Source organism: Inquilinus limosus (genome assembly GCF_051487185.1).
GTDB lineage: Bacteria > Pseudomonadota > Alphaproteobacteria > DSM-16000 > Inquilinaceae > Inquilinus > Inquilinus limosus_F.
On the sequence record NZ_JAHVDK010000005.1, the window covers coordinates 57,381 to 114,286 of the forward strand.

A 56,906-nucleotide genomic window follows, 5' to 3' on the forward strand; every position below is an offset into this window, starting at 1 on the left:
CCGGGCATCGCGATCGGCCCGGTTCCAGGGATCAGTCTAGCCGCCGAACCTGTCAGCGTCCTGTCATCGGCGCTAAGGGAGCAACAGCTCGAAATACAAACCCGTCATGGCGAGCCCCGCAGGGGCGTGGCCATCCAGCAATACCGGTCCCTGGATGGCCACGGCGCTTCGCGCCTCGCCATGACAAAAAAGCAGGTGAGGCGACTTAAAGGGGCCGCTGGTATCAGGCCTCGATCAGGTTCAGCCGCTTCTCGATCCGGTCGAGACGAGCTTCGATGCGGTCGATGCGGGCGGACTGGCCTGCGAAATCGGCGTGCAGTCCGGCCACCTGGCCTTCCAGCGAGGTCAGACGCCGGCCGTGATCCTGCTGCGTCTCGATCACCCGATCGATCTTCTCGTCGATACGGCGAAGATAGCCCGAGATCAGGTTGTCGAGCTCGTCGGTCATGCTGGAAGCATGACGGCGCCGGGATCGAGTGTCCATGGCTCGGGCTGTCAGGGTCCCCTCATCGGGGTGCCGTCTGATACCAGCCGTCGCCAGGTCTGCAGGAACCGGTCTCGGCGGCGTTCGTCCAGCGCCACCAGCAGCGACGGCCCCAGCGGGATCGGCTGCAGCGCGCCCTCGGCCTTGCCGGCGATGCTGCCGGCGGTCCAGGGGCCGGAGATGTCGGGCATGATCGCGCCCAACCCGGTGACGCCCGCCGCCAGGGCTTGGCCGCGGGGCGACAGCAGATAGTCGACGAAGGCGCGGGCCAGCTCGGCATCCGGCGCGCCGCGCGGGATCAGCGCCACCCGGGTCATCACCAGGGCATAGTCCTCGGGCACCACCACGCCCAGCCGCTTTCCGGCGGTCTGCCGCGCGAAGGCGTAGGAGCCGAGCAGGTTGTAGCCCAGGATCAGCTCGCCGCTCACGATCCGGTCCAGCATCTCCGGGCTGCTGCCGCTCAGCCGGGCATCGACCCGGCCGAAGGCCGCGGCCAGCCGCCAGAAGTTGGAGGAGATCAGCGCGTCCTGCGTGGCCAGCAGGTGGCCGATGCCGCTGATGGCGATGTCGTAGGTAGCGACCCGGCCGCGGAACCGCTCCGGCTGCGCCTCCAAGAGCGCGATCAGCTCGGCATGCGATCGCGGCACCTCCGCCTCGGGCAGCAGGTCGGGGTTGTAGGCGATCACCGCCGGCTCGAAGGTGAAGCCGATCGCCTCGGCCCGCCACTGCGCCCAATGCGGCAGCCGATCCAGCCAGGACGAGGCATAGGCCTGGGCGAAGCCGTCATTGGCCAGCTTCACCTGCAGGTCGGGGGCGGAGCTGATCATCAGGTCGGGCAGGGGCGACAGCTGCCCGCTCGCCGCCGCCTGGTACATCGGCAGCGTGTCGGTCTCCTGATAGACCACCCGGATCTCCGGCCGCAGCGCCTGGAAATCGGCGATGAAGCGGGCGAAGAGCGGGGTGTCGGTGGCGCCGAGGATGGTCAGCGTCCGCTCCCCGCCGGCCGGGGCCGGATAGACGGTGACGCCGGGCGCGGCGCGGCTCGGTTCGATCGTCGTCGCCAACAGCGCTCCGGCCAGCAGCAGCGCCGCCGCCGGCCCGTGCGGCCGCCGCCGTGCCGCCTCGACGACCGGCAGCTCGACCCGCACTTCCAGCCCGCCGCCCGGCCGGTCCAGGAGGGCCAGGGTGCCGCCATGGGCCTCGGCCACGGTACGGACGATCGACAGGCCCAGCCCCGATCCCGGGCGGTCCCGGCTGCCCTGGCCGCGGGTGAAGCGCTCCAGCACCAACGCCTTCTCCGTTTCCGGGATGCCCGGGCCCCGGTCGGACACCCGGATCACGGCCTGGCCGCGCTCGACAGTCGCGTCGATCTCGACCGTGCTGTCCGGCGCATGGGTCAGGGCATTGTCCACCAGGTTCCACAGCATCTCGCGCAGGGCCACGCGGTCGCCGCTGATCTCGGCCCGCGCCGCCTCCGGCGCCAGCGCGACCGAAAGCCGTCCGGCCTGCTCGGAATCGAGGCGCTGGCGCACATCCTCGACGATGGCGTCCAGCGCCACCGCCGTCGCCTCGCGCGCCTCGAGTCGATGGCGGACCGTGGCGTCCATCAGCAGCTGGTTGACCAGATGGCTGGCCTGCACCGCGTTCTGGTGGATGCGGGCGACGCGGTCGCGCAGCCGGGCGGGGTCGTCCTCGTCGACCGCCACCTCGGCCTGGGCGCGCAGCGAGGCCAGCGGCGTGCGCACCTGGTGCGCGGCGTCGGCGACCAGGCCGCTGACCCGCTCCATCACGCTGCGCAGCCGGCCGATGAAGTCGTTCAGCGCGCCGGCCAGCTGCTGCACCTCGACCGGCACCGGCACCTGTACCGGCGACAGGTCTTCGGGCGCGCGGCGGCGCAGCTCCCGCTCCATCACCACCAGAGGGGCGAAGGCATAGCGGATGCCGAACCAGACCAGGCCGAGGGCAACGAGGCCGAGGGCGGCGAGGGGCAGGGCGGCCTGGCCCAGGATCTCCGACGCCAGCGCCGAGCGGGCGCCGCGGGTCTCGGCGACGCGGATGGTCGCCCAGCCGGCCTTGCCTTCGACGAAGACCAGCCGGCCGACCGTGGCGATCCGCACCGCCTCGCCGTGATAGGTGCCGTCGGTGAAATCCGGCGTGGCGGAGGTGGCCGGCGGCAGCCCGGCGCCGAGGTCGCGATAGCCGGTCACGAAGGCGCCGTCCGGCGCCGCCACCTCGTAGAAGACGCGGTCGTCGTCGGAGAAGTCGAGCATCGCCAGCGAGGCGGTGGGCAACTCGACCGCGACCGCCCCGTCCTCGATCTGGACCGCGCCGGCGATGGTGAAGGCGGACGCGGCGAGCAGCCGGTCGAAGGCGCTGTCCGACGCGCTGCGGGCATAGTCGCGGATCAGGGCGACGAGGCCGATCCCGGCCAGCAGCAGCGCCAGCACGGTCAGCGCCAGCATGCGTCGCCGGATCGAGGCACGGCCGGCCCTCGTGTTCACGGCGCGCTCACTCCTGGGGCCCGCGCGGCTGCACCCGATAACCGGTGCCGCGGATGGTGACGATGTCGATATCGGCGCCCTCCAGCTTGCGGCGCACGCGCGAGACCAGCAGCTCCAGCGCGTTGACCGAGACATCCGCCTCGTCGCCGAACAGCTGCGTCATCAGCCGGTCCTTGGCCGCGACCTGGCCGGCGCGGGTCAGCAGGATCTCCAGCAGGCGGAATTCGCGCCGGCCGAACTCGACCAGCCGGCCGGCGACGGTGACGGCATGGCCGGCGAGGTCCAGCGTGACGTTGCCCTGCGATACGGTGCTGCTGGTCTGGCCCGCCGGGCGCCGCAGCAGGGCGCGCAGCCGCGCCTCCAGCTCGCGCAGGTCGAAGGGCTTGACCAGGTAGTCGTCGGCGCCGAGGTCGAGGATGCCGACCTTGTCGTCGATCTCGGACCGCGCGGTGATCACCAGGACCGGGGCGTCGATGCCGCGCCGGCGCAGGTCGCGCAGCACGGCGAAGCCGTCCTGGCCGGGCAGCATGATGTCCAGCAGCACGGCGTCGAAGATATCGTGGCCGGCGGCCTCGGCGGCCGACAGGCCGTCGCGCACCCACTCCACCGAATGGCCGGATTTGCGCAGCCGGTTCTCCACCGCCTCCCCGAGATCGGGATTGTCTTCGACCAGAAGGATCCGCATGCGCTCTTCTTGTCGGAAAGCGCAGGGCGCCGCAAGCGGGCGTGGATTGCTCTGAACCGGACCTTTCCAGAAGCCCCAAACCGTCATTGCGAGGAGGCGAAGCCGACGAAGCAATCCATGCCTCCGCTCTTGCGGCCCTGGATTGCTTCGCTCCGCTCGCAATGACGGTCGTGGAGGGATCCGGAACTGTCGATAGCAGACCCTTAGCTTTCCTAAACCCCGGGCGAAGAACTTCCCGTTTGTCTCCGCCGCCCGGCGGGCGCATGTGTCAGGCACAACGGAAGGAGACCCAAGGATGACCACGACCGAACGGGTGGCGATCGTCACCGCCGCCAGCAAGGGCATGGGCGCCGCGATCGCGCGCGAGCTGGCGCGGCGCGGCTACAGGCTGGCGCTGTTCGCCACCTCCGACGCGGTGGACGCGCTGGCCGACGAGCTCGGCGGCATCGCCGTGCGCGGCTCGGTGACCGAGCCGGCGGATCTGCAGCGCCTGGTCGACGCGACGCTCGACCGCTGGGGCCGGATCGACGCGCTGGTCAGCAACACCGGCCACCCGCCCAAGGGCGACCTGCTGGCCATCCCGGATGCCGACTGGCATCTCGGCCTCGACCTGATCCTGGTCAATGTCGTGCGGCTGGCCCGGCTGGTGACGCCGGCGATGGAGAAGGCGGGGAAGGGCGCGATCGTCAACATCTCGGCCTTCGGCGCGGTGCAGCCGGGCGCGGCCTTCCCGGTGTCCTCGGTGCTGCGGGCCGGGCTGTCGGCCTTCACCAAGCTCTATGCCGACCGCTATGCTGCCGCGGGCATCCGCATGAACAGCATCCTGCCCGGCTTCATCGACAGCTATCCGGAGAAGCCGGAGCTGCTGGCGCAGATCCCGGCCAAGCGCTTCGGCACGGTCGGGGAGATCGCGGCCTCCGCCGCCTTCCTGCTGTCCGACGAGGCCGGCTACATCACCGGCCAGAACCTGCTGGTCGACGGCGGGCTGGTGAAGGGGATCTGAGCGTCACGCCGCCCGCGCCGTGCGGCGGTCGCGCGCCGGCTCTTCCTTCTTGCGGGCTGCGCGCGCCTCGGCGTCGGTCAGCGGGCGGGCGGCGAGGCGGCCGGCGATGACGCTGACCGCCATCAGCTGGAAGAAGTGGAACACCATCACCGGCGCCAGCACCAGGCCGAGCTGCGGCGAGGTGCCGAACATCAGCCGGGCCAGCGGCACGCCGGTGGCCAGCGACTTCTTCGAGCCGCAGAAGGTCGCGGCGATGGTGTCGGGCAGGTCGAAGCCGATCAGGCGGCAGACGCCCCAGATGACCGCGAAGGCAATGCCGAACAGCAGCACCACGCCGCCGACGATCTCGACCAGCACGATCGGGTCCTGCTGCGACCAGATGCCGGAGGCCATCGAATCGGCGAAGGAGCCGTAGACGATCGCCAGGATGATGACGCGATCGGTCATCTTGATCCGGGCGTAGTTGCGGTTGGCCCAGGCGCTCAGCAGCGGCCGCACCAGCTGGCCGACGATGATCGGCACCACCACCAGCAGCACCACCTTCAGCAGCACCGGGCCAATCGGCATCGGCGCGCCCTGGTTGTGGGTGTACCAGGCCATCAGCAGCGGCGTGACCGCGACGCCGAGCAGGCTGGACAGGGTGGCGTTGAAGATCGCCGCCGGCAGGTTGCCGCGCGCCAGCGAGGTCATCGCCACCGAGGAGGAGATGGTCGAGGGCAGGGCCGCCAGGAAGAAGAAGCCGAGCAGAAGGTCCGGCTGGATCCAGTCCTCACCGAGCTCGCCGACGCCCAGCACCAGGGCCGGGAACAGGATGAAGGTGCCGGCGGTGGCCACCAGGTGCAGCCGCCAATGCGACGCGCCGGCCCGCATCTTCTCCGGCGCCAGGGTCAGGCCGTAGAGGAAGAAGACGACGGAGACGCCGTAGGTCGAGATCCAGTCCCAGTGCAGGGGGCCGCCCGTGAGGCCCGGTGTGGGCCAGAGACACGCCGCGAGGGCGACGAGGGGAAGGGCGATCATGAACCAGTCGGGCTTAGCCCGGCGTGCCTTGCTCATCACACACTCGCGTCTTGCTCGGGTGACCCGTGCATTCCGTATACAAGATAGGAAGGGATCCGCTCGGACCACCCCCGATCTGGCATGGGTGTGTTGCAGCGCGGGATGATGCCGCAGTTGCGAAGGATGCGCCACGCCGTACCGCTGCCGGCGGCCGGCCCGCTCGGCAGCGGCCGCCGGCAGCGCTCGGGGCAGCGCGGGCCGGTTCCGGGTCAGCGGCGCCGGTGCATCAGCTGCGCCAGCAGGGTCAGGACCGCGAAGGCCAGGATGACGGCCACTCCCGGCATCAGCATGGCCAATTGCGTGCCGGGCATGATCACGGCGGTGACGACGGCGAGGCCGCAGGCGCCGCCGACCTGCAGCGAGCTGTTGAGCAGCCCGGCGGCCAATCCCTGTTCATGGTCGGCCACCCCGCTGGTGCCGGCGACCATCAGCGCCGAGATGCTGAGCGCGAAGCCCATGCCCCACAGCACCGATGCGGGCAGCAGCACGGTCCACAGGTCCGGGACAGGTCCGATGCGCAGCATCAGCAGATAGCACGGAACGAAGGCCGTGAGCCCGACCAGCAGCACTTTGGTGACGCCGAACCGGCTGATCAGAGCCCCGATCTTGGGCCCGGTGACGACCACCATGAGTCCCGCCGGCAGCAGCACCAGCGCCATCTGCAGCGGCTGCCAGCCCAGCAGATTCTGCAGGTACAGGGCGATCAGGAACTGAAAGCCCATCGCGCCGCCGTAGAGGAGGGCAGCGCTGGCATTGGCGGCCACCAGGCTCCGGTTGCGGAAGATGCCCAGCCGGATCAGCGGCTGGCGCACTGTCCGCTCGATGGCGAGGAAACCGGTGAGCAGCAGCCCGGAGAGGACGAAGCCGGCGATCGTCCGCAGCGATGTCCATCCGACATCCGCTGCGGAGACAACCGTGAAGACCAGCAGGAGCATCCCGGCGACCAGGGTCAGGGCGCCGCCGATATCGAGCCGCAGCCGTTCGGTGCGCGGCGCATCCGGCGGCAGGAAGCGCAGCGCCGCCAGCAGCAGCAGCACGGCGATCGGGGCCGGCAGCAGGAAGATGTATCGCCAGTCCAGCCCCGCGAGCAGGCCGCCGATCAGCAGCCCGGAGGAGTATCCCGATGCTTCGAACAGGTTGAAGATCCCGAATGCCTTGTTCCTGTGCGGGCCTTCGGGAAAGGTTGTGGTCAGCAGCGACATCGCCGCCGGTCCGGTGAAGGCCGCGGCCATGCCCTTGACGAAGCGCGAGACGATCAGCAGGCCCGCGTCGTCGGTGAGCGCGCCGAACACCGACACCAGCGCGAACACGGCGAGCCCGGTCACCAGCACCCGCCGCCGGCCGAACAGGTCGGCGCATCGTCCGCCCAGCAGCAGCAGGCCGCCGAATGCCAGGATATAGGCGCTCACCAGCCACTGCGCGGCGGCCGCGCTGATCCCGAACTCGCGCTGAATTTCCGGGATCGCCACGGCGATCATCGAGATGTCGAGCCCGTCGAGCAGGATCACCCCGCTGAAGATGAGGAGCGAGACCCACAGCCGCGCCGGCCAGCGCGTGGTCTCGCTCGGGGCCGCGGGTGCCGCCGGGGCGTGGCCTTCCAATCGCTTTTCGCATGTGGTCGAGCTGGTCGACATGTGTTCCCTCCGGGGGACTGGGGCGGGACGGGCAAGGGCCGCGTCCCGGCCGGGATGATGATCAATGCATCTTTAAATCGCCCTTTGATTGGCCATTGAAAAACGAGTAGTTTTCGACGAATCGTCAAAACTTGTTTGAAGCTCGATGGACCGTATGCTGCCGGGAACGCGGGCGCTCAGGACGTTTGAAGCGGCCGGGCGACACTTGAATTTCACGCGGGCGGCCGAGGAGGTGGGGCTGACGCCGGCGGCGGTCAGCTATCAGATCAAGGAGATCGAGGAGCAGCTGGGCGTCGTGCTGTTCACGCGCACCAGCCGCAGCATCCGGCTCACCCCGGCCGGCGCCGTGCTGTTCGAGGCGGCCGCCGACGCGCTGGACATGCTGCAGCGCGCCGTCGGCCGCGCCAGGAAGATGGCCCGCGGGTCAGCGCATCTGCGCGTGTCGCTGGGCGCGAGATTTGCCACGAATTGGCTCCTGCCCAGGCTGTCGCGGTTCAGAGCCGCGAATCCGGCCTTGGAGCTGACATTCGACATCAGCGATCAGATTCGGGATTTCGACGTCGACGACGTCGATGTCGCGATCCGCTTCGGTGCGGGAAGATACGACCGCATGCGTTCGGAACGGCTGTTCGATACCGTCATCGTCCCGATCTGCAGTCCGAAGCTGATCGAAATCGGTCCCAGGCTGGAAGAGCCGCGGGATCTGGTCCACCACACGCTGTTCTATGTGGACAGGAAGACCGAAGGCATTGCCTGGCCGGGTTGGCGCATGTGGATGGCCGCGGCCGGCATCGACGACTTCGACGACAGCCGATGCGTTGCGTTCTCCGATACGAGCCACGTCGTCCAGGCGGCCATCGACAGCGGCGCCGTCGGCCTGGCCGACCTCGCCATGATCGCCAACGACCTTTCCCAGGGCCGGCTGGTGAGGCTGTTCGACATCGGCATCAGCGTCGCAAACAACCACACCTATCATCTGGTCTACCCGGAAGGCAGCAGCCGGGATCCCCGCATCCTCGCCTTTCGCGACTGGTTGCTGGCCGAGGCGGGTCAGCCGATCCAGCCGGGGGCCTCGCGATGACGACCCGGAATGCGCGCGAAGCGCTGTCCCGGTGAACCGGACGTCAGCCGACCCGCCACAGGAAATAGGGCCAGTCCGGTGTCTCGAAGGGCAGGGCGGTCCAGCGCGCCGCCTGCAGCGGCCGGTCGCTGACCACCAAGCCGCCGGGCGCCATCAGCCGGTCGATCAGCCCGGCCAGCCAGCCGGCCTGGGCGGCGTCGCGGGCGCGGTCCTCGCTGCCGAAATCGGCATGGGCCAGCGCCGCCGGCGCCCGGCCGGAGGAGGCCGGCAGGGTGTCGCGGAAATCGCCCAGCACCAGATCGGCGGCGGCCGGGGCCGCATCCGGCGGCGCGTGCAGGTCGCGGTCGAAGGCGATGATCTCGCGGTCCGGGAACAGCTTGCGCAGATGGCTGTAGGTGCGGCCCTTGCCCAGGCCGATCTCCAGCACCGGGCCGGGCAGGCCGCGGATCTCCTCCGCCGCCCGCTCCAGCGCCCGGCGCTGGGTGGTGAGGCGGGCGATCATGCGGTCGAGGCGGCTGTCCATCGGATCCTCCATGCAGCTCCGTGATCTACGCCGCGATCGGCGGTCTTGCAAAGGGCCAGGCTTTGCGTCCCGCCGTCTGGCTTGGTAAGGAAGGCGCGCTTCCCGGCCGGCCGGGAGACCGCAGTGAAAGGACCGACCAGGATCATGCTCGACCGCCGCACCTTGCTGAAGCTGGCCGCTGCCACCCAGATGTTCGGGATGTTCGGAGGGGCCTCCGCCCTGGCGGCGCCGTCGGCCGGGCTGCGCTACGGCGACCCCGGCCCGTTCTCCTATGACGGGCTGAAGGCCCGGGCGCGGGAGCTCGCCGCGGCGGCCTATGTGTCCCCGCCACGGCCGAATCCGGAGATCGTGCAGGCGATCGACTACGACGCGCACGGCAAGCTGAAGTACAAGCCTGGCTATGCCCTCTACGGCGACGGCCAGCCGGGCGCCTATCCGATCACCTTCCAGCATGTCGGCCGGTTCTTTCCCAAGACCGTGAAGATGCATGCAGTCGATCCCGCCGCCGGCACCGCGCGCGAGATCCTGTATGACCCGGAGTACTTCACCATCGGCCCGGACAGCCCCGCCGCCAAGCTGCCGTCGCAGCCCTCGGCCTTCGCCGGCTTCTGGATCCAGGAGGCCAAGGACGGCAAGGACGACTGGAAGAAGGAGGAGCCCTGGGTGGCCTTTCTCGGCGCCTCCTATTTCCGCGCCAAGGGCGAGCTCGGCCAGGTCGGCCTGTCGGCGCGCGGCATCACCATCACCCCGGGCTCGGGCGGGCCGGAGGAGTTCCCGGACTTCGTCTCCTACTGGTTCGAGCCGGCGCAATCCGACGCCGACGCGGTGACGGTCTACGCGCTGCTCGACGGTCCCAGCCTGACCGGCGCCTATCGTTTCCTGATGCGGCGCACCGCCGGCGTGGTGATGGATGTCGAGTCCACGCTGTTCCTGCGCCAGCCGATCGAGCGCCTCGGCGTCGCGCCGCTGACCTCGATGTACTGGTATTCCGAGACGGTGAAGAAGACCGCGATCGACTGGCGGCCGGAGGTGCATGACAGCGACGGTCTGGCGATCTGGACCGGCGGTGGCGAGCATATCTGGCGGCCGCTGAACAACCCGGCGCGGATCGTGATCTCCAGCTTCCTCGACCAGTCGCCGAAGGGCTTCGGCCTGCTGCAGCGCGACCGCAACTTCGATCATTACGAGGACGGCGTTCGCTACCACCTGCGGCCCTCGGCCTGGATCGAGCCGCTGGGCGACTGGGGCAAGGGGGCGGTGCAGCTGGTCGAACTGCCGACCGACGACGAGATCCACGACAACATCGTCGCCTACTGGCACCCCGAGGCGCCGACCAAGGCGGGCGACGAGCTGCCCTTCGCCTACCGCATCCACTGGATGGCGGACGAGCCCTATCCGACGCCGCTGGCCCGGGTGGTGGCGACCCGCCTCGGCCGCGGCGGCCAGCCCGGCCAGCCGCGCCCGGAAGGCGTGCGCAAGTTCATGGTCGAGTTCCTCGGCGGCCCGCTCGCCGGCCTGCCCTTCGGGGTGAAGCCGGAGCCGGTGCTGTGGGCCTCGCGCGGCACCTTCTCCTATATCTTCATGGAGGCGGTGCCGGACGACGTGCCGGGGCATTGGCGCGCCCAGTTCGACCTGACGATCGACGGCGACGACCCGGTCGAGATGCGGCTGTTCCTCAAGGTCGGCGACCAGGTGGCGTCCGAGACCTGGCTGTTCCAGTACCGACCCTTCGTCTCCGACGCCCGGCCGGTGGGGAATTAGCCGGCCGGCGCGGCGGCCGGTTCTGCGTTGCCTCTCCCGCCGGACGCGGGAGAGGCCGGGCTCGCGCAGCGAGACCGGGTGAGGGCTGGTCCCGGCCTCGACAAAAACTCCCCTCACCCGGAGCCGCTTCGCGTCTCCGACCTCTCCCGCAAGCGGGAGAGGCAACCGGATGGCGCCAAAAGGATGATCAGTCCTCTCCGGAGGCCAGCCTACAGCGCCTGGCCGGCTGGCTCGCCGCCGTCTTGCGACCACCACAGGCGCCAGTCGCGCTGGCCGACCCGGCAGGCGATGCCGCCGCCGACGCGATGGCCGTCCGGCCCCTCGATCGCCTCGGTGAACTCGCGGCAGAAGCGGCCGGAGCCGTCGACGAAGGTCGAGACCGGCCGGACCCGTCCTGCGACCGCGCCGTCGCCGCTGCGCCAGGGCATCTCGACGCCGTTCGGCGAGCGCTCCAGCACATCGGCCCGGCCGTTCGCGATCGCCGTCTGTGTCGTCACCCGTTGCTGTTCCGCCGCCTCGATGCGCGCGACCCGGCTCTCGAGCCCATCGATGGCGCGCAACGCGGTCCAGCCGCCGGCGCCGACGGCGACCAGCGCCACCGCGGCCGCGATCGCACGCAGCCACCGGGCGGCCGGGCGGCGGCGCCGGATCGAAGGCGATGCGGCCGCTGCGGGGGCCAGCAGCGCCGCCACGGCACGCGGCGTCGGTTCCTCCACCGGGCGGAACGCGGCGGAGAGCAGGGTCGAGACCTCGCGCTCCCGCCGCAGCGCCGCGGCCAGGGCCGGGTCGCGGGCCAGGGCCGCGCCGACGAGGCGGCGGCGCTCCGGCTCCAGCTCGCCATCCGCATAGCCCGCGATCCAATCGGTATCGATCGTCACGGTCGTCTCCATCAGCGGGGCGCCACCGCGACAACGGCGCCGACCACAGGCCGCGACAGCAGATGATGCAGCGCCTGGCGGCCGCGGTGCAGGCGGCTCATCACCGTGCCGACCGGCACCTCCAGCGCCTCCGCCGCGGCAGCGTAGCTGAGACCGCCGGCCGAGACCAGCAGCAGCACGCTGCGCTGTTCCTCGGGCAGGCGGTCGATGGCGCGTTGCACCGCCGCCAGCATCAGGGTCGCCTCCACCTCGGCCTCGGCGTCGCCGCCCGGCAGCGTGTCCGGGTCGACCGGCTCGGCCCCATCGCCGCGGCGGCGCCCGGCCCGCAGCCGGTCGAGATGCAGGTTGTAGGCGATGCGGAAGATCCAGCCCTGCATCGTGCCATTGGCGCCGGCCTGGTGCGCCCGCTCCAGCGCCCGTTCGCAGGTCGCCTGCAGCAGGTCGTCCCCTTCGGAAGCAGAACCGGCAAGCGCTCGGGTGAAGGCGCGCAGCCGCGGCAGCGAGGCCAGCAGCGCTCCCTTCACACGTTCGGCCGGATCGGACATCCCATCACCACTCTGCTGCTGTTGCGATTCACCCATCCGGCCTATTAACGCACAATATGGCGGTCCGGTCCGGGCAGGATGCCGAATTTCACGAAATTGCCCGGAATGGTGGCGGCCGGTCGAACGTCTGATGGATGATGGCGCGGGCCGCCGCGGCTCGTTACGACAGCACGGTTCTGGAGTTCCTGATGCGTATCCGCTCTGCTGCAGCACTGCCCCTCGTGGCGGCCTTCGGCCTGCTCTACGCGACGGGCGCGACGGCAGCCGTGTGGGGGGATTTCGCGAACATCTCGAAGCCGCACTTCATCACCGTCAAGGACAAGGGCGGTGACGGCGGCGGCAAGGGAAACGGTGGGGGTAACGGCAACGGCGGCGGCAAGGGCGGCGACGGCGGTGGCGGCAAGGGAAACGGCGGGGGGAGCGGGAACGCTGGTAATGGGAATGGCAACGCCGGCGGCAAGAGCGGTGACAACGGTGGCGGCAAGRGCGGYGACAACGGTGGCGGCAAGGGAACCGGCGGGGGTAGCGGCAGCAGCGACGGCGGGGGGAGCGGGAACGCTGGCAACGGGAATGGCAACGCCGGCGGCAAGGGCGGCGACAACGGTGGCGGCAAGGGAACCGGCGGGGGTAGCGGCAGCAGCGACGGCGGGGGGAGCGGGAACRCTGGCAACGGGAACGGCAACGGTGGGGGCAAGGGCGGCGACAACGRTGACGGCAAGGGAAACGGCGGGGGAAACAGCAGCAGCAACGGCGGCGGCAACGGCAACGGCAACGGGAATGGCAACGCCGGGGGCAACGGAAGCGGGAACAGCAACAGCAACGGCGGCGGCAATGCCGGGGACGATGCCGGCGACAGCCCCGGCAACAGCGGCAAGGCCAAGGGCCAGGCGCCCGGCAGGACCGACACCATCTCGCTCGACGACGACACCACCGCGGCGCTGATCGGCTCGGGCTGGTCGCCGACCGTCGGCAAGGGACCGTTCCGCAATCACGGCCAGCGCGTCTCCACCATGGTCAGCCTGGCCAAGGAGCTGGGCTACAGCGCCCGCGTCGGCGCCATGCAGGCCAATTTCGGCACGCCCCAGGAGACGGGCATCCGTGCCCTGCAGGAGCGGATCGCCGCGCTCAGGGCCGACCCGATCGCGGATCCGGACCTGATCGATGCGCTCGAGGCGCAGCTCGATGATCGGATCCAGCAGGTCAAGCCCGGCACCGCGCCGACCGGGGAGTGGGAGACGGTCAATCTGGATGTCGACGGGAACGGGGTGGTCGATGATCGCGACCTGGACCTCGCCCGCCAGGGCTTCCGCCCGTTCGACTGACGACGTGGCCCCGGTTCCTCAGTTCGTGAGAATGTCGAGGATGATGCCGGTGGCGATCGCCGCCAGCACGATATCGCTTCCGATCATGCAATATTCGTAGCCGTCATAGCGGGGCAGGCGCGCCAGCAGGTCCGGCGGCAGGATCCGCTTGGCGATGCCCGGCGGCAGCGGTTTGCCCCGCGCGAGATTACGCGCCGTTCCGGGCGGCAGCGCCCTTGGGGGCGCGGCCAGCCGCCGTAATGGTCGATGTCACGTCCCGGTCCCGCGGCGAGAACAGCGCCGCCGGGCGGGCCTTGCCCTGGCCGCCGGCCGGATTGCCGGGCACGATCACGGTCTGCGTCTTGCCGTGCCCCTGGCCATGACCTGGCCATGCGGCGAAGCCGCCATCGCCGCGTGTGGCGCGCGGTCGCGTCAGTCGAAGCGCAGCGGGATGTTGATGCTGATGCCCGGGGTCGGGGCGATGTAGTAAGGCGGCGGCTCGACATAGACCGGCGCCGGCCGGCGGTAATGGTAGTAGGGCCGCCCGTAATAGCCGTAATACGGCCGCTCGTAGACGACGACGGGCGGCCGTGGCCGCGCATAGACGATGCCCGGGCCGTGATACGGCCGCGCCCAGGGCGGCCCGCCGCCGTGCCAGGGCTTGTGATGGGCCAGGGCCGGGCCGGCGGTCGCCAGCACCGCGATGGCGGTCAATACGGGCACGAGGATGCGACGTCTGATGCTCATCTCGAAACGATCCCCTTCACGGGCACCCGCCGGCGGACGCCCCTCAGACCAGGGACGGCCGAGCCGGGCAATCCATTCCATCGATCACGCTGCGAAGCTGGGATCCTGCCGCATCAGCACGCGCTTGATGCTCTCGAGGTGCAGCCGGGCGCTCTCCGGGTCGCCCTCGCGCATCTGTTGGTAGGCCCGCCGGGCGACCTCGGCCGGCACCGGGCGCAGCGGCCGCCCGGTGCTCAGCGCCTTGACCTGCACCTCGGCCGCGCGCTCGAGGTAGTAGAGGTCGTCCCAGGCCTCGGCGATGGTCGGCCCGCACACCATCACGCCGTGGTTGCGCAGGAACACCACATCGGCGTGGCCGAGCGTCGCCGCGATCCGGTCGCCTTCGGCCTCGTCCAGGGCCAGGCCGTTATAGGCGTCGTCCACGGCGGTGCGGCCGTAGAACTTCAGCGCCGTCTGCCCAGCCCAGGCCAGCGGCTCGCCCTCGACCATGCTCAGCGCCGTGGCGTTGGGCATATGCGTGTGGAACGCCGCCCGGACACGCGGCAGGCGTTTGTGCAGCCGGGCGTGGATGTAGAAGGCCGTCGCCTCCGGCTTGCCCTCGCCGTCGATGACGTTCCCGTGGAAGTCGCAGACCAGCAGGCTGGACGCGGTGACCTCGCCGAAGGCCAGGCCGTAGGGGTTGACCAGGAACAGGTCGTCCCGCCCGGGCACCATGGCCGAGAAATGGTTGCAGATCCCTTCCTCCAGCCCCAGCCGCGCGGCCATGCGGAAGCAGGCGGCCAGGTCGATCCGGGCCTGGCGCAGCGCCGCCCAGTCGATCTCGCCGATATTGGACAGTCGGGATCGGTCGGCGGTGTGCAGCTCATGGGCCATGGCGAGGTGTCCTGTGCGGGCAGCGGGAAGATGGCGAATCCTTCAACAGCCGGCCCGGAGGCGCAATCGCGATCAAACGGGCGGCATCCGCCATCGGCACAGTTCCGGCGAACGCAGCGGGAGAAGGGCATGGGCGCGGTCGAGCGGGCGGTCTGGTACATCGAGAACCGGTTCTCGGCGGAGGTGACGCTCGACGCGATCGCCGAAGCCGCCGGGGTGTCCCGGTTCCATCTGTGCCGGCTGTTCGGCGTGGCCACCGGCCGCTCGGTGATGCGCTATGTCCGCGGCCGCCGTCTGACCGAGGCGGCCCGGACCCTGGCGGCCGGCGCCTCCGACATCCTGGCGGTGGCGCTCGATGCCGGCTACGGCTCCCACGAGGCGTTCACCCGGGCCTTCCGCGACCAGTTCGGGCTGACGCCGGAGCAGGTGCGCGGCCAGGGCCATATCGACAACCTCGCGCTGGTGGAGCCGATCCGGCTGGACGACACGCTGATCATCGACCTCGAGGCGCCGCGCTTCGAGACGGGCAAGACCCTGCTGGTGGCCGGACTGGGCGGCCGCTACACCTTCGAGACCAACGAAGGCATCCCGGCGCTGTGGCAGCGCTTCGGGCCGCAGATCGGCCATGTGCCGAACCAGCTCGGCGGCGCCACCTACGGCGTCTGCTGCAACGCCGACGACGCCGGCAATTTCGACTACATCGCCGGGGTCGAGGTCGCGAGCTTCGACGAGCTGCCGGCGGACTTCGCCCGGGTGCGCATCCCGGCGCAGCGCTACGCGGTGTTCAGCCACCGCGGCCACATCTCCCGCATCCGGGCGACGCATTGCACGATCTGGACCCGCTGGCTGCCGCAATCCGGCCACGCCTTCGCCGACGCGCCGAATTTCGAGCGTTACAGCGAGGACTTCGATCCGTGGACGGGCACCGGCCTGGTCGAGATCTGGATGCCGCTCAAGAGCTGATCCGGGCCGGGGCGCGATGCTCTCGGTCCTGGCCAGGCGGCGGCCAGCCGGCGGACGGCGCCAGCCGGTCGCATTGCGTCAGCAGCCGGACCAGCTCCGCCTGGCGGCGGGTGCCGGTCTTCTCGAAGATCCGGGTCAGGTGGGTCCGCGCCGTGGTGGGCGCGATCGCCAGGCGCTCGGCGACGGCCTGCAGCCCGTCGCCGCGGCTGATCTCGGCGGCGAAGACGGCCTCCGCCGCGGTCAGGCCGAACAGCTCCTGCAGCAGCGCCGGGGCCGGCATGCCCGCCGCGCCGGGATCCATGACGAAGAGGGCGACCCAGGGCGCCGCGGGGCCACGGTCGGCGTCGCGGCGCACCGGGATCACGGTGACCAGCAGGGGCGGCGATCCGGACGGGCGCGACAGCCGCAGGCGGGCTCCCCCCACCGCGGCCGCGGCGATCGCCTGCCGCAGTCTGCCGGTCTCCTCCGGATGGGTCGCGGTGATGCCGAACGGCGTGGCGAACAGCCCGTCCTTCCGGGCCACGATCGCCTCGGCGCGCCGGTTCAGCCGGATCGGCCGGGCCGACGCATCCGCGATGATCACGCCGAGGTCGAGCCAGTCCAGCAGATCCTCGATGCCGCTGCCCGTGTCCTGGCGAGACGCACGGTCCGGCGCGGTCGCGCCCGGCCCGTCCTCGCCGTCGATGTCGCGGCCCGAAAGGGCGACGGCCAGGCCGGGGGCCATGGTCAGGGAATAGTCGAGATCCGCAGCGGCATCGATGCCCGTCATCGCCATGTGCCTCCGTGCTCGACGCGTTGTCCGCCCTGCGTCGAGAGTCGGCAGAGTCCGGGGGCGGAGCCGCGAGGCACACCCTAGGCGCCGCGCGGCCGCGGCGCTTCGGGGCGGATGCCCAATTTTCGCGGGGGCGACTACCTAGTTTTCGCCGGCGGACAGCAGCCAGGGCTCGCTGTGCAGGCGCAGCACCACATCCATCCGGCTGCTGGCGTTCAGCTTGCCCAGCACCGACGAGACATGGTGCTCGACGGTGCGGGGGGACCGCACCAGCCGATGGGCGATGTCCCGGTTGCCCATGCCCTCGGCAAGGAGCTGCAGCACCTGCAGCTCGCGCCGGGTCAGGCCCAGCGGGTGGCGGCGGGCGACGGCGTAGGGGCCGCGCCGCGCCTTCGGCAGTTGGTCGGCGACGCCCAGGCGCTGCGCGGTCCTGCGGGCCAGCAGGGCGGCGGGGCGGGCCTCGATCTCCTCCAGCATCGCCACGGCGCGGGCCAGGGCCGGCCCCGCCTCGGCGTCGCGGACCTGGGTCAGGGCCAGGGCCGCCTCGTAGGGCAGGCCCAGCCGCGTCCATTCCGCCGCGGCCGTCAGCGGATCGCCGGACAGCTCGGCCGCCCGTGGCGCCGGGGCCCGCGCCGTCGCCGGCGGCAGCGGCGCCGCCATGCCGCAGCGGCGCCACCAGACCGCGAGCTCGCCCAGGGCCCAGGGGTCGAAGCTGTCGAGGTCCATCGCCGCCACGGCCGTGAGCTGCTGATGGGCGGGGCCGAGCTCGCCGGAAAGCCAGGCCGCCTCGGCCAGCGCGAAGCGCACCGGCGCGATCAGGTGCAGGTCTCCGGTCTCCAGCGCATGCTTCAGCGCCTGCTGCAGCAGCGCCTGGGCATCCGGCTCGCCCAGCCGCATGCGCACCCGGCCCAGCACGATCAGGGCCGGCAGGCGGATCGTCGGGGCGAGCTGCTCGAGGCCGACGACCCCGCCGGCGATCGACTCGGCCTCGCGGAACCGGCCCTGCTCCAGCCGAAGCCGCGCCTGCCAGCCGACCTGGTAATGGGTCCAGGAATCCAGGTCGTGCCGGGTCTCGAAGGCGATGCCTTCGGCCAGCACCCGTTCGGCCAGGGTGAAGTCCTTGAACACCACCGCATACTCGGCGAGGTTCATGTAGGCCCGCGCGGCGTGCTCGTGGAACCCGTGCTCCAGGGCCAAAGCGAGGCTCTCCTCCATCATCTCCCGCCCGCCCGGGCGGTCGACGAAGAGGAGGGCGGTGGCGACGTTGTTGAGCGCGTGCACCCGGGTCTCGACATCGCCCAGCCGGTCGGCCAGGTCGATGGCGCGCCGGCCCCATTCGACCGCCGCGTCGACGTTGCTGTGCTGCATGTGCAGCTGCGACCGCACGCTGTAGGCCATCGCCAGCTCCGGCCCGGGCGGCAGGCGCTCCAGCTCCCGCACCGCCTCGTCGACGCAGTCGCCGGCCTGCCGCACCTCGCCGCGCGACCACAGCAGCCGCGCCAGAGCCCGCAGGTTGAGGCCGACCTTGTCCATCCGTCCCAGCTCGCGCCACAGTGCGATCGCGTTCTGCCGCGCCTCGATCACCGTATCGTCGATGCGCGCCGCCAGGCCGGCCTCATGGGCCCAGTCCTCGTAGAGCTGCGCCGCCAGCGCCTTCGGCGCCTGGTCGACATAGCGCAGCGCGCTCGCCAGATGCGCGGCCGCCTGCTGGTGCGCGCCCAGGCGCGACGCCTGCGCCGCCGCCTGCGGCGCCAGGGCCAGGACGCGCGCGCCGTCCTCCGCCGCGGCGGCGTGGTGCACCTGGCGTGGCAGCAACGCGCCGGACTGCGCGACAGGGGCGTCGGCCATCGCCGCTTCGACCCGCGCGTGCAGCGATTGCTGGATGGCTGGGGACAGCTGGTCGAGCGTGGCCAACCGCGCCAGCTCGTGGCGGAAGCCCACGGCGCCCTGATCGTCCCGCAGCAGCATGCCGCGGCCGATGCAGCGGTCGATCACGGCGTCGGCCCTGGCGCCCAGCAGGGCCCGTGCCAACCACGGCTCGACGCTGCCGGGCACTATGCTGATCATCTCCAGCGCCCCGCGCTCGTCCGGCGCCAGCCGCGACAGCCTTGACCACACCGCGTCGCGGATCGAGGCCGGAATGCTCCCCGGCGCACTGTCTTGGCTGGCCAGCAGCTCGGTCACGAAGAAGGGGTTGCCGGCCGTGATCCGGTGCAGGTCGGCGGCAGGGCGGCCGGCCTGCCGCGCCAGCACGGCGACCGCCTCGGGCGACAGCGGCCGCATGGCGATGCGCGCGGCGGTGGCCGGCAGGTCGCCCAGCACCTGCCGCAGCGGATGGTCGGGGCCGGCCTCCTCGCTGCGGAAGCTCAGCACCAGCAGGGCCCGCAGCACCGGCATGCGGCGCCCGAGATACTTCACCAGGTCGAGCGTCGCATTGTCGGCCCAATGCACGTCCTCGAAGACGAGGATGGTGGTGTCCGGCGCCTCCTGCAGCGTGTTCAGCAGGGCCGGGAACAGCCGTTCCGGCGCCGCCGTCCCATCCAGCAGCGCCGCCACGCGGGGTCCCAGGGCATGCGCCATGTCCTGCAGCGGTCCCAGCGCGCGCGGCGTGAACAGCGCCTCGGACCCGCCCCACAGCACGCGGTGGCCGGGGCCGAGGCGCCGGGTGAACTCCTGCAGCAGGGCGGTCTTGCCGATCCCCGCCTCGCCGCTGAGCACGACGGTGCCGCCATGGCCGGCCGCGGCCCGCCGGGCCAGTCCCAGCAGACGGTCAAGCGGCTCCTCGCGCTCGATCAGCATGAAAACGGCCACTCCCTGTCCCCTGACGGGAGTTTCAGGCGAAAGAGACAGGGAAACAAGGGCTTCCGTCCGATTTTTACGACGGACGGGCCAGAGCCCGTCCAAGAATGCGCTGGAGCGAGTCGGCTGGCGGTGATTTTGAGAACCGGAGCGCAGCGGACATGAAGGTCCGTGAGCACCGGAAGCGGAAAGATCGCCGTCAGACGGCCGCTCCAGTAGCGTTATCGGACGGGCTCTCAGCCCTGCAGCATGGAAGCCCCCATGCCGACCAGGGCGCCGCCGAACAGCCGGTTGCACAACCGGGCACGGCTCGGCTCCTGCAGCCAGCGCCGCAGCGCATGGGCGGCGACGGCGTTCAGTAGGATGCCGAGGAAGCTGATCGCGGTGAAGCTGGCGGCCAGCAGCGACAGTTGCGGCGTCGCCGGCAGGGCGGGGTCGATGAATTGCGGGAAGAAGGCCGGGAAGAACAGCAGCGTCTTCGGATTGGTGGCCGAGATCAGAAAGCCCTTCCAGAACCGCGCCCCGACCGGGACGGCGCCGCCCGCCTCGATCGCCATGCCGCCGCGGGCGCGCCACTGCTGGACGCCGAGATAGACGAGATAGAAGGCGCCGGCCCAGCGCAGGAGATCGAACCACTGGCCCAGCAGCGCCAGGAACGAGCCGATGCCGACCACGGCCAGCGCCGCCTGGATGGCGATCGCCAGGGTCGCGCCCGCCACCGTCGTCACCGCGCGCACCCAGCCCAGCGTCAGCGCATGCGACAGCGCCAGGATGTTCACCGGCCCGGGCGTGACGCCGAGGATCAGCGCGGTGACGAGGAAGGTGCCGTACAGGTGCCAGTTCATGACCCAGGTCATGGCGCAATCTCGGGGAGCCGGGTCGCGGCCGGGCGGCCGTCCCCGGGCTGCCTCGGCGAGTCTGATAATATTGTTACGTCACGTAACATAATTGCCCGGCCGGCGAGGCCTGCCGTGGCGGGAGGGGAGGCATGCGAATTTGCATGGGAGAACGGGTTTCAGCCCTTCGCATTTGGCATGCCTCTGCCTAGGAACTTCTTCCGAGGCATTGCGTTTCGGCCATCAATGTCTTTCCGGGGGAAAAGGATGAGCCTGGCGCCGTTGCGTCGCGGGGAGTGGGAGCGGACGCCGCAGCTACGCGGCAATGGGGAGGTGGCATTCGCCTCCGCGGTGAGCCGGGCGAAATCGGAGAAGCCCGTACCGGCGGTGCGGGCGCGGGAGATCGACGAATGGGTCCGGGACAAGGTCAAGGACCACACGTTGCGCTTCTGGATGGATGACGGGGCCGAGACGGCGGCGAAGGCGCTGCGGGGCGACGGCGAGCTCGGCAGCCTGACGGCGGCGGAGCAGGCGCGGCTGGTCGACCGGGTGCTGCGCAAATGGCAGGGCGACGGCGCCGCCTCGGCGTCGGACCTGGCCAAGCGGGTGCTCGGCAACCAGGACCTGGCCCGGCTGGTGGCGGAGCGGCTGGTCGTGCGCTCGGTCGAGCTGCAGTCCGGCCACCGTGGCGACGAGAAGCTGGATCCCGAGCTGATGAGCGCCCGGTCCTACGCTGAGGCGGCGGTGCTGGCGCTGGGCTACGACCCGGAGCGGCCGGATTTCACGGCGGGGCTGGACGCGGCCAGGCTGCAGGATCTGGTCGGGTCGCTGTCCCAGGACCAGGCCTCGGCCTTCGCGGCGATGCTGGCGCATCAGCCGCGGGCGCTGGCCTCGGCGGTGTCGGCGGTGGCCAAGAGGACGGACAGCGATGCACCGGCGGGGGAGGCGCGGGATGCCTTCGCCTTGAGCGCCTTCGCCCTGGCGCGGGAGCAGACCTATTTCGAGGCGCCGGGGCTGGCGCGGGACATGGGGCAGGTGCTCGCCGCCGCGCTCGGCCAGCCGTCGGAAGGCAGGCGGCTGGGCGACATCCTAGCGACGCCGGAAGGCCGCAAGCTGCTGGTGGAGCAGCTGCCCTTCCCGCAAGAGGGCAAGACCACGCCGGAGGCGCGGGGCCGGATGCTGGCGCTGGTGCTGCAGCAGCGCGGGATCACGGCGGAGGTGCTGCAGCGGTCGCCAGGCGGCGACCCGTGGGCGTCGCCTTCGGTGGCCAAGCCGATGGCGCAGGCGGCGGCGGATCAGGCGCTCGCCGTCGGCCAGGGCCACGGCATGGAGCTGGCCGGGGCGGAGACGCTGGAGAGCCGCGTCGCCCGGGCGATGGGGCTGGAGCGCAAGGGCGAGGACGGCAGGACGATCGACCGCATCGCCTCGGCGATCCGGGAGCAGGGCGGCGCCGACGCGAAGGTGACGGTGCTGCCGGTGCAGTTCTCCAGCACCGAGACCGGCGCGGTGACGCTGCCGCTGTTCCGGGTGGAGGGCAAGGACGGGTCGGTGCGCTTCGTCGACAACCAGGGCGGCGGCTATGCCGATTTCGCGACCTGGACGCGGGAGAACCGACTGCCGCCGGGGGCCATGACCTATCCGCGGGACGGCGAGCTGCGCGGCCGGGACGGGCATGCGGTGCTGGACAGCGGCGCCACGCCGCGGACGCCGGACAGCGTCGGCGAGCATGTCGAGCAAGCGCTGGACAAGGCGGCACTGTTCGGCGGCGTTCTGGCCGGCGGGGCGATGGTGTTCGGCTCGGGCGGGACGGCGGCGCCGGCGGTGGCGGCGGGGGCCGGGGCGTGGTTCGCCTGGCGCGGCGGCCGGGAGCTGGGGGCGCTGGAGGAGCGGGGCCTCGACCAATGGGACAATCCCGAATACCGGATGGCGCTGTTCAACACCGCAGCGGGCGGGGCCAGCGTTCTGCCCTTCGGCCGTCTGGCCTATCTGGCGCAGACCGGCAGGGCGGCGGAGGCCAGCCGGCTCTGGAGCGGCCTGAACGGCGCGGCGGTCGCGGCGGACGGCGGCGCTGCAGCCAACACCGGCTACACCCTGGCGGCGGACTGGAACGATCTCACTCCCGGCCAGCGCCTGGAGATGGGCCTCGGCATCGCCCTCTGGGGCGGCCTGACGCTGGCGGTCGGCCGGTCAGACCGGAAGTCGGCCGACCGGACCGTCGACGCTGAAGAGGGGCCGCAGATTCCTCTCGATCCCGTGTCTCCGTTGCCGCAGCGCCAGACCTGGGAAGCCAAGGCGACCAAGGAACTGCAGAGCCTGACGCAGGTGGGGATCGAGGATCTCCACTTCGTCGAGATTCGGCGCGTGAACCGGAACGGCGAGGGCGTGCTCGCCGACGGGACGGCCGTGTCGCCGCATGAGCAGGTGATCCGGATGGATAATGAGGGCCGCGAGGACCGGCCGATCGTCCTCCACATGTCCGATGCCTCGGCCGGGAACCGGCGCTTTGCGCAAAGCCTCGCCGACGTGGCCCGGGCCCCGGTCTATCTGCAACGAGAGGCGGGAGGCTGGAGGGCGCTTCAGCCCGCCGGGTCGCCGCAGAACTGGAAGGTCGAGGTGCAGGAGCGGACGCTCTATCGGGTGGAGCCGGACGGCACCCGCCACCGGATCGACTCTTTGGAGGATCAGCTCGGGCTGCGGCTCGGGGCCGGCCTTTCCAAGACGGCCTTCTCCCTCGGCGACAAGGCGGTCGTCGTGATCCGCGACGGCGACCTCCTTCCCGGCTTCAAGGAGGTGGCGATGCTCAACCGGCTGGAGGAGGCGGGGCTGCCGGTCGCCCGGCCGCTGGCGCTGACGCGGGTGGACGGCCGTCCCGCGCTGCTGGTCGACCGCTATGTCGCCAACAGCAAGGACATGCTCGACCGCCCCGGCGGCGACGAGGTCGTTGACACCTCCCGCCTGAACGAGAACAGCCTCGCGAGCCTGCAGCGGATCAAGGCGACAATGCTGGCGCAGAAGATCGACATCAAGGATCTCCAGTTCCTGATGAAGGAGGATGGCAGCTTCGTCGTCGCCGACCCGCAGGAGGTCTATTTCGGGTACGAGCCGTCCAGGAAACGCACCGCGGTCCTCGACAGGTTCATCGATGCGGCTGAGGCGAAGCTCGGCCGTCGGGGGTAGGGGTGTCGCGCACCGCTTGATTTTCTCAATCTGAGAATTAATTTGGCGGCAGCACCTTCAAGCCGGCCGATCCGGCTGCTAGGGTGCCCCGACCGTCATCCGTGGACTCCGTCATGACCGACCGTCTCGTCATCGCCCTCGCCCAACTGAACCCGACGCTCGGCGACGTGCGCGGCAACATCGACAAGCTGCGCCACGCCCGCGACGAGGCGCGGCAGGCTGGCGCCGACCTGCTCGTGGGCAGCGAGCTGGTGGTCAGCGGCTATCCGCCCGAGGACCTGGTGATGAAGCCCTTCTTCCTCGACGCGGTGGAGGAGGGGGTGCGCGCGCTGGCGGCGGAGACCACCGAAGGGCCGGCGCTTCTGATCGGCTCGCCCTGGCGCGATGGCGGCAAGGTCTACAACGCCGTGCTGCTGCTGGACGGCGGCAAGGTCGCGGCGACGCGGTTCAAGCACGACCTGCCGAATTACGGCGTGTTCGACGAGAAGCGGGTCTTCGCCGCCGGGCCGATGCCGGGGCCGATCCCGTTCCGCGGCGTGCGCCTCGGCGTGCCGATCTGCGAGGACATCTGGACCGGCGACGTGGTCGAATGCCTGCAGGAGACCGGGGCGGAGCTGCTGCTGGTGCCGAACGGCAGCCCCTACGAGGCCGGCAAGGCCGAGCAGCGGCTGCAGATCGTGCTGAACCGGGTGACCGAAAGTGGCCTGGCCATGGCCTATCTCAACCAGGTCGGCGGCCAGGACGAGCTGGTGTTCGACGGCGCCTCCTTCGTCATCGGCCGCAACGGTGCGCTGCGCCGCCAACTGCCCTCCTTCCGCGAGCACATCGCGATCACCGAATGGGTGCGCGGGCCGGAGGGCTGGGACTGCGTCGAGGGCGAGCGTATCGCCCCGCCGGAGGGCGTCGAGGCGATCTACGGCGCGATGATGCTCGGCCTCAGAGATTACGTGAACAAGAACCGCTTTCCTGGTGTTTTGATTGGACTTTCTGGCGGAATCGATAGCGCGCTCTCGGCCGCGGTGGCGGTCGATGCGCTGGGCGCCGACCGGGTCCATTGCGTGATGCTGCCCTCGCCCTACACCAGCCGCGACAGCCTGGAGGATGCCGAGGCCTGCGCCCGGGCCCTGGGCGTGCGCCTCGACAGCATCTCGATCGAGCCGGCGATGCGGGCCTTCGGCACCATGCTGGCGCCGCTGTTCGAGGGCACCACGCCGGATATCACCGAGGAGAACATCCAGTCCCGCGCCCGCGGCATCACCCTGATGGCGCTGTCGAACAAGTTCGGCAAGATGGTGCTGACCACCGGCAACAAGTCGGAGATGTCGGTCGGCTACGCCACGCTGTACGGCGACATGTGCGGCGGCTATTCGGTGCTGAAGGACGTCTACAAGACCACGGTCTACGAGGCGTCGCGCTGGCGCAACCAAGTGCATCCGGACGGCGCGATGGGCCCGGCCGGCCGGGTGATCCCGGAACGGATCATCACCAAGGCGCCGACGGCGGAGCTGAAGCCGAACCAGACCGACCAGGACACGCTGCCGCCCTATGACGAGCTCGACGACATCCTGAACTGCCTGGTGGAGGAGGAGCTGGGCGTCGACGAGATCGTCGCCCGCGGCCACGACCGGGCGACGGTGGCGCGGGTGTGGCGCCTGCTCGACCGCGCCGAATACAAGCGCCGCCAAGCCCCGCCGGGCGTCAAGCTGACCCGCCGCAACTTCGGCCGCGACCGGCGCTACCCGATCACCAACTCGACGATCAGCCTGATCTGATGAGCATCACGTACGTTGGGTTCGCGTGCCGCGAACCCAACGTACGAACTGCAGTCAGGCCGCCATCTTCCGGCACGACGCCGCACAGCGGCGGCAGGCGTCGACGCAGTCCTGCATGTCGCCGATCCGCTCGCAGTCAGTGGCGCAGGCCTCGCAGATCTCCGCGCAGGCGCTGCAGACGCGGCGGTGGTGCTCGGTTCCGGTCAGCATGACGTGGGCCGCCGCGCGGCAGAGCTCCGCGCAGGCGGTGATCAGCCGGAAATGGGCGGGCTCGACATGCTTTCCGCCGGCTTCGAGGCAATGCAGCATCGAAGTCGACAGGCAGATCTGATAGCACCGGGTGCATTCATCGATGCAGGACCGGATGTCGGTGGACAGCTGGTGCATGAGAAAGCTCCGTGTCTGGGGTTCCGCCGCGGCCGGCCCTGCGCAGCGTCACGATACGGCAAGCCGGTCGCGGCGGCCGGAAGGGTGGGATCGAAGGCTGAGGCAGCCTCGGTCTCTCAGTACCGTGGAGGAGGAGTCGGCTTGTCCAGGTCGATGCCCGCCCCGGCCGTGACGAGAGGATAGGGCAGAGCCATGCTCGCACTGGCCGGCGGACCCATCGCCGGGGCGCTGGCCGGCAAGGCCGGGACGCACATCATCCCGCAGCATGGCGCCTGGTGGCGGCCGGGATGATGATCGGCGGCCTCGGGGCCGTGGGCTCCGCCGCCGTCACGCAGGACTCGCCGCCGGACCGGACTTCGGCCGCGAGCGTCGCCGCGGGGCTCAGGCCGAACGCCAGGGACGCGGCCAGGGACAAGGCCGCGACCAGTCGGCGCAACAGGACTCCGGCGGAAGGTCGCACGGCGGTCTCGCCAGTCGGTTCCCATCGGACAACAGGACGATCGGACAATCGGTTCAGTGCTCAGGTGGGGTTCGCGGGAGGCGAACCCGACATTCCGTTGCCCTGCGGCATCGATGGTGTTGGGGTCGCGTGCCACGTCCCCAACCTACGACCTGCGATCAGGCCGCCGGGCGGATGTTCTGGTTGTGGTGGAAGACGTTGTCGGGGTCGTACGTGGTCTTCACGTCCACCAGCCGGCCGTAGACGGAGTCGCCGTACGCCTCGCGGACCCGGCCCGGGTCTTCGTCGCCGCCGAGGAAATTGACGTAGACGCCTTCGCGGAAGCGGCCAAGGGCGGCGAGGAACCCCCTCGTCCAGGCCGTCTCTCGGTCGCCGAAGTCCTCGCCGGGCCGCCACGCAGCGTGGACGATGATCGCGTGCGACGCATGCCGGTTCCCGAACGCCGTCGCGCCCTCGGCCACTCGGCTCACCGCCCCCTTCAGATGGAACATTGCCACATACGACCGTGGCGACGAGCAGGAGAACGCGTGCCCGGCGATCACGTCGATGAGATCATCGCGGAGCGCGGGGAGGTGGGTGGCCTTCCAGTAGTAGTTCCAACCGTGGATGACGGTCGAGTCGAGCGCGCTCTGGAACACCACGTACGGCTTGGGCCCGGCCAGGTCGAGGAGGGGAGTCCGAAATGCGCGGAGCGGGCGGAGCGCCTTCTCACCGTCCTCGATCGGCCCGGCGTAGCACGCGCCCACCATCACCACCGGGCGCCAGTGCAGTTCCTCGGGGATGACCGATAGAGGCGGCGCGGTGCAGAATTTTACGACCGTGCCGAGCTCGTCGGGAGCGTCGCGGATGAAATCGCGGTAGAAACGGAGGACCTCCCCGGTGTCGCTCGCGTCCCAGAGGATGGGCCCGGCCAGAACGGTGGGCCCGACGGGGTGGAGGCGGAACTCGAACGAGGTGACCACGCCGAAGTTGCCGCCGCCGCCGCGCAACGCCCAGAACAGGTCGGGGTGCTCGTCCTCGGACGCCCGCAGCCGCTCGCCGTCGGCCGTCACGACGTCGACGGCGAGGAGGTTGTCGACCGCGAGGCCATGCTTGCGCATCAGCCAGCCGATGCCCCCGCCGAGGGTGAGCCCGGCGACTCCGGTATGGCTCACGATTCCGCCGGTGGTGGCCAGGCCGTGCGCCTGCGTCTCGCGGTCGACGTCGCCCCACAGCGCACCACCCTGCACCCAGGCCCTGCGGTCGGCGGGATCGACCCGCACGCCCCGCATCGCCGAGAGGTCGATGACGATCCCGTCGTCGCAGACGGCGGTGCCCGCCACGCTGTGGCCCCCGCCCCGTATGGCGATCTCCAGATCGTGGTCGCGGGCGAAGCGCACGGCCGCGACCACGTCGGCGGTCCCGATGCATCGGGCGATCAGGCGCGGGCGCCGGTCGATGGCACCGTTCCAGACTGCACGGGCGATGTCGTAGTCGGCGTGGTCGGCACTGATCAGCCGGCCTCGGAACCCGTCGATCTCCGCGACGGTTGGCTCCCTGCTCCCGCGGCCGACTTCCGCGGTCGTCGGCGTCGTCATCGTGGCCTCCTCTGTCAGGAGGCCACATCCGACCACCGCGGACCATGGCCGTAAAGTCACGAATCTGGACTTCACGGCCGACGGCGGGTGTAGGACACTGGCCTGGTGAGGACGTATGGCCAGTACTGCCCGATCGCCCGCGGCGCCGAGATCTTCGCCGAGCGCTGGACACCGCTGATCATCCGCAACCTGTACCTTGGCTGTGGAAGCTTCAGCGAGATCCTGGAGGGCGCGCCCGGCCTCTCGCGTACCCTGCTCTCACAGCGGCTCAAGCAGCTCGAACGGGTCGGTGTCGTCGAGGCGGCTCCCAAGGCCGACGGGCGCGGGCACCATTACGAGCTCACATCCGCGGGCCACGACCTCTTCACGGTCTGCCAATCGCTCGGCGAGTGGGGGGCGCATTGGCTCGAGATCGCCCCCGAGCACCTCGACCCCTTTGTGGCCCTGTGGTCGATGTGCAACGCGCTCCGCCGAGACCGGCTCCCGGATCGACGCGTCGTCATCCGCTTCGACTTCACCGGCCGCCCGCGCCGTGAGCGTTATTGGCTGCTCATCGAACTCGGAGACACCGAGATCTGCAAGACGTGTCCCGGCCTCGACGAGGACCTCTGGGTAACGGCGGAAGCCGAAGCCTTCGTCAAATGGCACGCCGGCCAGCTCACCTGGACCCAAGCCACCCGCGAGGACCGTATCCAACTCGAGGGCGACCCGTCGCTCATAAGAGCCTTCCCGACCTGGAACGCCCGCAGCATGTTCGCCCATATCAGGCCGGTCTCCCGCACCGCCACGAGCCCCGCAGGCTGAGATCCTGGAGGCGGCCTCCCACGCGGCACCGCACCGCCGTCGGGGCAGTCTCCATAGTCCATCCCGACCGCCCGTCGTCGGGGACGCCACCGCGCGTCCGGGGAATGCAGCCAGTGAACACAATGTTCATTGCGTCAATCGGCGATTGCTGTTCATGATATGTTCCATGAGGGAATTGCCGTCCGATCTCGATATCCAGGCGTATTGCCGCGGCCTCGCGCTGCAGCAGGTCGAGATGCTCACGCGCCTGTCCGAGATCGGCATGCGGCTGGCCGAAGGTGCCGGCGCCCGCGCCCTCGCCGCCCAGGCTGCGAAGGCGGACCCCAAGGCGGACGAGGCCGAGGCTCAGCCGGCCCGGACCGACGATCCCGGCCTGGACTTCGCCCGCTACGCCCATCTGGTGCGCCAGACCCTGGCCCAGCGCGCCCGCGCCGCCCGCGACCTCTGCGCCGAAGACCGCGCCCGCACCGCCGAGCGCGAGGCCGGCCGCCCGGCCCGCCGCGACCGCCACCGCGACGAGGTCGAGCAGGTCCTGAAATGCATGATCTGGGACGAGGTCGAGGATCTCGACCGYTGCGAGGCCCTGTCCGACGAGCTCGCGGAGCGGRTCGAGSAYCTCTACGAGGACGAGGCGGYCCGGGTCGAGGACCGGCCGSTCGGCGCGGTGATGRCCGGGCTGGCCTGCGGCCTCGGCCTGTCGGAGGAGTGGTCCCGCTGGGGCGCCCTCGGCTGGCCGGCCACGCCGCGCCCGGCCAAGCCGGCCGGCGGCCCGGCCGCGATCGAGGCCGAGCGGGCCCGGCGCCGGGATGCGCTCGCCGCCGCCATGGACCGGGCCTTCGCCGAGGTTCGCGATCAGACCCGGGTGCCGGGGCTCCGGGCCGGGCTCGCGGTCCGGCTGCAGGAGCCGGACGTGATCGAATGGCTCGACACCGAGACCACCGCCACCACGGCCGACCGCCTCTGCCGCTCCCTCGGTCTCGGCCTCTATGTCGACGACCCGAAGGCCGCACCGGACACCGGGTGACGGATGGATGGATGCGCAGGTTTGGTTCGCCCCGGAGCGAGCCCGACATTCGCCGCCGTGCCAACCCGAGCGACCGAATTCGCACCCGCGCTGAAAGGCCGGCCCGGCCCCGCGCGACCTAAATGATCTTGGTACTTGCAATAATCTTGTTTTGGAAAAGATATCAGTGTATTAAAGCAGAGACCTGAGTTGTTGGATGAGGATATCTCGAGTCTGACGACGGCCGGGAGGGTTTTTGCCATGCGCCTTCCTGGACAGCGGTCGCCCCGGCGCGCTACAAGCGTCGGCTCGGCCGTCCGGTTCCCCGGGGCCGCATCCGCCCAAGACAGTCCAGGCCGACCCCACCCGCGATGCAGACCGTCAACGACATCCGTTCCACCTTCCTCGACTTCTTCGGCGAGAACGGCCACGAGGTGGTGGCGTCCAGCCCGCTGGTGCCGCGGAACGACCCGACGCTGCTGTTCACCAATGCCGGCATGGTGCAGTTCAAGAACGTCTTCACCGGCATGGAGACGCGGCCTTATCAGCGGGCGGCCACGGCGCAGAAATGCGTCCGCGCCGGCGGCAAGCACAACGATCTCGAGAATGTCGGCTACACCGCCCGGCACCACACCTTCTTCGAGATGCTGGGGAACTTCTCCTTCGGCGACTATTTCAAGGAGCGGGCGATCGATCTGGCCTGGAGCCTGATCACCAGGGAATTCGGCCTGCCCAAGGACAAGCTGCTGGCTACGGTGTTCCACACCGACGACGAGGCGGCGGGGCTGTGGCGCCGCATCGCCGGGCTGCCGGAGGAGCGGATCATCCGCATCCCGACCTCGGACAATTTCTGGGCGATGGGCGACACCGGCCCCTGCGGGCCGTGCTCGGAGATCTTCTACGACCATGGCCCCGGCATCGCCGGCGGCCCGCCGGGCAGCCCGGACGAGGACGGCGACCGGTTCATCGAGATCTGGAACCTCGTCTTCATGCAGTACGAGCAGGTCACCAAGGAGACGCGGGTCGACCTGCCGCGCCCCTCGATCGACACCGGCATGGGGCTCGAGCGCATCGCCGCCGTGCTGCAGGGCCAGCACGACAACTACGACATCGACCTGATGCGGGCCCTGATCGAGGCCTCGGCCGATGCCACCAACAGCGACCCGGATGGCCCGCACAAGATCAGCCACCGGGTGATCGCCGACCATCTGCGCGCCACCTCCTTCCTGATGGCCGACGGCGTCATGCCGTCGAACGAGGGCCGCGGCTACGTGCTGCGCCGGATCATGCGCCGGGCCATGCGCCACGCCCATCTGATCGGCGCGCGCGACCCGGTGATGTACCGGCTGGTGCCGGCCCTCGTGCGCCAGATGGGCACCGCCTATCCCGAGCTGGCCCGGGCCGAGGCGCTGATCACCGAGACGCTGAAGCTGGAGGAGTCCCGCTTCAAGCAGACCCTCGACCGCGGCCTGCGCCTCCTGGAGGAGGAGACCGGCCGGCTCGGCTCCGGCCAGGCGCTGCCGGGCGAGGTGGCGTTCAAGCTGTACGACACCTACGGCTTCCCGCTCGACCTGACTCAGGACGTGCTGCGCGGCCAGGGCCGCACGGTCGACACCGCCGGCTTCGAGACGGCGATGGAGCGGCAGCGCGCCGAGGCCCGGAAGAACTGGGCCGGCTCCGGCGAGGCAGCCACCGGCGCCTTGTGGTTCGAGTTGAAGGAAAAACTCGAACCCACTGAATTTCTTGGTTATGAGACCGAGGTGGCCGAGGGCGTCGTCACCGCGCTGGTGGTCGATGGCCAGGTCGTGGACCAGGCCGGGCCGGGCAGCGAGGTCGTGGTCGTGGTCAACCAGACCCCGTTCTACGCCGAGAGCGGCGGCCAGATGGGCGATGCCGGCGTCATCACCGCGCCCGGCGGCGTCACCGTCGCGGTGCGCGACACGCAGAAGCAGGCCGGCGTGCTGTGGGCCCATATCGGCACGGTCGAGGCCGGCACGCTCAAGGTCGGCGAGGCGGTCGAGCTCAAGGTCGACCATGCCCGCCGCGGCGCGCTGCGGGCCAACCACTCGGCCACCCACCTGCTGCACGCGGCGCTGCGCCGGCGGCTGGGCGAGCACGTCACCCAGAAGGGCTCGCTGGTGGCGCCGGAGCGGCTGCGCTTCGACATCAGCCAGCCGCGGCCGCTGACGCCGGAGGACATCGCCGCGGTCGAGGCCGAGGTCAACGCCCGGATCCGCGAGAACGCCGAGGTCACCACCCGGCTGATGACGCCGGAGGACGCGATCGCCGCCGGCGCCATGGCGCTGTTCGGCGAGAAATACGGCGACACGGTGCGCGTCGTCGGCATGGGTCAGGACGGCAACAAGGTCTATTCGCAGGAGCTGTGCGGCGGCACCCATGTCGCTCGCACCGGTGACATCGGCGCCTTCAAGCTGGTCTCCGAGGGCGCCGTCGCGGCCGGCATCCGCCGGATTGAGGCGGTGACCGGCGAGGGGGCCACGGCCTATGCTGCCCATCGCGACGGGCTGCTGGTCGAGGCCGCGGCCGCGCTGAAGGTGACGCCGGAGGAGCTGCCGGCGCGCCTCGCCGCGCTGGTCGAGGAGCGGCGGCGGCTCGAGCGCGAAGTCTCCGACCTGCGCCGCAAGCTGGCGACGGCGGGCTCCGGCGGGGCCGCGCCCGAGGTCAGGGAGATCGGCGGGGTCAAGTTCACCGGCCGGATCGTCGACGACCTGCCGGCGCGCGAGCTGAAGCCGATGGCCGACGCGCTGAAGAAGCAGATCGGCTCCGGCGTGATCGCGCTGATCGGCCGGGCCGACGGCAAGCTGTCGGTCTGCATCGGCGTGACCGAGGATCTGACCGCGCGGTTCGACGCGGTGGCGCTGGTGCGCGCCGCGGCCGAAGCGGCGGGAGGCAAGGGCGGTGGGGGTCGCCCGGACATGGCGCAGGCGGGCGGGCCGGATGCGGCCCGCGCCGACCAGGCACTCGCAGCGGTCGAGGCGGCGCTCGCCGCCTGACCGGAGGGGTTTGAAAGGATCTGTCGTGGCTGTCCCGGATGTGGTAGCGTCCGAGGACGAAGCCGCAATATGTAGTACGCGCATCCAATGCGCGTGATCTTGGGAGAAGCGGATGTCTTGGACCGAAGAACGAGTGGCGCAGCTGCGCCAGCTCTGGGGAAACGGGAAGAGTGCCAGCGAGATCGCCGAGATCCTGGGGGGCGTCTCTCGCAACGCGGTGATCGGCAAGGCCCATCGGCTGGAGCTGTCGGGCCGGCCCTCGCCGATCAAGCGCAAGGAGGGCGAGGAGGAGGAGGAGGCGGTCGCTGTCGCCGCCGAAGCTGCTCCGCCGGCGGTGCAGAAGGTCCCGGCCAAGCCGGAGCCGGAGCGGAAGTCGGGCGGCGCCACCATCCTCAACCTGACCGAGCGGATGTGCAAATGGCCGATCGGCGATCCGCGCGACAAGGATTTCCATTTCTGCGGCAAGGCCTCGCACGGCAACCTGCCGTACTGCGCCGAGCACGCCGCGATCGCCTACCAGCCGCCCGGCAAGCGGCGCGACGAGGATCGCGCCATCCTGCGGGCGTGAGTTGCCGGTGATTTGACGAATTTTCTCGCCAATCGACCGCAGCTCCGGCATTAATTCCTCCCGGATATTCCGGGGGATTTAATGAACCGAGGCATTTTATCCTGCGCCGCCGGGCTGCTCGCCCTGGCGGCGTTTTATTTGCCGGCGCGGGCGGAGCAATCGCGGATCACCTTCACCTCAGGCCCGTTTGCCGGGACGACCGCCGAGGAGGTTGAGCGTCAGGAGAACGGCGAACTCGCGACGCCTGGAATTGAGGCTTCGGAGGCCGTGCTGTTCCGGGCCCGTGGCATGGTCGCTCGGGTCAGGTGGTGGCGTTGGAACGGCTATTACAGCTGGTGGGATGCCACGTTGAACGAACAGATCGCAAACCTCCAAAGAAGGTTCAAGCCCACAGGGGTCGCGATCATCGGCAGTGATCGGATCGCGATCCAAGGATTTGACGGTCAGTTCCGAAGCCTCGATCTCACCGGCACGCCCCTCCGATGCGGCGTCTTCAAGCTCCGCCGCGGCGAGGACCACATCGTCGGCGTCGCTTGCCGTCCGGATGGCCAGGCGATGCCGGTCTCTGCGCTCGTTCGGGGGCTCTCGATCGAGGGCGTGATCGGTCCTTGAAGCCGGGCCAGACGGGCGGAGCCGTTCGCCCAGACGGCCCGCAACGGTTCAAACATGGGCGGAGGGGATCATGTTCGATCGAATGATGCGGTGTGCCGCGGGCGTGATCGCCGCGGCCATGTTTTCGTGGCCGGCGCTGGCCGAGGAGTCTCCCATCAGCTTCGTCTCGGGGCCGCTGCAAGGCGCCGCGGCGGAGAACGTCAAGCACAAGGAGGAGACGCTCGCCCACTCCGCCTTCGGGGCGGTGAAGACCGACACGGCGGTGTTCAAGTCCGGCCCGATGCTGGCCTATGTCGACTGGTCGCGCCTGGGCGGCCACTACCGGTGGCAGGACGACAACATCGTCGCCAGCCTGTCGGACAGCGTGAAGGAGATCTTCGAGGCCACCGGCTTCACCATCCTGGAGAGCGACCGGATCACGGTGAACGGCTACCTCGCCCAGTACCGGAAGATCAGCCTGATCGGCATCGATCGCCGCTGCGGCGTCTTCGCGCTGATGCGCAGGAACCACCTGATCTCGGGCTTCGCCTGCGCGCCGTTCACCCGCCCGTTCACGGTCCAGGAGGTGATGGCGGGAATCTCGATCAACGGCGTGATCGGACCCTGAACGGCCGGTTCGACCAGAAAACAAGCGGAATCGTCCGCCGAACGCATCCAGTGGAGGGGGATCATGTTCTATCGCATGATGCGGTGTTTCGTGGGGATTCTTGTGCTCGTCGCGATGTGCCGGCCGGCCCTGGCCGAAGACTCACCGATCCGGTTCGTCTCAGGGCCGCTCGCCGGGGTTGCGGCCGAGAATCCGAAGCATATCGAGGTCCAGGCGGCCGACGGGGGCGGGATCATCCGGGCGGACTCGGCAACCTTCTCGACGCGGGATCTGCTCGCCTATGTCGAGTGGTCGCGGCTGCCCGGAGGCTATAGCTGGCGCGACACCGACCGCCTTCCCAGCCTCTCCGAGATGGCTCAGCGCGTGTTCAAGGCGAGCGGGTTTACGGTGGTGCGCGGAGACCAGACGAGCGTGAACGGATACCGCATGCGGTACCGGATCATCAGACTGACCGGCTCCGGCGAGAGCTGCGGCGCCTTCGACCTGCAGCGCCGCAGCCACCTCATCGAGGGCGTGGTCTGCAGGGCGAGCGGGGAGGTGCCGTTGATGACGGTGATCGAGGGGCTGTCGATCGACAACGTGATCGGCCCCTGATCCGGGACCCAAAGGAGAAAGGCCGGCGCGAGCCGGCCTTTCGGCGTTTCGGCTGGGCGCCCGGGCGTCAGCCCATCGACGCCTGCAGGTTCTGGTCCAGCTTGTCCAGGAACTGCTGGGTGGTCATCCAGGGCTGGTCCGGCCCGATCAGGATGGCAAGGTCCTTGGTCATGTGGCCGGCCTCGACCGTCTCGACGCAGACCTTCTCCAGCGTCTGGGCGAAGCGCAGCAGCTCCGGCGTCTCGTCGAAGCGGGCGCGGTAGGTCAGGCCCTGGGTCCAGGCGAAGATCGAGGCGATCGGGTTGGTCGAGGTGGCGCGGCCCTTCTGGTGCTCGCGGTAGTGGCGGGTCACGGTGCCGTGCGCCGCCTCGGCCTCCACTGTCTTGCCGTCCGGCGTCAGCAGCACCGAGGTCATCAGGCCGAGCGAGCCGAAGCCCTGGGCCACCGAATCCGACTGCACGTCGCCATCGTAGTTCTTGCAGGCCCAGACGAAGCCGCCTTCCCACTTCAGTGCCGAGGCGACCATGTCGTCGATCAGCCGGTGCTCATAGGTCAGGCCTGCCTTCTCGAACCGCTCCTTGAACTCGGTCTCGTACACCTCCTGGAAGATGTCCTTGAACCGGCCGTCATAGCCCTTGAGGATGGTGTTCTTGGTCGACAGATAGACCGGCATGCCGCGCAGCAGGCCGTAGTTCAGCGACGACTGGGCGAAGCCGCGGATGGAATCGTCCAGGTTGTACATGCTCAGCGCGACGCCCGAGCCCGGGAACTTGAACACCTCCAGCTCGATCGGCTGGCCGCCGTCGGCCGGGGTGTAGGTCATGGTCAGGGTGCCGGGGCCGGGCACCTTCAAGTCGGTGGCGCGGTACTGGTCGCCGAAGGCATGACGGCCGACCACGATCGGCTTGCGCCAGCCGGGCACCAGGCGTGGCACGTTGTGGCAGATGATCGGCTCGCGGAAGATGGTGCCGCCGACGATGTTGCGGATCGTGCCGTTCGGCGACTTCCACATCTTCTTGAGGTTGAACTCCTTCACCCGCGCCTCGTCCGGGGTGATGGTGGCGCATTTCACGCCGACGCCGTACTGCTTGATCGCCTCGGCCGCATCGATCGTGACTTGGTCGTCGGTCTGGTCGCGGTGCTCGATCCCGAGATCGTAGTAGCGCAGATCGATGTCGAGATACGGCAGGATCAGCTTGTCCTTGATGAACTGCCAGATGATGCGCGTCATCTCGTCGCCGTCGAGCTCGACGACCGGGGTCTTGACCTTGATCTTGGCCATGTCGGGATCTTTCCGCTTCGGACAGGAATGGCCGGGCTTATAGCATCCGGCCGCCAGGGGTGAAAGCGACGGCGAAAGGCACGGGGCTCAGCCGCGAGCTACACCCATTTGTCGCTGGCGCGGCCCGCGATCGGCTGCGGCGCGGCGATGGCGCCGAACACCTCCTCGACGGTCTCGACCACCTGGAACAGGTCGCGGTGCTCCTTCCGGCAGAAGCCCTGGGCGACCATGTGGTCGACGAGGCGCAGGAACGGGCGCCAGTAGCCGTCGATGTCGACGAAGACGATCGGCTTGTCGTGCAGCTTCAGCTGCCGCCAGGTCAGCATCTCGAAGGTCTCGTCCAGCGTGCCCAGGCCGCCCGGCAGCACGATGAAGGCGTCGGACCGGTCGAACATCATCCGCTTGCGGGTGTGCATGCTGTCGACGACGTGGAGCTCGGTCAGCCCGGTGTGCTCGACCTCCAGCGCCTGGATGTGCTCCGGGATGATGCCGACCACCCGGCCACCGGCGCCCAGCGCGGCGTCGGCGACGATGCCCATCAGCCCGACCCGGCCGCCGCCATAGACCAGCTGCAGGCCGCGGGCGGCGATCAGGGCGCCGAGGCGCGCGGCGGCGGTCTTGTAGCGTTCGTCGACGCGGGAGGAGGAGCCGCAATAGACGCAGAGGGAACGGATATCGGCCATGATCGCACGGAGGTGTCGGGTACGAGGCCGGCTGAACCGGCGCGCGACATTAGGAAGGGATCGCCGCCGGGGCAAGTTTCGATGCGGCCGGACCAGCGGTTTGTTGCGAGTCGGTGACGGCGCGGATAATTTGACGCGAATAATATCGGGGCGGTTCTGGCGTTGAACAAACTCTTGCTGATCGGCGGCGTTGCGGTCGCTGTGCTCGCGGCCATCCTCGCCGTGGTCGAATTCACCGGGCCGCCCCGCCAGGATGCGACGCCGCCGAGCGCGGCCCCGACCCCGACCCCGACCACATCGGTTCCGCCGCCTGCGGCGACGCCACCCGCCCCGGCACCGTCCGCCGCGCAGAGGGAAACGGTCGCGCCTGGCGGTATGCCTTCGGCCGTCGGCAAGGCTCCGGCCCCGGCCGGGACGCCGCCGGCCGCCGCTGCATCGCCGGCGCCCGTCTTGCCGGAGGCGCGCGGTCTGGATGCGGGTTGGGGACGCGCAACCGCGCCTGCCGCGACGGCCCCCGCCGCACCACCGCAGGCCTCGGCCCCGGATGCCGCTGCACCGCCGCAGCCACAGACCTCGGCCCGGCTGTCGACCGCACCGGTTCCGGCGCCGGACACCTCGGCGTCGCGGCAGCCGCCGGCCTCCGCTCAACCCTCCGCCGGCGCGGCGGGGGCCGGCAGCCAAGCCGCGCTGAGCTTCGACGCGATCCGGGTGAGCCCCGATGGCGGCGTCACCATCGCCGGGCGCGGCCCGGCCGGGGCCCGGATCCTGCTGATGGACGGCGACCGGCAGATCGGATCGGTCCAGGCGGACAGCTCCGGCGGCTGGGTGTTCATGTCGGACGGGCCGATCGCGGCCGGCGATCATCAGCTCTCGCTGCGCCTGGCCGATGGCGGCGCGGCCTCCGCCGAGGTGGCGACGGTGGTGGTGCCGGAGCGCGGCCGCGACATCGCCGGCCGGCCGACGACCGGCAGCGGCGGCAGCGCGCTGGTGCTGCTGACGCCGCAGCAGGGGCAGGGGGCCTCCACCGTGCTGCAGGCGCCGGCCGCTGGGGCGCCCTCGGCCGCGCCGGGCCAGGCCGGCGCGGCTCTGTCCATCGATGTCATCGACTATGGCGAGGGCGGCGCCGTCATCGTCAGCGGCCGCGGCCAGGCCGGCGCCGGCATCCGGCTCTATCTCAACAACCGGCCGATCGGCGAGGGCCGCATCGATGCTCGCGGGCTGTTCCGTATCCAGGCGGAGAGGGCGATCGCGCCGGGCGTCTACCGTCTGCGGGCCGATCAGCTCGACGCCGCCGGCAAGGTGACCGCGCGCGCCGAGACCCCGTTCCAGCGGGCGGCGCCGGCGGAGATCGCGGTGGCCGAGGGACGGGTCGTGGTCCAGCCCGGCAACAGCCTGTGGCGGATCGCCCGCCGGTTCTATGGAGATGGGCTGCGCTACACCGTGATCTACCAGGCCAATCAGCAGCAGATCCGCGACCCCGACCTGATCTATCCCGGGCAGGTCTTCACGGTGCCGGCGGGCCCGGCCGCGGCGGTTCCCGGCTGACGGCGAAGATCGGTCCGGCGTGACGTACGTCACAGCAGGCCGGTGGAGATCGGGCTAGATTGAGGACAGCTCGATAGCGTCTCCCGCTCGAGTTAGCCTCCCTGTTCACCTCGCGGGCCCCGGTTCTCCAGGGCCCGCTTTCTTTGTCCGTCAGGCCAGGAGGGCCGCCATCACCGCCCGGTAGCGCGCCGCCACCGCGGCCTCTTCGGCATGACGGCCGTCCCGCACGCGCCAGCGGCCGCCGGCCATGACGTGGCGGATCGGCGAGGCGTTGCCGGCGAAGACGAGGCTGTCGAGCAGGGCGTCGCCGCGGCGGCCGACCAGCGCCGGATGATCCGGATCCAGCACGACGAGATCGGCCCGGGCCGCGGCCTCGATCCGCCCCGAGACGCGGCCGACCGCCCGGGCGCCGCCGTCGATCGCGGCCAAGAACAGCGTTGCGCCGACTGAAGGCCGGCCCGGCGCTGCACCGATGCCGCGCCTCCGGTACGCGAGGCGCTGGCCGTATTCCAGCCAGCGCAGCTCCTCGATCACGGAGACCGAGATGTGGCTGTCCGAACCGATGCCGAGCCGGCCGCTGGCGGCGAGATAGGGGACGAGGGGGAAAAGCCCGTCGCCGAGATTGGCCTCGGTGGTCGGGCACAGCCCGGCGACCGCGCCGCTGGCGGCCAGGGCCGTGGTCTCCGCCTCGGTCAGATGGGTGGAATGGACCAGGCACCAGCGACCGTCGACCGGGGCGTGGCCGAGCAGCCATTCGACCGGCCGGGCGCCGCTCCAGGCCAGGCACTGCTCGACTTCCTTCACCTGCTCGGCGATGTGGATGTGGATCGGCGCCGCCGGATCGGCCGCCCGGATCCCGTCCGCGACCGCCGCCAGCATCTCCGGCGTGACCGCGCGCAGCGAATGCGGGGCGATGCCGATGCGCACATCCGGGTCGCCGGTATGGTCGGCGCGCAGCCGGGCGGCGATGTCGAGGATGCCGTCGACATCGTTGAGGAAGCGACGTTGCCCCTCGCCGGCGGCCTGCCCGCCGAAGCCGCCGGTGGCATAGAGGACCGGAAGATGGGCGATGCCGATGCCCACGGCCTTGGCCGCCGCGATCACCCGGCGTGACAGCTCCGCCCGATCCGCATAGGGGGTGCCGTCCGGCTGGTGGTGCAGGTAGTGGAACTCGGCGACGCTGGTGTAGCCGGCCTTCAGCATCTCGACATAGAGCTGGGCGGCGATCGCCTCGACCTGCTCGGACGCCAGCACGCGGACGAAGCGGTACATCTGCTCGCGCCAGCTCCAGAAATCGTCGCCGGGACCCGAGGCGGTCTCGGCCAGGCCGGCCATGGCGCGCTGGAAGGCGTGGCTGTGCAGATTGGCCATGCCGGGCAGGACGATGCCGGCGACCGCTTCGGCGTCGTCGCGCTCGGCCCCGGCCGCGACGCTGGCGATGTCGCCTCGGGCATCGACCTCGATCAGCACGTCGTCGGCCCAGCCATCGGCCAGAAGGGCGGTCTCGGCGAAATAGCGCGTGGTCAAGGGCGGCATCCCGTGAGATGAAACGCTGTGCGGCAGCATAGGCGCGGTTCGGCGAAGGGAAAGAGGCATGTGGGATCGGCTGTGGATCAACGCCCGGCTGGCGACCATGGACGGCGACGGCTACGGCGCCATCCCGGAAGGCGCGATCGCGACCGAGGGCGACCGCATCGCCTGGGTCGGGCGGCAGGCGGACCTGCCAGGCGCGCCCGATCGTCTGGCCGCGGCGGTGGAGGATGCGGCCGGCGCCTGGGTCACGCCCGGGCTGATCGACTGCCACACCCATCTGGTCCATGGCGGCGACCGGGCCCGCGAATTCGCGATGCGGCTGCACGGCGCCAGCTATGAGGAGATCGCGCGCGCCGGCGGCGGCATCGTCTCGACCGTCGCCGCCACCCGCGCGGCCGGCGAGGAGGAGTTGCTGGCCTCGGCCCGGCGGCGGCTCGACAAGCTGGCGGCCGAGGGCGTCACCACCGTCGAGATCAAGTCCGGCTACGGGCTTGACCTCGCGACCGAGGCGAAGATGCTGCGCGTCGCCGGCCGGCTGGGGCGGGAGGCCGGCATCCGCATCCGGCGCAGCTTCCTTGGCGCCCATGCGGTGCCGCCGGAGGAACGCGACCATCCCGACCGCTACGTCGACCGGGTGGTCGAGGAGATGCTGCCGGCGATCGCCCGTGACGGCCTGGCCGACGCGGTCGACGCCTTCGGCGAAAAGATCGCCTTCTCGCCGGCGCAGGTCGAGCGCGTGTTCCGCGCCGCCCGGGATCTCGGCCTGCCGGTGAAGCTGCACGCCGACCAGCTGTCCGACCAGGACGGCGCCGCGCTGGCCGCCCGCTTCGCGGCGCTGTCGGCCGACCATCTCGAATACACCAGCGAATCGGGGGCGAAGGAGATGGGCCGGGCCGGCACCGTGGCGGTGCTGCTGCCCGGCGCCTTCTACTTCCTGCGCGAGACGCAGGTGCCGCCGGTGGCGGCGTTCCGGCGACACGGCGTGCCGATGGCGCTGGCCACCGACAACAATCCCGGCACCTCGCCCGCGACCTCGCTGCTGCTGATGCTGAACATGGGCTGCACCCTGTTCCGCCTGACGCCGGAGGAGGCGCTGGCCGGCATCACCCGCAACGCCGCGCGGGCGCTAGGCCTGGCCGATGAATGCGGCCGGCTGGCGCCCGGCCTCGCGGCCGATCTGGTGTTCTGGGATATCGCCGATCCGGCCGAGCTGTCCTACCGCATCGCCTACACCCCGTGCCGCATGATCGTCCGCGCCGGCCGGCCGGTCTGAAGTCCTGGCTATTCACCGGCTATTCAGTCGAGTCGGCGCGTTGTGCTAGAAGCATCGCATCGAGTGGCGGGGAAGCCGGTTGCGTTGGTGAGGGGATTCGGTCGGATCGCGGGGCTCGCGATGCTCCTGCTCGGCCTGGCCGCAGTGGCCGCGCCGGCGCGGGCGCAGGAGAGCTGCACGCCTTATATCCTGGCGATGGAGGGGGCCTTCGGCATCCCGCGCGGCATGCTGCTGGCGATCGCGCAGACCGAATCGGGCGGCAAGGGCGATCCCTATCCCTGGGCCCTGAACATCGGCGGGACGCCGATGTTCCCGAGCAGCCTGGCCGCCATGAAGGCCGCGATCGAGGACAATGGCGGCGGCGACAGCCCCAACATCGACGTCGGCTGCATGCAGATTTCGCTGCGCTATCACAAGCAGACGCTGCCCGACTACACGCTGATCTTTCAGCCGCAATACAATGTGATCTACGGGGCGTATTTCCTGAGGCGATTGTTCAACCAGTACGGAAACTGGCTCGAGGCGATCGCGCATTATCATTCGGGCGATCCGGATAGGCAGTTCGCCTATGCCTGCCGGGTGCTGCAGCGGCTGAAGAAGATTCGCGGCCAGGGCGACGGGCCGATTGAAGCCTGTGCATCAGGGTGAGGGGACAAGAGTTTGATTCGGGTTTTCTTTGCCGGCCAGATCGTTCAGAAGATGAAACATTGGGGGCGTTGGCTCGATCAGCGCCGTGATCGGGCATTTGAGACGTCAGAAGCGGGGGACCATGAAGCCTGTGCATAGTGAACGTCGCCACGACCGGCAGGGCGAGGCGCGTCGACTCCGATGGACCCTTCGCTACGGCATCGGCCCGGCTCTCCTGGCCTGCGGCGTCCTGGTGCTGACCCCGGTCGCGGGTCACGCCCAGCTGAACGCGCTCGTCGATCAGCTGCAGCAGCTCGGCATCAGCCCGTCGCAGCTGCAGCAGCAGGGGATCCAGCCGCAAGGCACGACGATCCCGAGCGGCCCACGCGTTCCATCGACGGAGCCGGCGCAGGTGACGGAGCCGACGGTGGTCTCGCCGGGCCTGCCGTCGTCGATCGTCTTCGCCGCGCCGCTGTCGCGCATCGAAGCCGACTACCAGCGGCGGCTGAGCAGTGACATCACCCAGTTCGGCTATGACGTCTTCGCCGGCGGGGCGGTGGCCAGCCAGGTGGTCAGCGGCGCCGTCAGCGAGAACTATATCGTCGGCATCGGCGACCAGATCGTGGTCACGCTTCGCGGCCAGGTGAACCAGGGTATCAGCGCGACGGTCGACCGCGAGGGGCGGCTGATCCTGCAGGACCTGCCGCCGATCCCGGCGGCCGGCCGTTCCTTCGGCGACCTGCGCCGCGAGATCGAGACCCGGGTGCGCGAGAACTACGTCAGCACCGAGGCCTTCGTGTCGCTCGGCGACGTCCGCGCGATCTCGGTGACCCTGACCGGTGAGATCACCAAGCCCGGCACCCAGACCCTGACCAGCTTCTCGACCCTGGTCGACGCGCTGACCGCCGCCGGCGGCATCCGGAAGACCGGATCGCTGCGCACCGTGGCGCTGATCCGGCAGGGCCAGACCAAGATCGTCGACCTGTACGGCTTCCTGATGGGCTACAGCAACGAGGCCGACCTGCTGCTGCAGGACGGCGACCGGATCTCGATCCCGACGATCGGGCGCACGGTGGCCGTCGCCGGCGACGTGGTCCGGCCGGGCATCTTCGAGATGCCGCCCGACGCCGCCGGTCCGCTCAGCGTCGCCGAGATGCTGGACTATGCCGGCGGGCCGATCCGCCCGTCCGGCAACCGCTTCAACCTGCTGCGGCTCGACCGCAACGGCCAGGACCAGGTCCAGAACCTGTCGGGTCAGACGGCGGTGCCGGTGCAGACCGGCGACATCATCCAGGTGTCGCTGGCCCAGGATCTGCGCGTCGGCAGTGTCTCGATCACCGGCAACGTCACCGTCTCCGGCGTCCGGCCGCTCAGCAGCGCGCCGACCCTGCGCGCGCTGCTGTCCGATCCGCCGATCCTGGCGGACGACGCCTATCTGCCGTTCGGCGTGATCCAGACCACCGATCCGAACACGCGGATCCGCAAATTCGTGCCGGTCAACCTGGCTGTGGCGCTGCGGGGCGGGGGCGGCTTCCGCCTGCGCGATCGCGACAAGCTGATCGTGCTGTCGCGCGAGGATGTCCGCTATCTCGGCTCGGACGACGTCCAGACGCTGCTCGCGGGGCAGGCGCCGGCGCAGGCCCGTTCGGCGGCACCGGACGTGTCCCAGAACGTTCAGGCCCAGGACCAGACCCTGACCGCCATCCCGACCGCGGCCAGTGCGGTGAGCGGGAGCTGTCTCGGCCTTCGGTCGCTGGCGGAGGCGGTGCGCAACGACTCCACCGGCCGCTTCCGCAATGCGCGGCAGACCTTCCAGAACATTAGTGGCAGCCCTCTGGAGGTGAACCGCGCCTGCCCGCAGATCTTCGACGACATCCCGGACCTGCTGCCCTTCGTGATCGAGCACGTCGTCTCGCTCGAAGGCCAGGTGCGGGTGCCGGGCAGCTATCCGATCATTCCGGGGACGTCGCTCGACACCGTTCTCGCTGTCGCCGGCGGCACGACGATCGAGGCCGACCGCCGGGCCATCGAGGTCGGTTATTTCTCGACCCTGTCGCCGTCCACTCTCAGCGGCTCCTGGCGGTCGGTGCAGAGCCTCGGCACCACCACGGCGTCGATCAAGCTGAACCCCGGCGACAGCGTCCGCATCCCGCAGAACCCGCAGCTGCGGGAAGATGGGACGGTCACGCTGGCCGGCGAGTTCACCCATCCCGGCCGCTACGTGATCCGCCGCGGCGAGACGCTGCTGCAGCTGATCCAGAGGTCCGGCGGCTACACCAACCAGGCCTTCCCCTACGGGGCGGTGTTCACCCGCGAAGCCGTGCGGCAGCAGCAGCAGCAGGGCTTTGAACGCACCGCGCGCGAGATCCAGGCTGGGCTGCCGCAGCTCATCCAGGAGGCCCAGGGCGACAGCAGCCGCAGCAACCCCGCCGCGGCCCTGCCGGCGATCCAAGGCCTGATCCAGGAGCTGAAGAGCATCCCGGCCGCCGGCCGGGTGGTGATCGAGGCCGATCCGACCGTGCTGGCGGCCAAGCCGGAGCTCGACTTCACGCTCGAGACGGGCGACCAGCTCTATGTGCCGAAGCGGCCGCTCTTCGTCACCGTCTCCGGCGAGGTCCTCAACCCGGGCACGGTCCAGTACGACGGCAAGCTGACGGCCGACGACTATGTCGACTTCGCCGGCGGCACGACCCAGTCGGCGGATGCGGGCCGCGCCTTCGTGGTCATGCCGAACGGCCAGGCGCAGCCGCTCGACCTGTCGTCCTGGAGCTACAGCTCGGTCAGGGTGCCGCCCGGCTCGGTCATTGTCGTGCCGCGGGATCTGACCCCGTTCGACCTGTACCGGCTGGTCCGGGATGTCGGCTCGATCGTGCAGAGCCTGGCCGTCTCCGCCGCCTCGCTGGTGGTCATCAGCCGGCGCAACTGATATCGGGCTGGTCGAGGGGAAGGGCGGCGCCATCGGCGCCGCCCTTCTCGTCTGCGGCTGCCGCGCAAGCCGGATCGCCGGCATGCACGGGGCGAGATTGTCCTGCGGGCTGGAAGCACTCTAGCCTGATCCGGTCTGGTGGAAGCGGAACGGGCCCTCATGCAGATCACCGACCTCATCAACTCGATCGCCGATCGCGGCCTCGAGCTCTTCGCCTTCGGCCGCGGCCGGCCCATGCCGCGGGATCTCGGCGGTATCTGCCGCGCGCTGCTGTCCGAGCGCGGCGAGGCCTCCGGCATCGCCCTGGCGCGCGAGCTGGTCGCCCTCTACCGCGGCCTGAACGCGGCCGGGCGGGAGGCGTTCTTCACCCTGCTGGCGCGGGAGTTCGGGCCCGACCACGCGGCGATCGCCGCCGCCGCCCGCGCCTTCGTCGCCGAACCCAGCGCGGCCGGCGCCCTGGCCCTGGCCGAGGCGGCGGAGCCGCCGCGGCAGGAACTGCTGCGGCGGATCAACATGTTGCCCGAGGGCACGGAGTTCGTGATCGGGCTGCGCGCCGATGCGCTCGACCTCGCCGATGAGACCCCGGAGCTGCGGATCGTGGATGCCGACCTGAAGCATGTCCTGACCTCCTGGTTCTCGGGCGGCTTCCTGGAGCTGCGCCGGATCACCTGGGAGACGCCGGCGATCATCCTGGAGAAGCTGATCCAGTACGAGGCGGTGCACGCCATTCCGGGCTGGGAGTTCCTGCGCCGGCGGCTGGCCGAGGACCGCCGCTGCTACGCCTTCTTCCACCCGGCCCTGCCGAACGAGCCGGTGATCTTCGTCCAGGTGGCGCTGGTGCGCGGCCTGGCGGGGGAGATCGCGCCGCTGCTCGACCCCAAGGCCCCGATCGGCGACCCGGCGGCGGCCGACACCGCGATCTTCTACTCGATCACCAACACGCTGAAGGGGTTGCGCGGCATCTCCTTCGGCAGCTTCCTCCTGAAGCAGGTGGTCGCAGACCTGCAGCAGACCCTGCCGAATCTCACCACCTTCTCGACCTTGTCGCCGATTCCCGGGTTCCGGCGCTGGCTGGAGACGGCGGCGACGCAGCACGAACATCCGGCGGTGCAGGCGGCGGCCGAGGCGCTGCTGCCGGCGCTGGAGGCGGGCGGTCTCGACGCGGTCGGCGGCGACAAGGCCCTCAAGGCCGCGCTGCTCGGCCTCTGCGCCCGCTATCTCGCCGCCGAGCTGCGGCCGAATGGTCGGCCGATCGATCCGGTGGCGCGCTTCCACCTCGGCAACGGCGCCCGGCTGGAGCGGCTGAACTGGGCCGGCGACACCTCGCCGAAGGGGCTGGAGCAGGGCTGGGGTCTTCTGGTCAATTACCTCTATGATCCGGCCGAGCTGGAGCGGAACCACGAAGCCTTCGTCAATGCCGGGAAGGTGGCGACGAGCCGCGCGGTGGCGCGCCAGCTGAAGCCCTATCTCTGACCCGCCATCTCTGACCCGGCGAGCCGCATGACCAATCTCACCGACGCCCTGTTCGCCCGCTTCCCCGCCGACCGGTCCAAGCCGGCGCTGGAGCTCGCCGACGGACGCCGCATCTCCTATGCCGGGCTGGAGGCGGCCAGCGCCCGTTACGCCAATCTGCTGCGGCGGCTGGGCGTGGCGCCGGGCGACCGGGTGATAGTGCAGGTCGACAAGTCGCCGGAGGTGGTGGCGCTCTATCTCGGCTGCCTGCGCGCCGGCGCCATCTACCTGCCGCTCAACACCGCCTACACCAAGGGCGAGGTTGCCTATTTCGCCAGCGACGCCGAGCCGGCGCTGGTGGTGTGCCAGCCGGCGCGGCTGGCCGAGATCGAGGCGGTGGCCCGGCCGGCCGGCGCCGGGATGGTGCTGACCCTGGGATCGGCCGGGGAGGGGACCCTGGCCGAGGCCGCGGCGGGGGAGGCGGAGGCGTTCGAGACGTTGCCGCGCGGGCCGGACGACCTGGCCGCGATTCTCTACACCTCCGGCACCACCGGCCGCTCCAAGGGGGCGATGCTCAGCCACGACAACCTGCTGTCGAACGCCCTGACCCTGCATGATTATTGGGGCTTCCGGCCGGACGACGTGCTGCTGCACGCCCTGCCGATCTTCCACACCCATGGCCTGTTCGTCGCCACCAACTGCGCCCTCCTGGCCGGGGCGACCATGCTGTTCCTGCCGAAATTCGACGCCGCCGAGGTGCTGCGCCTGCTGCCCCGGGCCACGGTGATGATGGGGGTGCCGACCTTCTACACCCGGCTGTTGGAGCAGCCCGGCCTGACAGCCGAGCCGTGTCGCCACATGCGGCTGTTCATCTCCGGTTCGGCGCCGCTGCTGGCCGACACCTTCGAGCAGTTCCGGCGGCGCACCGGCCATACCATCCTCGAACGCTACGGCATGACCGAGACCAACATGAACACCTCGAACCCGCTCGATGGCGAGCGGCGGGCGGGGACGGTCGGCTTTCCGCTGCCCGGCGTGTCGCTGCGGGTCGTGGGCGAGGACGGGCGCCCCCTGCCGCCGGGCGAGATCGGGGTGATCGAGGTCAAGGGCCCGAACGTGTTCAAGGGCTACTGGCGGATGCCGGAGAAGACGGCGGCCGAGTTCCGGGCCGACGGCTATTTCATCACCGGCGATGTCGGGCTGGTGGACGAGCGCGGCTATGTCTCGATCGTCGGACGGGCGAAGGACCTGATCATCTCCGGCGGCTTCAACGTCTACCCGAAGGAGGTCGAGAGCCTGATCGACGCCATCCCGGGCGTCGAGGAATCGGCGGTGATCGGCCTGCCGCATCCGGACTTCGGCGAGGCGGTGGCGGCGGTGGTGAAGATGCTGCCGGGCACGGCGCCGCTCGACCCCACCGCGATCCAGGCGGCGCTGCAGGATCAGCTGGCCCGGTTCAAGCAGCCCAAGGCCGTGTTCGTGGTGCCGGAGATCCCGCGCAACGCCATGGGCAAGGTGCAGAAGGCGGCGCTGCGCGAACAGTACAAGGCGACGTTCACGACGGGGCACAAATCGGTCTGAGCGGAGACCACGGGTCTCCCCGCCCGGCCCAAGCTACACGCCGGGAAAGTGGCTGCCGTGAAAGCCGAACGGAATGGCGTGCGGCACGAAGGCCCTGGCGCGCTCATCAAACGTTGCCGCGTCGAGCACGAGCAGAAATGAGCGCTCCGTCGAGGAGTCGAACACCACCGAGAGCAGGACGCCGTCATCCTCCTGGATTCCGCCGGGTCGGGGAACGAACACCGGTTCCCCCGGATAGCAACCTGGCTGGTGCCAGGTGACATGCCTGCTGGATACGCCCGGCTCCGTGGAAAGCTCGATTTTTGTGATGTTGTCGATGAAATCGCCGGGCCTCGTCAGGCCAACGCCCCAGACACAGCGCAGCGGCTGACCGGCACGGCGCGCATAGTCGATCCGCGGCAGCTCGATGGGGGCGTCGCTCAGGGGCTCGTCAGAGGCGCGGGCTTCCCTGGCCGCGCCGTTTCCCAGCGGCACCCGGTAACGTCTGAGCCTGGCCACGGCCTCGATCGGCTCGCCGGAGCGCAGGCGAGCGAGCCGCAGACGCTCGATGATGTCTGGATCGGGGAAGGCCGCCAGATCGATCATGACGGCGCCATCCACCTCGTGCGCATTGACATGGTGGAAGGCGAAACAGGGCGCTCCCTTCGCCCGCGCCACGACCGCGCCGCTGGCCTTCTCGACCACCGTGAAGCACAGACCCGCCTCGGGCTCCCAGCGGTAGTTGCGGATGAAGGGCTGGCCGGAGAATTTCAGGCGCAGCGGATTGACCCGGAGCGGGAACTCGGCAAGCACGAGATATCGCTGCGACATACCGAAGGAATGCATGTAGGCGGGTCTGTCGACTGGCAACTCAGCGAGCACCTTCTGCCGGCCTCCCTCGTCGACGAACAGGCGGTAGGTGCTGCGACGCCCGAACATGACAACATAGGAGAAGCCGCGCCGGCCGTCGTAGTGCGGATGGGCGGTGGAAAGCTGGCCGCCGACCGACGGGCCGTAATCAAGCACGCCCAGTGTCTCGAGCGTCTCAGGGTCGAACCGGATCGGGAGCGGTATCTCGGTCAAGGCCACGATCTCGCCGTCGAGCGTCGCGACGTTGACATTGGCGTTGTCGGTGAACTCCGTCCTGAACAGGCTCATGACGCGGCCGAACAATGTCCGGCAGGGATCGGTCATGAACTCGGACCGGGTGATGCGTCCCCGCGCCATGGCTTCGCAATAGGCTTTGGAGCGCAGGTATCGATTGGAATAGGTCACCCGACCATCGGCGAAGGCAAAACGATGGAGCATCGCGAGCCCGTCGAACCAGTGTTCATAGGATCGGCCGCCGACCTCGAAGCGCGCCGGCCCGGTGCGGATCAGGCTTCCCGTCAGCCAAGCAGGCACACCTGCATCGATCCTTAACACCTCGCCCGTCAGTTCACGCTCAAGCGTCGCAAACCCCGTCGCGTATGGAGGGCGATCGTCGGCTGCGCCTCCTCGCATTGGCAGTGGCCCCTACAGCGGATTGCGGTTCGGATTGCTCAGCAGCCCGCTCCGCTGGGCCACATGGCTGTGGCCCGCGGTCTGCGCGATCGAATCGTATTCCGGCGCAGGCTCGATGCGGACGAGATCGGGCGCGTGCCAGGGCGTTCCGGTCCGGCTGAGAGGCGGCTTCTCGGGCGAGAAGCCGGTGGCCAGGAACGTCCGGTCGAGATAGCGAAGCGCATCCTCCTCGTCCTCCGCGAAGACGAGCATGTCCTTCAGAAAGTCCGCCCCGTTCTCGGGGTCCACTGCGCGCCACAGCGGGTCCTGACGGCGGGCGGGGTTGATCCGCACGGAATAGGCGCGCATGGGCCGGGCACCTCCTTTTCCACACCCGGCCAACGCGGCCGCTGCCGTGCCGGTTCCGCGGGGTCAGCGGCAGGAGGGCTCGCCGGCCTCGATGTGGAAGCGGCGCGGGCCCGGCATCGCCGGCCGGGTGCTGCCGGAGGGGTCGTCGACGATGCGGATGTCGAGCGTGCAGGGGCCGGCCTGGATCCGATAGAGATCCTCGCCGGGCCGCTCGATCCGGTCGATCGGCGTGTCGCGCAGCTTTTGGGCCAGCTCGTTGCTGTCCAGGATCGCCTGGATCTCCCGCAGGCGCTGCCAGTAGGGCGGCAGCGCCGCCCGCGCCCCGGCCGCGGCGGTGAGCAGCAGCAGCACCGCCGCGCCGGCGACGGCCATGCGGCCGCGGCCGGAACAAGACAAGATCATGCCACGTCTCCTCGCCAGGGCCCGGGCGCGATCGCCGGGCCCTGCGTCAGGCGCCGACGTTCGGGATGAAGAAGCAGCGCATCGAACCGTCGGGCTTGCGGCAGAGCCAGTAGTTCTGGTCTTCGCTGAACTGGGCCTGATCGGTTGGGATCAACATGCCGAGCGGCCGGATCATATACCCGTCCGGGCGGACTTCGACATCGCGGGAGGCGTACGAGAAGCAGTCGTGCGGGCCACAGCACTGCTCGTGCGAGCCGGAGAGACTTCGATATTGACCGTTCTGGATCCACGCCGCCGGACCATGGGCGGCCACGCTGCCGGCGGCGAGGGCAAGCGTGGCCACGAACGGGAAGAGGATGCGCATCAGACGACCTCCTGGCCAGAATGAAGGACGGCGGGCGTCATGCCCGACCCGCTGGCCCGTTGCGGCCGTCCGCAGCGAACCACGCAGAAGAAACAATCGGGCTCCCTGCAGGTTCATTCCATTGGACCATCGGACGGACTCCGCATCCCCGCTCTGCGCAAGGCGGCCGGGTGACGACTCCGGCCGTCGCCGGACGCCGGAAACCGCGGGGCTCGGCCGGTTCCGTGCGGCCGTCCGGCCCAGGCGTTCCGCCGTTTCCGCTTTCGTCTTGACTCTGCCGGGATGCAGGCATACATGGCCTGCGACGCCGGACGAGCCCAGGCCCGCCCGGCGCCAATCTCACAACGAGAGACAGATGGACGACCACCCTAGTCGTGGCGTCGCCGAGGCCATCCCGGCTGCAGCGACGTCGCCCGAACATCACTGGATCACACTCGGCGGCAGCCGGGTGGATGGCGTGAGCCGGACCTAGGGTCGGAGCGCCGTTCGCCCCGTTCCGCCGCGTGCGGAAGGGAGCGAACGATGAACCTCGCTTTTCTCTCCTGCTTCGATCGCCGCCTGCGCCTGGCGCTGGGCGGCGTGATCTCGCCGCGGGCCGAGGCGCTGGCCGCCCTGCCGCGGTTCCGCAACCGCGACCTGCGCCACGACCCGATCCGGGACGAGGAGGCGATCCGGCTGCGCTGGACCCGCGACCCGGAGACCGGCAAGCTGGTCGCCCGCTGGGCCGAGCCCGCCGCGGCGCCGGCCTCGGCTCCCGCCCAGGCCGCCGCTCCCGTCGACGATCTGGCACAGCACCGCGCCCGCAGGGCGCAGCGCTACCGCTCGCGCTTCGTCTGGCCGGAGCGCCGCAGCGCCTGACCCGGACCCGCGGCGGGGCCTTCCTGGCCCGCCGCCCGCCCGCCCGATCGCCCGGCTTGCATTTCCCGGGCGCAGGGCGTATCAACCGCGCCGTCGTCAATCCCACACGCGGGCATCGCGGCCGGCCACGGCAGTGGTTCGGTCGCTCCGGTGCCTTTCGCCGTATCCGCAATCCGCGGTGAGGCGGGGGCAAGGCCCGCGGCGGAACAACCGGAAAAAGGACCTTCCGACCCATGGCTACGCCGACCTTCACCATGCGCCAGCTCCTCGAAGCCGGCGCGCATTTCGGCCACCACACCCGCCGCTGGAACCCGAAGATGGCGCCGTTCATCTTCGGCGTGCGCAACGGCGTGCACATCATCGATCTCGAGCAGACCGTGCCGCTCCTGCACCGGGCGCTCGATGCGGTCCGCGACGTCGTGGCCAATGGCGGCCGCGTCCTGTTCGTCGGCACCAAGCGCCAGGCGCAGGACAAGATCGCCGACGCGGCCAAGCGCTGCGGCCAGTATTACGTCAACCATCGCTGGCTCGGCGGCATGCTGACCAACTGGAAGACGGTGTCGCAGTCGATCCGCCGCCTGAAGGAGATGGATGAGCAGCTCGCCCAGGGCGCGGTCGGCCTGACCAAGAAGGAGCAGCTGACCCTGACCCGCGAGCGCGACAAGCTCGAGAAGGCGCTGGGCGGCATCCGCGACATGGGCGGCCTGCCCGACATCCTGGTGATCATCGACACCAACAAGGAAGCGATCGCGGTCCAGGAAGCCGCCAAGCTCGGCATCCCGGTCGCGGCCGTGCTGGACAGCAACTCCAGCCCCGACGGCATCACTTTCCCGGTGCCCGGCAACGACGACGCGCTGCGCGCGATCGAGCTCTATTGCGAGCTGTTCTCCGGTGCCGTCATCGCCGGCATCCAGGCCGAGATGACCGCGAGCGGCGCCGATGTCGGCGCGCTGGAGGAGGCACCGGCCGAGGAGGCCCTGCCACCGGCGGGCGAGGCCGGCGAGGCGGAACAGCCGGCCGCCTGAGCCGAGAGCGAACCAGGGGCGGCCCGAAAGCCGCCCCTTTCTTTCGATGAGGGCGCCTGCGACCATGGGGGCGCGGCGCCGAACGAATTGGATGCGAGGACGATATGGCGGAGATCACGGCAGCGCTGGTGAAGGAGCTTCGTGAGAAGACCGGCGCCGGCATGATGGACTGCAAGAAAGCCCTCGGCGAGAGCGGGGGCGACCTCGAGGCCGCGGTCGACTGGCTGCGCAAGAAGGGCTTGGCCGCGGCGGCCAAGAAGGCCGGCCGCGTCGCCGCCGAAGGCCTGGTCGGCGCCGCCGTCGGGGCCAACCGGGGCGCGCTGGTCGAGGTCAATTCCGAGACCGACTTCGTGTCGCGCAACGACAAGTTTCAGGGACTCGTCTCGACCCTGGCCGGCCTCGCCCTCGAGGCGAACGGCGACGTCGAAGCGCTGGCCGCCAGCCAGTATCCCGGCACCGGCCGCACCGTCGCCGAGGAGGTGACGCAGCTGGTCGCCACCATCGGCGAGAACATCAGCCTCCGCCGTAGCGCCGCTCTCTCGGTGTCGGAAGGCGTCGTCGCCGCCTATATCCACGGGCCGGTGGCCCCGGGCCTGGGCAAGATCGGCGTGCTGGTGGCGCTGGAGTCGGCCGGCGACAAAGCCAAGCTCGAGGCCTTCGGCAAGCAGGTCGCGATGCATGTCGCGGCGGCCCGGCCGGACGCGCTGCACATCGCCGATGTCGACCCGGCCGCCCTCGACCGCGAGCGTGCCGTTCTGGTCGAGCAGGCCCGCGCCAGCGGCAAGCCCGAGGCGATCATCGAGAAGATGGTCGAGGGCCGGCTGCGCAAGTACTACGAGGAAGTGGTGCTGCACGAGCAGGTCTGGGTGCTGGACGGCGAGACCAAGGTCCGCAAGGTGATCGAGGACGCCGCCAAGGACGTCGGCGCCCCGGTCAGCGTGACCGGCTTCGTCCGCTTCGTGCTCGGCGAGGGCATCGAGAAGGAGCAGGGCGACTTCGCGGCGGAAGTGGCGGCCACGCTCGGCCGCTGACCCTACAACCAGATCAGCGGCGCTGAGGGAGTGAGGCGACATGGCGAAGGCGGCCCAGTATCGACGGGTGCTGTTGAAGATTTCCGGCGAAGCCCTGATGGGCGACCAGGACTACGGCATCGACCCGAAGATGGTGGACCGCATCGCCGATGACGTCGCCCAGGTTCACGCCCTCGGCGTCGAGATCTGCATGGTGGTCGGCGGCGGCAACATCTTCCGCGGCATGAGCGGCGCCGCCTCGGGCATCGAGCGCGCCACCGCCGATTACATGGGCATGCTGGCGACGGTGATGAACGGCCTGGCGCTGCAGAGCGCCTGCGAGCACAAGGGCCTGCACACCCGCGTGGTCTCGGCCATTCCGATGCAGACGGTGTGCGAGCCCTATATCCGGCGCCGGGCGATCCGGCACATGGAGAAGGGCCGCGTCGTCATCTTCGTCGCCGGCACCGGCAACCCGTTCTTCACCACCGACACCGGCGCCGCCCTGCGCGCCTCGGAGATGGGCTGCGACGCCCTTCTCATGGGCAAGCAGGTCGACGGCGTCTACGACGCCGACCCCCTTCGGGTGGACGGCGCTAAGCGTTTCGATCGCTTGACCTACATGGATGTGCTGGCGAAAGATCTCCGCGTCATGGATCATGCGGCGATCTCGCTGGCCCGTGAAAACAAGATCCCGATCCTGGTCTTCTCCATCAACGAGCATGGCGCGTTCGCGGAGGTGGTTGCAGGGCAGGGACGCTACACCATCGTGACCGAGGAGGGCTGAGCGTGGCCAAAGCCGATCTCGACGACATCGACCGCCGCATGACGGGCGCTCTGGAGTCTCTGCGCAAGGATCTCGCCGGTCTCCGCACCGGCCGCGCCAGCATCAGCCTGCTCGAGCCGATCACGGTCGACGTCTATGGCGCCCAGATGCCGCTGAACCAGGTCGGCACCATCGGCGTGCCGGAACCGCGCATGCTGACCGTCTCGGTCTGGGACCGCAGCGCGGTCAAGGCGGTGGAGAAGGCGATCCGCGATTCCGGTCTGGGCCTCAACCCGCAGACCGAGGGCCAGACCGTGCGTGTGCCGCTGCCGGAGCTGAGCGAGGAGCGCCGGCGCGAGCTGACCAAGGTCGCCGGCAAATACGCCGAGGCCGCCCGCGTCGCGGTGCGCAATGTCCGCCGCGATGGCATGGACGCGCTGAAGCGCGCCGAGAAGGACCATGAGATCTCCGAGGACGAGCACAAGCGTCTGGCCGACAAGATCCAGGCCCTGACCGATCGTCATATCCGCGAGATCGACGAGTTGGCGGCGCAGAAGGAAAAAGAGATCCTCCACGTCTGAGCAGCGGGATGCACCGTTTCGCCCCCAAGGCCGAGGACCAGCCCGCGCTCCATGTCGCGATCATCATGGACGGCAACGGTCGCTGGGCGACCGGCCGCGGCTGGCCGCGCACGGTCGGCCACCGCAAGGGCATCGATGCCGTGCAGCGCACGATCGATGCGGCCATCGAGCTCGGCGTCGACTATCTGACGCTGTTCGGCTTCTCGACCGAGAACTGGCGCCGTCCGATCCTCGAGGTCGGCGAGCTGATGAAGCTGCTGCGCGTCTTCCTGCGCAGGGAGCTCAAGACCCTGCACGAGAAGGGGGTGCGGCTGCGCTTCATCGGCGAGCGCGACCGGCTGGCGCCGGACATCGTCGACCTTCTGGCCGAGAGCGAGGCGCTGACCCGCGGCAACACCCGGCTCAACCTCACCGTCGCCCTCAGCTATGGCGCGCGGCAGGAGATCACCGAGGCGGCGCGGCGGGTCGCGCGCGAGGTCGCGGCCGGCACCCTGGCGCCGGAGTCGGTCGACGAGCGGCTGTTCGCCAGCCGCCTGTTCACCGCCGACCTGCCCGACCCCGACCTGATCATCCGCACCAGCGGCGAGCAGCGGATCAGCAACTTCCTGCTGTGGCAGGCGGCCTATGCCGAGCTGGTCTTCATCGACACGCTGTGGCCGGATTTCGGCCATGCCGACCTCGAGGCCGCCCTCGCCGAGTTCCGGCGCCGGGAACGTCGCTATGGCGCCGTCGGTGCCCAGTAAACCCGGTAAACGTAGCAACCTCGCGCTGCGGATCCTCTCCAGCCTCGTTCTCGGACCGCTGATCCTTGCCGTTGTTGCTATCGGCAGCTGGGTCTTCGCGGTCATCATCGCATTGCTCGCCGTGCTCGGCGTCGACGAGTGGCTGCGGCTGGTGCTGCGGCGGCCGCCGCCGGGCTGGGCCCGGGCTGGCGCCGGCCTCGGCATCCTCGCGGTGACCATCGCGACGGCCTGGGCCGGCGCGGTCGCCGGTCTCGTGGTGCTGGCCGTGGCGACGGCGCTGTTCGATATTCTCGTCAATCTGCGCCTCGGGACGCCCGGCAGGATGCCGGCGCTGGGGCTGCCCTATCTCGGCCTGACCGTGGTCGCCCTCCTGCATTTGCGCCAGGACGGCTGGCAGCCGGTGATCTGGCTGCTGCTGGTGGTCTGGGCCACGGATATCGGCGGTTACGTCTTCGGCCGCTGGATCGGCGGGCCGAAGCTGGCGCCGCGGCTGAGCCCGAAGAAGACCTGGGCCGGACTGATCGGCGGCGCCGGCCTGGCCGCGCTGGCCGGCGGGGTCGCGATCGCCGTGCTGCACCGCGCCGGCGCCGCGCTCATCGCCGGTCCCGGCGCCGCCCTGCTGGCCCTGGTGGCCCAGGCCGGCGACCTTGTCGAATCCGCGGTCAAGCGGCATTACGGCGCCAAGGACAGCGGCAATCTCATTCCCGGTCATGGCGGCGTGCTCGACCGGATCGACGGCCTGCTGGCCGCGGCACCGGTCTTCGCCGTCTTCACCGCCCTTTTGGATGCATCCTTCAGATGATTTCGGCCCCGTCAGCGGATAATCCGCGATCCGTCACCATCCTCGGCGCCACCGGCTCGGTCGGCGCCAGCACCGTCGACCTGATCGGCCGGTCGCCGGAGCGCTTCACCGTCGAGGCGGTGACCGCCAACCGGGATGCCGAGCGGCTGGCGGCGATCGCCCGGCAGCTCGGCGCCCGCTACGCCGCAGTAGCGGATGAGGCGGCCTATCCGGCGCTGAAGGCGGCGCTGTCCGGCAGCGGCATCGAGGCGGCGGGCGGCGCCGAGGCGGTGATGGCCGCCGCTGCCCGGCCGGCCGAATGGGTGATGGGTGCGATCGTCGGCGCTGCCGGGCTCAAGCCGATCCTGACCGCCATCCGGCGCGGCGCCGTCGTCGCCTTCGCCAACAAGGAGTGCCTGGTCTGCGCCGGCGAGCTGATGATGGCCGAGGTGCGGCGGCACGGCGCCACGCTGCTGCCGGTGGACAGCGAGCACAACGCCATCTTTCAGGTGTTCCAGCCCGGCGCCAAGGTGCGGCGGCTGATCCTGACCGCCTCGGGCGGGCCGTTCCGGGAATGGAGCCGCGAGCGGATGGCGGCGGCGACGCCGGCCCAGGCGGTGGCCCATC

51 protein-coding genes (1 of these 51 only partly in view) are annotated in these 56,906 nt (G+C 70.2%); 28 read left to right on the forward strand and 23 right to left on the reverse strand.

Translation table 11 applies throughout. From position 1 onward, the window contains the following. Positions 1–223: 223 nt before the first annotated feature. Genes KXR53_RS07215 through KXR53_RS07225 form a run of 3 tightly spaced genes read right to left on the reverse strand, consistent with a single transcriptional unit; the run spans position 224 to position 3,670 of the window. Complete coding sequence (locus tag KXR53_RS07215; RefSeq protein WP_437374428.1) at positions 224–448, reverse strand: hypothetical protein; 225 nt, start codon at positions 446–448, stop codon at positions 224–226. Between the two features lie 47 nt (positions 449–495). Further along, positions 496–2,985 (reverse strand): extracellular solute-binding protein, encoded by a 2,490-nt coding sequence (locus KXR53_RS07220; protein WP_437374429.1) that lies wholly within the window; start codon positions 2,983–2,985, stop codon positions 496–498. Between the two features lie 7 nt (positions 2,986–2,992). Further along, on the reverse strand, positions 2,993–3,670 hold the full coding sequence (locus KXR53_RS07225; protein WP_437374430.1) for a response regulator transcription factor: 678 nt from the start codon (positions 3,668–3,670) through the stop codon (positions 2,993–2,995). Between the two features lie 295 nt (positions 3,671–3,965). Between KXR53_RS07225 and KXR53_RS07230 the strand changes: the two genes are divergently transcribed. Next, a complete protein-coding gene (locus KXR53_RS07230; protein WP_437374431.1) occupies positions 3,966–4,673 on the forward strand; it encodes an SDR family oxidoreductase in 708 nt (235 codons plus the stop codon). A gap of 3 nt (positions 4,674–4,676) precedes the next feature. Here KXR53_RS07230 and KXR53_RS07235 read toward each other — a convergent pair whose 3' ends face one another. Then, positions 4,677–5,726, reverse strand: a complete 1,050-nt coding sequence (locus tag KXR53_RS07235) for a bile acid:sodium symporter family protein (protein WP_437374432.1) — start codon at positions 5,724–5,726, stop codon at positions 4,677–4,679. Positions 5,727–5,938: 212 nt separating this feature from the next. Next, positions 5,939–7,363, reverse strand: a complete 1,425-nt coding sequence (locus KXR53_RS07240; RefSeq protein WP_437374433.1) for an MFS transporter — start codon at positions 7,361–7,363, stop codon at positions 5,939–5,941. Between the two features lie 145 nt (positions 7,364–7,508). Between KXR53_RS07240 and gcvA the strand changes: the two genes are divergently transcribed. Continuing rightward, positions 7,509–8,444 (forward strand): transcriptional regulator GcvA, encoded by a 936-nt coding sequence (gcvA, locus tag KXR53_RS07245; RefSeq protein WP_437374434.1) that lies wholly within the window; start codon positions 7,509–7,511, stop codon positions 8,442–8,444. A 43-nt stretch (positions 8,445–8,487) separates the two neighbouring features. Here the strand turns inward: gcvA and KXR53_RS07250 are convergent, their stop codons facing one another. Next, positions 8,488–8,967 (reverse strand): class I SAM-dependent methyltransferase, encoded by a 480-nt coding sequence (locus KXR53_RS07250; protein WP_437374435.1) that lies wholly within the window; start codon positions 8,965–8,967, stop codon positions 8,488–8,490. A 123-nt stretch (positions 8,968–9,090) separates the two neighbouring features. Here KXR53_RS07250 and KXR53_RS07255 point away from each other — a divergent pair, with 123 nt between their 5' ends. Beyond that, positions 9,091–10,728 (forward strand): glucan biosynthesis protein, encoded by a 1,638-nt coding sequence (locus KXR53_RS07255; protein ID WP_437374436.1) that lies wholly within the window; start codon positions 9,091–9,093, stop codon positions 10,726–10,728. 209 nt (positions 10,729–10,937) lie between these two features. Here the strand turns inward: KXR53_RS07255 and KXR53_RS07260 are convergent, their stop codons facing one another. After that, on the reverse strand, positions 10,938–11,606 hold the full coding sequence (locus KXR53_RS07260) for a hypothetical protein (RefSeq protein ID WP_437374437.1): 669 nt from the start codon (positions 11,604–11,606) through the stop codon (positions 10,938–10,940). An 11-nt stretch (positions 11,607–11,617) separates the two neighbouring features. Then, a complete protein-coding gene (locus KXR53_RS07265; RefSeq protein ID WP_437374438.1) occupies positions 11,618–12,151 on the reverse strand; it encodes an RNA polymerase sigma factor in 534 nt (177 codons plus the stop codon). A 134-nt stretch (positions 12,152–12,285) separates the two neighbouring features. Between KXR53_RS07265 and KXR53_RS07270 the strand changes: the two genes are divergently transcribed. Further along, positions 12,286–13,473 carry a hypothetical protein gene (locus KXR53_RS07270; protein WP_437374439.1) on the forward strand — a complete coding sequence of 396 codons (1,188 nt, stop codon included), beginning with the start codon at positions 12,286–12,288 and terminating at the stop codon, positions 13,471–13,473. 18 nt (positions 13,474–13,491) lie between these two features. On the opposite strand, the gene KXR53_RS07275 is transcribed toward KXR53_RS07270, so the two are convergent. From KXR53_RS07275 to KXR53_RS07285, 3 genes are all read right to left on the reverse strand, one after another. After that, positions 13,492–13,704, reverse strand: a complete 213-nt coding sequence (locus KXR53_RS07275) for an anti-virulence regulator CigR family protein (protein ID WP_437374620.1) — start codon at positions 13,702–13,704, stop codon at positions 13,492–13,494. A gap of 180 nt (positions 13,705–13,884) precedes the next feature. Further along, positions 13,885–14,199 (reverse strand): hypothetical protein, encoded by a 315-nt coding sequence (locus KXR53_RS07280; protein ID WP_437374440.1) that lies wholly within the window; start codon positions 14,197–14,199, stop codon positions 13,885–13,887. 84 nt (positions 14,200–14,283) lie between these two features. After that, the gene (locus tag KXR53_RS07285; RefSeq protein ID WP_437374441.1) at positions 14,284–15,072 is read right to left on the reverse strand and encodes an aldolase; all 789 of its coding nucleotides are present in this window, start codon (positions 15,070–15,072) and stop codon (positions 14,284–14,286) included. Positions 15,073–15,201: 129 nt separating this feature from the next. Between KXR53_RS07285 and KXR53_RS07290 the strand changes: the two genes are divergently transcribed. Further along, positions 15,202–16,035 carry an AraC family transcriptional regulator gene (locus tag KXR53_RS07290; RefSeq protein ID WP_437374442.1) on the forward strand — a complete coding sequence of 278 codons (834 nt, stop codon included), beginning with the start codon at positions 15,202–15,204 and terminating at the stop codon, positions 16,033–16,035. Here the strand turns inward: KXR53_RS07290 and KXR53_RS07295 are convergent. The 3 genes from KXR53_RS07295 to KXR53_RS07305 all read right to left on the reverse strand — a co-directional run bounded on the left by KXR53_RS07295 (position 16,025) and on the right by KXR53_RS07305 (position 20,463). Continuing rightward, positions 16,025–16,804 carry a helix-turn-helix transcriptional regulator gene (locus KXR53_RS07295; protein ID WP_437374443.1) on the reverse strand — a complete coding sequence of 260 codons (780 nt, stop codon included), beginning with the start codon at positions 16,802–16,804 and terminating at the stop codon, positions 16,025–16,027. The genes KXR53_RS07290 and KXR53_RS07295 overlap by 11 nt on opposite strands. 144 nt (positions 16,805–16,948) lie before the next feature. Further along, positions 16,949–19,618, reverse strand: a complete 2,670-nt coding sequence (locus KXR53_RS07300; RefSeq protein ID WP_437374444.1) for an ATP-binding protein — start codon at positions 19,616–19,618, stop codon at positions 16,949–16,951. 224 nt (positions 19,619–19,842) lie between these two features. Then, entirely contained in the window at positions 19,843–20,463 is a 621-nt protein-coding gene (locus KXR53_RS07305; RefSeq protein ID WP_437374445.1) for a LysE family translocator, read from the reverse strand. A gap of 246 nt (positions 20,464–20,709) precedes the next feature. Between KXR53_RS07305 and KXR53_RS07310 the strand changes: the two genes are divergently transcribed. Together KXR53_RS07310 and KXR53_RS07315 are read left to right on the forward strand one after the other, a co-directional pair. Beyond that, a complete protein-coding gene (locus KXR53_RS07310) occupies positions 20,710–23,619 on the forward strand; it encodes a DUF4781 domain-containing protein (protein WP_437374446.1) in 2,910 nt (969 codons plus the stop codon). 113 nt (positions 23,620–23,732) lie between these two features. Next, positions 23,733–25,391, forward strand: coding sequence for an NAD+ synthase (locus KXR53_RS07315; RefSeq protein ID WP_437374447.1), 1,659 nt, complete (start codon positions 23,733–23,735; stop codon positions 25,389–25,391). Between the two features lie 54 nt (positions 25,392–25,445). On the opposite strand, the gene KXR53_RS07320 is transcribed toward KXR53_RS07315, so the two are convergent. Together KXR53_RS07320 and KXR53_RS07325 are read right to left on the reverse strand one after the other, a co-directional pair. Continuing rightward, positions 25,446–25,778: a four-helix bundle copper-binding protein gene (locus tag KXR53_RS07320; protein ID WP_437374448.1), complete on the reverse strand. Its 333-nt coding sequence runs from the start codon at positions 25,776–25,778 to the stop codon at positions 25,446–25,448. A gap of 618 nt (positions 25,779–26,396) precedes the next feature. Next, complete coding sequence (locus KXR53_RS07325; protein WP_437374449.1) at positions 26,397–27,815, reverse strand: FAD-binding oxidoreductase; 1,419 nt, start codon at positions 27,813–27,815, stop codon at positions 26,397–26,399. Between the two features lie 105 nt (positions 27,816–27,920). Between KXR53_RS07325 and KXR53_RS07330 the strand changes: the two genes are divergently transcribed. The 7 genes from KXR53_RS07330 to KXR53_RS07360 all read left to right on the forward strand — a co-directional run bounded on the left by KXR53_RS07330 (position 27,921) and on the right by KXR53_RS07360 (position 35,017). Next, positions 27,921–28,619 carry a winged helix-turn-helix transcriptional regulator gene (locus KXR53_RS07330; protein ID WP_437374450.1) on the forward strand — a complete coding sequence of 233 codons (699 nt, stop codon included), beginning with the start codon at positions 27,921–27,923 and terminating at the stop codon, positions 28,617–28,619. Between the two features lie 166 nt (positions 28,620–28,785). Beyond that, positions 28,786–29,643 (forward strand): hypothetical protein, encoded by an 858-nt coding sequence (locus KXR53_RS07335; RefSeq protein ID WP_437374451.1) that lies wholly within the window; start codon positions 28,786–28,788, stop codon positions 29,641–29,643. Between the two features lie 350 nt (positions 29,644–29,993). Continuing rightward, a complete protein-coding gene (gene alaS, locus KXR53_RS07340; RefSeq protein ID WP_437374452.1) occupies positions 29,994–32,636 on the forward strand; it encodes an alanine--tRNA ligase in 2,643 nt (880 codons plus the stop codon). A gap of 112 nt (positions 32,637–32,748) precedes the next feature. Further along, entirely contained in the window at positions 32,749–33,204 is a 456-nt protein-coding gene (locus tag KXR53_RS07345) for a GcrA family cell cycle regulator (protein ID WP_437374453.1), read from the forward strand. A gap of 81 nt (positions 33,205–33,285) precedes the next feature. Further along, the gene (locus tag KXR53_RS07350; protein WP_437374454.1) at positions 33,286–33,816 is read left to right on the forward strand and encodes a hypothetical protein; all 531 of its coding nucleotides are present in this window, start codon (positions 33,286–33,288) and stop codon (positions 33,814–33,816) included. Positions 33,817–33,886: 70 nt separating this feature from the next. Continuing rightward, complete coding sequence (locus tag KXR53_RS07355) at positions 33,887–34,423, forward strand: hypothetical protein (RefSeq protein ID WP_437374455.1); 537 nt, start codon at positions 33,887–33,889, stop codon at positions 34,421–34,423. A 63-nt stretch (positions 34,424–34,486) separates the two neighbouring features. Continuing rightward, positions 34,487–35,017: a hypothetical protein gene (locus KXR53_RS07360; RefSeq protein WP_437374456.1), complete on the forward strand. Its 531-nt coding sequence runs from the start codon at positions 34,487–34,489 to the stop codon at positions 35,015–35,017. A 67-nt stretch (positions 35,018–35,084) separates the two neighbouring features. Here the strand turns inward: KXR53_RS07360 and KXR53_RS07365 are convergent, their stop codons facing one another. Together KXR53_RS07365 and KXR53_RS07370 are read right to left on the reverse strand one after the other, a co-directional pair. After that, positions 35,085–36,299, reverse strand: coding sequence for an NADP-dependent isocitrate dehydrogenase (locus KXR53_RS07365; protein ID WP_437374457.1), 1,215 nt, complete (start codon positions 36,297–36,299; stop codon positions 35,085–35,087). Positions 36,300–36,397: 98 nt separating this feature from the next. Next, entirely contained in the window at positions 36,398–36,982 is a 585-nt protein-coding gene (locus KXR53_RS07370) for a TIGR00730 family Rossman fold protein (protein WP_437374458.1), read from the reverse strand. 162 nt (positions 36,983–37,144) lie between these two features. Here KXR53_RS07370 and KXR53_RS07375 point away from each other — a divergent pair, with 162 nt between their 5' ends. Next, positions 37,145–38,527: a LysM peptidoglycan-binding domain-containing protein gene (locus tag KXR53_RS07375; RefSeq protein WP_437374459.1), complete on the forward strand. Its 1,383-nt coding sequence runs from the start codon at positions 37,145–37,147 to the stop codon at positions 38,525–38,527. Between the two features lie 150 nt (positions 38,528–38,677). Here KXR53_RS07375 and KXR53_RS07380 read toward each other — a convergent pair whose 3' ends face one another. Next, positions 38,678–40,054: a formimidoylglutamate deiminase gene (locus tag KXR53_RS07380; protein ID WP_437374460.1), complete on the reverse strand. Its 1,377-nt coding sequence runs from the start codon at positions 40,052–40,054 to the stop codon at positions 38,678–38,680. A gap of 67 nt (positions 40,055–40,121) precedes the next feature. On the opposite strand from KXR53_RS07380, the gene hutI reads away from it, so the two are divergent. The 5 genes from hutI to KXR53_RS07405 all read left to right on the forward strand — a co-directional run bounded on the left by hutI (position 40,122) and on the right by KXR53_RS07405 (position 47,919). Next, positions 40,122–41,333 carry an imidazolonepropionase gene (gene hutI, locus KXR53_RS07385; protein ID WP_437374461.1) on the forward strand — a complete coding sequence of 404 codons (1,212 nt, stop codon included), beginning with the start codon at positions 40,122–40,124 and terminating at the stop codon, positions 41,331–41,333. A gap of 120 nt (positions 41,334–41,453) precedes the next feature. After that, positions 41,454–41,981 (forward strand): lytic transglycosylase domain-containing protein, encoded by a 528-nt coding sequence (locus tag KXR53_RS07390; RefSeq protein WP_437374462.1) that lies wholly within the window; start codon positions 41,454–41,456, stop codon positions 41,979–41,981. Positions 41,982–42,102: 121 nt separating this feature from the next. Next, a complete protein-coding gene (locus KXR53_RS07395) occupies positions 42,103–44,886 on the forward strand; it encodes an SLBB domain-containing protein (RefSeq protein WP_437374463.1) in 2,784 nt (927 codons plus the stop codon). 159 nt (positions 44,887–45,045) lie between these two features. Next, positions 45,046–46,359, forward strand: coding sequence for a malonyl-CoA decarboxylase (locus KXR53_RS07400; protein WP_437374464.1), 1,314 nt, complete (start codon positions 45,046–45,048; stop codon positions 46,357–46,359). Between the two features lie 27 nt (positions 46,360–46,386). Next, on the forward strand, positions 46,387–47,919 hold the full coding sequence (locus tag KXR53_RS07405; protein ID WP_437374465.1) for a malonate--CoA ligase: 1,533 nt from the start codon (positions 46,387–46,389) through the stop codon (positions 47,917–47,919). A gap of 33 nt (positions 47,920–47,952) precedes the next feature. On the opposite strand, the gene KXR53_RS07410 is transcribed toward KXR53_RS07405, so the two are convergent. The 4 genes from KXR53_RS07410 to KXR53_RS07425 all read right to left on the reverse strand — a co-directional run bounded on the left by KXR53_RS07410 (position 47,953) and on the right by KXR53_RS07425 (position 50,515). After that, entirely contained in the window at positions 47,953–49,401 is a 1,449-nt protein-coding gene (locus KXR53_RS07410) for a carotenoid oxygenase family protein (protein WP_437374466.1), read from the reverse strand. A gap of 12 nt (positions 49,402–49,413) precedes the next feature. Beyond that, entirely contained in the window at positions 49,414–49,749 is a 336-nt protein-coding gene (locus KXR53_RS07415) for a hypothetical protein (RefSeq protein ID WP_437374467.1), read from the reverse strand. Between the two features lie 63 nt (positions 49,750–49,812). Then, positions 49,813–50,151 carry a hypothetical protein gene (locus KXR53_RS07420; protein ID WP_437374468.1) on the reverse strand — a complete coding sequence of 113 codons (339 nt, stop codon included), beginning with the start codon at positions 50,149–50,151 and terminating at the stop codon, positions 49,813–49,815. Between the two features lie 46 nt (positions 50,152–50,197). Next, complete coding sequence (locus KXR53_RS07425) at positions 50,198–50,515, reverse strand: hypothetical protein (protein ID WP_437374469.1); 318 nt, start codon at positions 50,513–50,515, stop codon at positions 50,198–50,200. 522 nt (positions 50,516–51,037) lie between these two features. Here KXR53_RS07425 and KXR53_RS07430 point away from each other — a divergent pair. The 8 genes from KXR53_RS07430 to KXR53_RS07465 form a co-directional block, all read left to right on the forward strand. Further along, a complete protein-coding gene (locus KXR53_RS07430; RefSeq protein ID WP_437374470.1) occupies positions 51,038–51,373 on the forward strand; it encodes a hypothetical protein in 336 nt (111 codons plus the stop codon). 233 nt (positions 51,374–51,606) lie between these two features. After that, the gene (gene rpsB / locus KXR53_RS07435; protein WP_437374471.1) at positions 51,607–52,398 is read left to right on the forward strand and encodes a 30S ribosomal protein S2; all 792 of its coding nucleotides are present in this window, start codon (positions 51,607–51,609) and stop codon (positions 52,396–52,398) included. Positions 52,399–52,502: 104 nt separating this feature from the next. After that, positions 52,503–53,429: a translation elongation factor Ts gene (tsf, locus tag KXR53_RS07440; protein ID WP_437374472.1), complete on the forward strand. Its 927-nt coding sequence runs from the start codon at positions 52,503–52,505 to the stop codon at positions 53,427–53,429. A 40-nt stretch (positions 53,430–53,469) separates the two neighbouring features. After that, complete coding sequence (gene pyrH / locus KXR53_RS07445; protein WP_026873875.1) at positions 53,470–54,195, forward strand: UMP kinase; 726 nt, start codon at positions 53,470–53,472, stop codon at positions 54,193–54,195. A 38-nt stretch (positions 54,196–54,233) separates the two neighbouring features. Then, complete coding sequence (gene frr / locus KXR53_RS07450; protein ID WP_437374621.1) at positions 54,234–54,755, forward strand: ribosome recycling factor; 522 nt, start codon at positions 54,234–54,236, stop codon at positions 54,753–54,755. Between the two features lie 8 nt (positions 54,756–54,763). Further along, positions 54,764–55,498 carry an isoprenyl transferase gene (locus KXR53_RS07455; protein WP_437374473.1) on the forward strand — a complete coding sequence of 245 codons (735 nt, stop codon included), beginning with the start codon at positions 54,764–54,766 and terminating at the stop codon, positions 55,496–55,498. Then, the gene (locus tag KXR53_RS07460) at positions 55,488–56,300 is read left to right on the forward strand and encodes a phosphatidate cytidylyltransferase (RefSeq protein ID WP_437374474.1); all 813 of its coding nucleotides are present in this window, start codon (positions 55,488–55,490) and stop codon (positions 56,298–56,300) included. The genes KXR53_RS07455 and KXR53_RS07460 overlap by 11 nt, the downstream gene beginning before the upstream one ends. Beyond that, a protein-coding gene (locus KXR53_RS07465; RefSeq protein ID WP_437374475.1) for a 1-deoxy-D-xylulose-5-phosphate reductoisomerase crosses the window boundary here: on the forward strand, positions 56,297–56,906 show its 5' portion. Its footprint extends 551 nt past the window's final position; 610 of the gene's 1,161 nt are visible here — the first part of the coding sequence; its start codon is at positions 56,297–56,299; its stop codon lies beyond the right edge, outside the window. The genes KXR53_RS07460 and KXR53_RS07465 overlap by 4 nt, the downstream gene beginning before the upstream one ends.

Bases quoted from the DNA above. Each gene is read 5' to 3' on its own strand.
- KXR53_RS07285 (WP_437374441.1), bottom strand. From the start codon at position 15,072: ATGGCCCATGAGCTGCACACCGCCGACCGATCCCGACTGTCCAATATC.
- hutI (WP_437374461.1), top strand. From the start codon at position 40,122: ATGTGGGATCGGCTGTGGATCAACGCCCGGCTGGCGACCATGGACGGC.
- gcvA (WP_437374434.1), top strand. From the start codon at position 7,509: ATGGACCGTATGCTGCCGGGAACGCGGGCGCTCAGGACGTTTGAAGCG.
- KXR53_RS07225 (WP_437374430.1), bottom strand. From the start codon at position 3,670: ATGCGGATCCTTCTGGTCGAAGACAATCCCGATCTCGGGGAGGCGGTG.
- KXR53_RS07280 (WP_437374440.1), bottom strand. From the start codon at position 14,199: ATGAGCATCAGACGTCGCATCCTCGTGCCCGTATTGACCGCCATCGCG.
- KXR53_RS07315 (WP_437374447.1), top strand. From the start codon at position 23,733: ATGACCGACCGTCTCGTCATCGCCCTCGCCCAACTGAACCCGACGCTC.
- KXR53_RS07215 (WP_437374428.1), bottom strand. From the start codon at position 448: ATGACCGACGAGCTCGACAACCTGATCTCGGGCTATCTTCGCCGTATC.
- KXR53_RS07345 (WP_437374453.1), top strand. From the start codon at position 32,749: ATGTCTTGGACCGAAGAACGAGTGGCGCAGCTGCGCCAGCTCTGGGGA.
- KXR53_RS07305 (WP_437374445.1), bottom strand. From the start codon at position 20,463: ATGACCTGGGTCATGAACTGGCACCTGTACGGCACCTTCCTCGTCACC.
- KXR53_RS07290 (WP_437374442.1), top strand. From the start codon at position 15,202: ATGGGCGCGGTCGAGCGGGCGGTCTGGTACATCGAGAACCGGTTCTCG.
- KXR53_RS07430 (WP_437374470.1), top strand. From the start codon at position 51,038: ATGAACCTCGCTTTTCTCTCCTGCTTCGATCGCCGCCTGCGCCTGGCG.
- KXR53_RS07455 (WP_437374473.1), top strand. From the start codon at position 54,764: ATGCACCGTTTCGCCCCCAAGGCCGAGGACCAGCCCGCGCTCCATGTC.
- KXR53_RS07265 (WP_437374438.1), bottom strand. From the start codon at position 12,151: ATGTCCGATCCGGCCGAACGTGTGAAGGGAGCGCTGCTGGCCTCGCTG.
- KXR53_RS07325 (WP_437374449.1), bottom strand. From the start codon at position 27,815: ATGACGACGCCGACGACCGCGGAAGTCGGCCGCGGGAGCAGGGAGCCA.
- KXR53_RS07250 (WP_437374435.1), bottom strand. From the start codon at position 8,967: ATGGACAGCCGCCTCGACCGCATGATCGCCCGCCTCACCACCCAGCGC.
- KXR53_RS07400 (WP_437374464.1), top strand. From the start codon at position 45,046: ATGCAGATCACCGACCTCATCAACTCGATCGCCGATCGCGGCCTCGAG.
- KXR53_RS07350 (WP_437374454.1), top strand. From the start codon at position 33,286: ATGAACCGAGGCATTTTATCCTGCGCCGCCGGGCTGCTCGCCCTGGCG.
- KXR53_RS07420 (WP_437374468.1), bottom strand. From the start codon at position 50,151: ATGATCTTGTCTTGTTCCGGCCGCGGCCGCATGGCCGTCGCCGGCGCG.
- KXR53_RS07360 (WP_437374456.1), top strand. From the start codon at position 34,487: ATGTTCTATCGCATGATGCGGTGTTTCGTGGGGATTCTTGTGCTCGTC.
- KXR53_RS07235 (WP_437374432.1), bottom strand. From the start codon at position 5,726: ATGAGCAAGGCACGCCGGGCTAAGCCCGACTGGTTCATGATCGCCCTT.
- KXR53_RS07365 (WP_437374457.1), bottom strand. From the start codon at position 36,299: ATGGCCAAGATCAAGGTCAAGACCCCGGTCGTCGAGCTCGACGGCGAC.
- KXR53_RS07310 (WP_437374446.1), top strand. From the start codon at position 20,710: ATGAGCCTGGCGCCGTTGCGTCGCGGGGAGTGGGAGCGGACGCCGCAG.
- KXR53_RS07410 (WP_437374466.1), bottom strand. From the start codon at position 49,401: ATGCGAGGAGGCGCAGCCGACGATCGCCCTCCATACGCGACGGGGTTT.
- rpsB (WP_437374471.1), top strand. From the start codon at position 51,607: ATGGCTACGCCGACCTTCACCATGCGCCAGCTCCTCGAAGCCGGCGCG.
- alaS (WP_437374452.1), top strand. From the start codon at position 29,994: ATGCAGACCGTCAACGACATCCGTTCCACCTTCCTCGACTTCTTCGGC.
- KXR53_RS07405 (WP_437374465.1), top strand. From the start codon at position 46,387: ATGACCAATCTCACCGACGCCCTGTTCGCCCGCTTCCCCGCCGACCGG.
- KXR53_RS07390 (WP_437374462.1), top strand. From the start codon at position 41,454: ATGCTCCTGCTCGGCCTGGCCGCAGTGGCCGCGCCGGCGCGGGCGCAG.
- KXR53_RS07370 (WP_437374458.1), bottom strand. From the start codon at position 36,982: ATGGCCGATATCCGTTCCCTCTGCGTCTATTGCGGCTCCTCCTCCCGC.
- KXR53_RS07355 (WP_437374455.1), top strand. From the start codon at position 33,887: ATGTTCGATCGAATGATGCGGTGTGCCGCGGGCGTGATCGCCGCGGCC.
- pyrH (WP_026873875.1), top strand. From the start codon at position 53,470: ATGGCGAAGGCGGCCCAGTATCGACGGGTGCTGTTGAAGATTTCCGGC.
- tsf (WP_437374472.1), top strand. From the start codon at position 52,503: ATGGCGGAGATCACGGCAGCGCTGGTGAAGGAGCTTCGTGAGAAGACC.
- KXR53_RS07240 (WP_437374433.1), bottom strand. From the start codon at position 7,363: ATGTCGACCAGCTCGACCACATGCGAAAAGCGATTGGAAGGCCACGCC.
- KXR53_RS07320 (WP_437374448.1), bottom strand. From the start codon at position 25,778: ATGCACCAGCTGTCCACCGACATCCGGTCCTGCATCGATGAATGCACC.
- KXR53_RS07230 (WP_437374431.1), top strand. From the start codon at position 3,966: ATGACCACGACCGAACGGGTGGCGATCGTCACCGCCGCCAGCAAGGGC.
- KXR53_RS07415 (WP_437374467.1), bottom strand. From the start codon at position 49,749: ATGCGCGCCTATTCCGTGCGGATCAACCCCGCCCGCCGTCAGGACCCG.
- KXR53_RS07395 (WP_437374463.1), top strand. From the start codon at position 42,103: ATGAAGCCTGTGCATAGTGAACGTCGCCACGACCGGCAGGGCGAGGCG.
- KXR53_RS07425 (WP_437374469.1), bottom strand. From the start codon at position 50,515: ATGCGCATCCTCTTCCCGTTCGTGGCCACGCTTGCCCTCGCCGCCGGC.
- frr (WP_437374621.1), top strand. From the start codon at position 54,234: ATGACGGGCGCTCTGGAGTCTCTGCGCAAGGATCTCGCCGGTCTCCGC.
- KXR53_RS07295 (WP_437374443.1), bottom strand. From the start codon at position 16,804: ATGACGGGCATCGATGCCGCTGCGGATCTCGACTATTCCCTGACCATG.